This window comes from Paenibacillus azoreducens (genome assembly GCF_021654775.1).
Lineage (GTDB): Bacteria > Bacillota > Bacilli > Paenibacillales > Paenibacillaceae > Paenibacillus_AQ > Paenibacillus_AQ azoreducens.
Genome location: NZ_AP025343.1, coordinates 3,360,404 through 3,418,074 on the forward strand (window position 1 = coordinate 3,360,404; position 57,671 = coordinate 3,418,074).

Sequence of the window (57,671 nt, forward strand, 5' to 3'; positions counted from 1 at the left end):
TTTTCGATGTCTTTTGCAAGCTCGGGTTATGCAACCTTCTTTCAAAAACATGTACCTGCCGATATCATGGGCCGATTCGGAAGTTTGGCCGATATGTCGCAAAGCATCATTACCATTGTGCTGACGCTTCTGGTGGGATTTTTGTCAGAGCTTTTCTCGGTTCAAATGGTCTGCATCATTGCTGCGGGAATTGCTGCGGTAGTGTGCGGAGTATTGATTGTCAAATCCTTCTCTGCCGCCGGCAGCCGTTTTTTTCTCTTGAAAGGGGAACGTTTGCAGGTTAAAAACGGGGCTGACATAGGCGCTTAAAATGCATTGCCCTGTTTCACATAAGCTTAAGTTGAGTCAAATGCAGCTCGATCATGGTCCGCTTTTTCTATGAAAATATAAGATGACTTTGGGCAGACTGATTCGCCGGCGTCGATGTTCATTTTGTGACATGCTTTGGTGAAAACTTGTTCATCCGCTGATTTCAAGCTATAATATACCAGTGTATTCAGGCGCGATCAGGAAAATAATAGACCAATTTGGGCAGCCATTTTCTTGATTTGCCTTATAAGACCGATGTCAAGAATCAATAGTGAAAGAGAGCGGAAAAGTATGGGTCGTAAGTGGAATAATATCAAAGAAAAGAAAGCTTCGAAAGACGCAAATACAAGCCGTATATATGCCAAATTTGGCCGTGAGATTTATGTGGTTGCCAAACAGGGCGAACCCGATCCGGAATCGAACCGCGCACTGAAGGTTGTTCTGGAACGCGCGAAAACATACAATGTGCCGAAAGCCATTATTGACCGCGCATTGGAAAAGGCGAGAGGCAATTCAGACGAAATATATGACGAACTCCGTTATGAAGGTTTTGGTCCCAACGGATCGATGGTTATCGTAGACGCACTCACGAATAACGTTAACCGTACAGCATCCGAAGTCCGTGCGGCATTTAATAAGAACGGCGGAAATCTTGGCGTCAGCGGTTCCGTTGCTTATATGTTTGACCAAACCGCCGTCATCGGCATTGAAGGCAAAACGGCTGACGAAGTGCTTGAACTGATGATGGAAGCGGACGTTGATGTGCGCGATATCATCGAGGAAGACGAAGCCGTTATCGTATACGCCGAACCGGATCAGTTCCAGGCGGTTCAAGACGCTTTCAAGGCTGCAGGCATTACGGAATTTACTATCGCCGAACTGACGATGCTTGCGCAAACTCATTTGACGCTGCCGGCGGATGTCCTGCCGCAGTTCGAGAAAATGATCGATGTGCTTGAAGATCTGGAAGACGTTCAGCATGTATATCATAACGTCGAATTCGACGAGGAATAAAATACGAATCGAATCAAGGCCTGTTCCGGTTATCGGAGCGGGCCTTTTCCAGCTTTATAGGGTTATTTCAGCAATCAAGAAATCATCCGGTTTTCAAGAAAAACGCATGTAAAATATATACATATTATGATATGATCAGGCGGAGATCATTTTTTGGCGCCAAACAATCCAAGAGAGGAGAGTGACCACTTGGCGAAACTGAAGGATATCGCAGAGCGGGTTGGCGTGTCCATATCGACCGTCTCCCGAGCGTTCAGCAATGATACAAGCCGTCCGGTAAATGAGGAAACGAAGCGGAAAATCAGGGAAGTCGCGCGTGAACTCGGCTACCGAATTCAAGAGGAAGTTCAAGCGGAGTCCGGTACCGCCCACAAGCATATCGCCTGCGTCATACCACAGCAGTTGATCGAAAACCACCCGTATTTCAGCGAGGTTCTTGCCGGATTTCACGATCGCATGAATGAACTCGGCCATCCTCCGGCCATTGTCCGGACCTTGGATGAAGTGAGCGGTTCCGACGGAATCCAGAGTTTGATTCGGGAGTCGGGAATACAGGGGGTTGTCATTATTAGCTGGTATGATCCCAAACTGATCGAGCGGCTAGAAGAGGAGGGCATTGCCATCTTGGGGGTCAGTTTGAACGATGAAAGACTGACCGTGCCTATCGTAGACTGCGACCGCATTTTTTCCGCAAGGATGGCTGTCCGCCATTTGATTGGACAAGGCCATCGCCGGATCGGTTTTATCGGGGGACCTGCATACTCCCGGAAGATGGACGATGACGAACGGTTTGTCGGGTACAAATTCGCCATGATGGAAGCTGGTTTGAGTTTGCCCGAGGGCTGGATCGTCAATACGAACTGGGACGTGGATCTTAGCTACAGCTTGCTGACGGGACTACTTTCCAACCATCCTAAAAATGAATGGCCTACGGCCTTCTTTTGCGCCAGCGATATGCTTGCCATTCCGGCTATGCGGGCCGTTGTCGAGCAAGACGGACGGATCCCACAGGATATCGCATTTGTCGGCATGGACGATATCTCATTTGCGCAATATACGAATCCTCCGCTATCTTCGATACATGTGCCCAAATACGAAATTGGAAGGGTAGCCGCGCAGTTCATGATCGATTATTTGGATGGGGATTATCCGGCGCTGCCAAAAATTCTGCTGCCATGCCGATTGATTATCCGCGAGTCTTCAAGCTGTATACGTACAGAAAATTATTAGAAGAAGATTCACGAATTTTATTAAAGGTCATCCATCTTTTACGTAATTGTTTTTGAAAAAAGAACAAGCCTGATCATCCAAGATGATATCAGGTTTTTTTGCTGTTTCGGACATGCATCTTGACGAATTCTATCCAAAACAGTCCAAAAATAATGTTTGACAATCCAAATAACTCTATATTATGATGAGAAAAATTAAATGATTTTGGCGCATACATCCAAAGTTTTTTGGATAATAAGGGGATCGCCCTATTTTTTTTAATGATATTTGGTTGCGCTTACAAAACAAATTCTTTTCATAAATATCGAGATCTACGGCTCTTTTTGCCATTGTTAACATTCTGGTTTACTCCATCTCTAAATTCCACAATCCCATCATGAGTTATCCGACGAACTAACCAAATTTCATTATCCAAAAACATCCAAAAAATTTCTATATAAATTGAACAAAAGAAACAGATAAGGACAGGCAAAAGGGGGAAATGATTCTGGAGAAGCGGAGCGTTCGCCTTTGTGAGTAGATTTCTACCATAGATCAGGTTAAATCATAGAAATCTGGGAGCAACAGCGATCGAAAGAACATTTCACCCGGCTGCCTTCTTCCGTTCATAATCATTGGTTCAACTTATATAGAAACTTTTTACACCAACGTCCAGTTCCAATTATCGCTGTTTGATTCCTTTATATAGATTGGTTCCATGTCTTTCGGGACAAAGATTGCAGTTTTGCTTTATTGATCTACTGCGTTATTGCATTAATGCTTGAAGGAGGTCTGATAACCGAGCCCAGCTTTTTCAGATGGTAAAAATGAAGCTGCTTGCATGTTCAAAATCAGGGAGGGGATCACACGTGGCCGAGATTAAAGGATCTACGCTTGCCGGAACACTACCGGAAACAAAGCGGGAATCCAAACGAAAATGGAGCCGCATTGCGCGAAACTGGCAGTTGTATTTGCTCATATTGCCTGTTGTTGCCTATTACATCCTGTTTCACTATGTGCCGATGTACGGCATCCAAATCGCATTTAAGGATTTTATCGCCACCAAAGGGATTACAGGCAGCCCATGGGTGGGCACCGAGCACTTTGAACGATTTTTCCACAGTTATTTCTTTTGGCGGTTGATCAAAAATACGCTGGGACTCGGTCTCTACAGCCTTGCAGTAGGATTCCCGATCCCGATCATTCTGGCGCTGCTGATGAATGAGGCCAAATCGGCCAAATTCAAAAAATTCGTTCAAACCGTCACTTATGCGCCGCATTTTCTGTCAACGGTCGTCGTGGTCGGCATGATGATGATTTTCTTATCGCCGCGTTACGGGATGGTCAATCATTTGATCACGATGTTTGGGGGCCATCCGATCAACTTTATGGCGGAACCCGGCTGGTTTAAATCGCTGTATGTATTTTCCGATGTATGGCAGACGATGGGATGGAGTTCGATTATTTATCTGGCCGCCCTGGCCGGGATAGACAATCAGCTGCATGAAGCGGCCCGCGTGGACGGAGCCGGAAGATTGCGGCGGATCTGGCATATTAACCTGCCCGGTATCCGGCCGACGATTATTATCCTGCTTATTTTGAATATCGGCAGCATCATGGGCATCGGTTTCGAGAAAGTGCTCCTGATGCAAAACAACCTGAACATGGAAACCTCGGACATCATCTCAACCTATGTATACCGCGCGGGGATCCAAGGAGCCGAATACAGCTTTTCCGCCGCCATTGGATTGTTTAATTCCGTCATTAACTTTATCTTGTTGATCTCTGTCAACTGGGTTACAAAACGCATGAGCGACACAAGTCTATGGTGAGGAGGAAATGGAATGCTTTTGGAATCCCGGGGCGACCGCGTTTTTAATGCCTTGATTTATCTCATTCTCGGATTGGTTACCATCATTGTGTTATATCCGCTCGTATTTGTGTTCAGCGCATCCATTAGCGATCCGCAGACGGTTCTGCGCGGGGAGATGCTGCTGTGGCCGAAAGGAATCAACCTGAATTCCTATGCCAAAATTTTTCAAAACAAAGATATTCTATCCGGTTTTTCCAACACGCTGCTGTATACTTCCGTCGGTACGCTGATTAACCTGGGCATGACCATCATAGCGGCGTATCCGCTGTCGCGGAAGGATTTTGTGGGAAGAAACTGGTTTATGGGGCTTTTTGTGTTCACGATGTTTTTTGGGGGCGGCTTGATCCCGACGTATCTGTTGATTAAAGACCTTGGGATGCTGAACTCGTTTTGGGTCATGATTATTCCGAATGCGGTGTCGATTTGGAACATTATCATTATGCGCACCTTTTTTCAGCAGTCCATTCCTTACGAACTGCAGGAGGCGGCGACGATCGACGGCTGCTCCAACATTCAAATTTTGAACCGCATCATTTTGCCTCTGTCGATGCCGATTATCGCGGTGATGATTCTGTTTTATGCCGTCGGCCACTGGAATGCGTTCTTCAACGCGCTTTTGTATCTCTCGGATAAGGATAAGTTCCCGCTCCAACTGATCCTGCGCGAAATTCTGATTCAGGGGCAAACCAGCGACATGGTCAAAATGTCCACCGAATCGGCGATCAAGCAGCAGCGCGAGGTGGAGGGAATTAAATACGCGGTGCTTGTTGTGGCCAATATTCCGGTGCTGATTTTGTATCCTTTCCTGCAAAGATATTTTGTCAAAGGCGTAATGATTGGTGCCATCAAAGGGTAAGCCCCTTGAATGGATAAAAGATGATGAGTCAAAGGGAGGAAGCGAAAGATGAAGGGAAGCAAAAGGGGGAAAATGCTGCTGGCCTGCTTGGTTTCCATGACTGTTCTGGCAGGATGCGGCTCTGGCAAGTCAGATGATGCGGGAGGAGGCAAGGCGAAGGATGCGGAGCAAGCCAAGATCAACGCAAACGGTTTTCCGATTGTGAATGACAACATGACGGTGTCGGCTTTTGCCGCCAAATTTTTTGCCAACGCGGATTGGAATAAAATCAGGTTGTGGACCGATTACGAGAAAAAGACCAATATCCATGTGAATTGGGAAACCGTCCAGACCGAAACATTAAAAGAAAAACGGAATCTGCTGCTGGCCGGTAACGATTATCCGGAATTGTTTTATGCGTCTGCTTTCTCGCGGTCGGATCTGCTGAAATACGGAAAACAGGGAGTTTTTCTCCCGCTGAATGATTTGATTGACAAATATGCCCCTAACTTCAAGGCGCTGATGGACAAATACCCGATTATCGCCAAGGGCATCACGATGCCGGATGGCAACATTTACGGTCTACCGACCGTTTACGATCCCGAATTTAAATCCGTCTTGTACGGTACGCCTTGGGTGAAGCAGGAGTGGCTGGATAAGCTGGGGTTAAAGCAGCCGGAGTCGCTCGACGATTTTTACAATATGCTAAAAGCGTTTAAGGAAAAGGATCCGAACGGTAACGGCCAGAAGGATGAAATCGCTTGGGGAGCCGTCGGCACGACCGGTATCGTCAACTATTTGCGGGGTTCCTTCGGACTGAACAATCACGGTACTTCCAACATCAACGTCGATACGGATCCGGAAACCGGCAAGGTGCGGTTTATCCCGACTGATCCGCGATACAAGGAACTGTTGCAATTTGTCAACAAGCTTTATAAAGACGGCCTGCTGGAGCAGGACATCGTGTCGGTCAAGAGCACCGAAGTGGATTCCAAAGGGATGGAAGGACTGATCGGCGTGGTCGACAATGTCGATCCGGTGGCGATTTACAATCAAAAAGGTTATGTCGGACTGAACGTATTAAAGGGGCCGCATGGTGACCAGCAATATACCGCTTACGGTTCCCCGCTCGGCAACATCGGCATGTTCGTGCTCACGGATAAGGCAAAAAACCCTGAAGCGATGATCAGATGGATGGATTACTTCTACAGCGACGAAGGCATCAAACTTTTCTTCATGGGCTGGAAGGATGAAACCTACACCGAAGGCGCAAACGGCAGCGTCGATTATACGGATGAAATTAAAAACAACCCGAATGGCCTGAATTTGGACCAAGCGATTGGGCAATATTTGATTTGGCCTGGCGGTTATTACCCCGGTTTTGTGAAGCAGCAGTATTTCAAAGGGGCTGAAGGCCTGCCGACTTCGGTCGAAAACGCCAAGAAAGCTGAGCCTTATGCATTGAAGCAGGATCAAGTCTGGCCGCCGTTCAACTTTACGCAGGACGAACAAAGCGAATTGACCACCATTCAAACCGATATTGATACCTATGTTTTGGAAATGAGAGACAAATTCATCACGGGTAATGAATCATTCGATAACTGGGACCAATACGTTGCGGCACTGGATAAAATGGGCGTTAAACGGTATGTGGAGATCTATCAATCCGCTGCCGAGCGTTATGCCAAATAATAAGCTATGACAACAAAAAAATAGGCTAGAAATTTGAAGACAACAGCGATCGGAAGAACGATCCGTAACCGTAGCGGTCAACTCGCATAATATGTCAACCACGAGTTAAGGATTGAGCCATAAAAAACGAATCCATTTAAGCACGAGTCTCGCAATCTACCGAAGCACCCGTGTAGGGATTTCCATTCTAATGAAGGTAGGGGAGAACGAACATGAAAGAGCAAAAGGTTAAGGCTGTTTTGATCGGAGCGGGAGCTAGGGGCGGCAGTTACGCCAGATATGCCTTGGATTATCCGCATGAACTTGAAATTGTTGCCGTCGCAGAAGCCGACCCTGTGCGCCGGGCAAGATTTGCGGAAAAGCACAATATTCCGCCAGAGCGCTGCTATAAATCCTGGGAGCTGCTGCTGAAGGAACCCCGATTGGCCGAGATTGCATTCATTTGTACGCAGGATCAAATGCACTATGATCCGACCATGCAGGCTTTGCAGCAAAAATACCACGTGATGCTGGAAAAGCCGATGTCGCCGTCGCCGGCAGAGTGCATCGAAATGGAGCTGATGGCGCAGAAACAAAACCGGCAGCTCACGATCTGCCATGTGCTTCGGTATACGCCATTTTGGAGTACCCTCAAGCAAGTGATCCAGGAAGGGAAAATCGGCGAAATCGTCTCGATCCAGCTGAATGAAAATGTTGGGTATTGGCATATCGCCCACAGCTTTGTGCGCGGGAACTGGAACAACTCCGATACTTCCAGTCCGATGATTCTGGCCAAATCCTGTCATGACATGGATGTTCTCTCCTGGCTGATGGACCGGCCATGTGAAAGGGTCAGCTCATTCGGCTCCCTGAAATATTTCCATGAGGGAAATGCGCCGGCCGGGTCCGGCGATCGTTGTCTGGATTGCGCCGTGGAGCCTACTTGCGCTTATTCAGCGCCCCGTTTCTATCTGAGCGATGAATTCCGGGGCTGGGCGGGTCATTTCACGCCGGAACTGACGAAACCGAATATTATACAGGGCTTAAAGGAAACGGACTACGGACGCTGCGTATTTAGAAGCGACAATAATGTCGTCGACCATCAGGTGGTGAATATGGAGTTCGAAGGCGGAGCGACTGCGATGTTCAGCATGTGCGGATTTACGTTCGAGCAGGAACGGAGAATTCAGATCATGGGGACGCAAGGAGAGCTGCGCGGCGAAGAAGATCGGATCACGCTGTATGATTTTCTTACACATAAGAAAACGACGATTGAGATTCCTTCCCAAACCAGCGGGCATGGCGGCGGCGACAGCGGTATCGTCCGGGATTTCCTGAACCAGGTACGAGGAAGAAGCGACCGGGAAAGCTTGACTTCCGCCTCTGCTTCCGTCCGCAGCCATATGATCGCTTTTGCCGCGGAAGCTTCCCGCTTGGATCGCGGGCAGTCCATCGAATTAAATGAGTTTATGAATCAATATAGGCCGGACTCTATTCAAACAAACTAGCGGCAAATATAGCTTGAGTGAAAAAGATCTGCTCCTTCATAGGGTTCGGGGGCAGATCTTTTTGCATCGAACAGCGCTAGTCCAATACATTCATCGAAGCGATATGCTCTTTGGTTTCACCCGTTCCGAGTTCGTGCAGCAGCCGATAAATATTTTTCAGGTCCCGTTCGTATAAGTTATTGTCATTGTCATAATGCTCGGGAATGCCGGGATAGTGCATGCGGAAATAAGTCTCCATATCAAAGTGGTACATGGAATCAAATAAAGCGTGCAGCTGGCTCACCTCATCCGGGGTTGCTTCAATCTCCAGTTCATAAGCGGCGTCGCCCTGCTGTTCCATGATCGTTCTGGACTGTACGGACACGTAATATCTTTTTTTATTGTTCAAGGCAAGACACTCCTATCGATTTAAGTTAACCCTTTAATGTCCAGATACCACCAGACCAGAGCGCCGATGATGACGAGCACGGGCAAGGCCACATAGAGGATGACGATGGGATTGGCTGCGATCGGATGTTTGGCGACGGTCTCATGTATATGATCTCGTTTTTGATTTTGCTGTTTACGCATGATGGAAATGGACGCATAAAGCGAAATGGCGCAGGCGATGGCGGCAACGACTATCAATACGGTATAAATCAAGTTGATTTTCTCCCCTGTCATCGTATCGTTTTGATTCATAGGCTTTACCTAAAAGTGAAAATTATTCATTACTTTGCCGTAATCGTAAGGACAATCGAGGTTTCATTCATGAGTGTTGAGAAATAATTCACAAAACGTTGAATTTCTGTATGATCATAATCACTCTGATGGGGATGGGATTTTTTTAAGATGTCAGAAGAGATAAATTTCAAGGAAAACGCTTCTGATACCGCTAGAAAAACTACAGTCATACTATTGGAGGTCCAATTATGAGTCAATTTACGCTTGAAACCCAGGTGTCCGATATTGTAACAGCCATTCCCCAAACCGCTGATCTATTCCGCACGCTCCGGATCGATTATTGCTGCGGGGGCAAGGTACCTTTGGAAGAGGCGGCTATAAAAAGAAAACTGGATCCGGAAGCTGTGCTGGAGCAGTTGAAGCATGTCGAGTCCGAGTTCATCAATTATCAGGAAAGCCGTCCGGCATCGCTTACCGGTCTGGAACTGATGGATTATATCAAGCATAAGCATCATGCCTTTTTGCGCGATGAGCTGCCGGCGATGACGCCTTACGTCACGAAACTGGCCCGTGTTCATGGGGGACATCATCCTGAGCTTTTACGGGTAGAGGAAATCTTCGCGGAACTGAAAAAAGAATTGCTTGAACATACGGAGGATGAGGAGCAGAATGTATTCCCGCTAATGAGCGAATACTTCACTGAACAGGGTCATGAAATTTCAGCCGCGTTGAAGCAGCAAATAACGGAGCTAGTAGATGAGCATGAGCAAGCAGGAAACCTGCTGAAGGAGCTTCGGGAAATTACATCCGATTTTGGAGTTCCGGCGGATGCATGCGGCACCTATCGTCTTGTGTATCAGCGCTTGGCGAATCTTGAAAAAGACACTTTTGAACATATTCATTTGGAAAATAACATATTGTTCAAACCGTTTCGTACGGGTCTGCAATAAAGGTTCCCAAAACCCTTTTCGTTTACACGGAGAGGGTTTTTTTGCGTCTTAAACCTTCAATCCGATGGGGCAGATGTTTGTAAGGAAGCTCATGTGTATATTTTTTTTAAATGAGATCAGATTAAGATGTATCTATTTACAAATGTGACGTGTTATATATTGATCGTCATGTTTATATGACGTATTATACGAAATAAGAAGTTTTGCCGGAAAGGAGCCAATCATTATTAAACTGACTTCCCGCCAATTGGAAATTGTAGATATCGTAAAGAAGCACGCTCCCATTACGAGTGAGCAAATTGCTGAAATGCTGAACTTGGCCCGGCCGACGATCCGCTCGGACTTATCGATTTTGGTGAGTCTTGAATATATTGACGCCAAACCGAAGGTCGGGTATTTTCCAGGTTCGCGGCGAATGGCTGAGGGTGAAATCAAGTCGGGGCTGATGGAGATTAAAGTCGGCGATATTCACAGCGCGCCAATCATTGTCCGGGAAACGACGACGATTCATGATGCGGTGGTGACGCTGTTTTTGGAAAATGTGGGACATCTGATCGTAACCGACGAGGACGGCAAGCTTGTGGGAATCGTATCCCGAAAAGATATGCTGAAGGTAACGCTGGGCAATGCCGCGGCATCCACCATGCCCGTGAGTTTTATCATGACCCGTGGGGCTAATGTGGTCACCGTGTCGCCGGAGGATTCCGTCTTGGATGCGGCACGTAAAATCATCGCGCATCAGGTTGACAGCCTGCCGGTTGTGATCCCGGCCGAATCCGGTTTGGATGGGGAGGTCCGGGTGGTTGGGCGGATCTCCAAAACCAATATCATACGAACATTACTCGATCTATTATCACCGGAATAATAGGGAGGAATGGGATAAAACACGCATCAACACATGTCATAGCTATTGCCGCCCGCAGTAAAAAATGAACAACCCACTCCGATTATCTTGGAGTAGTGGTTGTTCATTTTTTTATTCTTTTCTGTATCGGACTACATTTTGCATTTCGATATTATAACGCATTCTTCTTATTCTCGGCGGATCGTGCTGCTTCTTCCTCCTCCGCTTTGATGATCGATAAAAAAGAGATTATATCACCGATGGCAGCTAATGTAAGTCCGATTTTAGCTAATTCCAAGGAAGACAAATCCTCGATCGAAGCTACATTTCTTTTTCGTTTGGCCACATCATCACCCCGAAAGTCGGTTTTATTTCAACATATGTTTTATCATGCAAAGTGTACACATGAACCCGTCTTGTCAAAAGATGAAATAGGCAGGAGTAACTGCCGTTTTCAGCTCTGTTTGGCGGTAATGTTTAAATATATCCGTTCATTCCTTTGCCCAGAATCTTCCTATCGTCTATGATTAAATGATAGCGGTTCATTTCTGGCAACAAGGAGGAGAATCCATATGTCTTTTAGTGGCGAGCTTTGCACTGCTAACGAAAAAAATCGGACAATCCATCGGCGGGGACCTTGAATACTATCGCGAGAAACTTAAAAATTGTAAAGGACGTATTCTTGAAGCCATGGTCGGCTCCGGGCGCGTCATCATTCCTCTTTTGGAATCCGGGCTCATCGTAGACGGAGTGGATTATTCCCATGAAATGCTGGCTTCATGCCGCAAGCATTGCTAAGAACGAGGTCTTCATCCGGAACTTTTTGATGCGGATTTAAAGGCGCTTTCATTGCCCTATAAATATGAAACCATCATCATTCCGGCCGGTTCATTTCTTTTGATCGAGGACCGGGAGGATGCGCTGAAGGTGCTGCACCGATTGTATGAGCATTTGGAGCCGGGTGGCAAGCTCATCCTTGATTTATTTTTACCGGAACAAAATATCCCTGAAGCTGACATCGGAAAATGGAGTGGAACGTCGACTTATCATTTGCCCAATGGCGATCTGATCACAATGGAGAGCAAATGCGTCGAAGCGGATCTTTTTTTCAAGCAATCCCAAGTTGACTACTTGAAATATGAAAAATGGCGCAACGGAGCTTGGATTCAAACCGAATTACAACGTTTCGCCTTGCGGTGGTACGGAGTAGAGGAGTTTAAGTACATCCTGCAAAATGTCGGTTTTTCAGAGGTTGCAGTGTGGGCCGATTTTGAGGATGGGAAAAAGCCGACAAACCGCAATCAAAGTTTTGTATATGAAGCTGTTAAATCATGCGAAGTTTGTCCAGGAGTAAAAAGATGAGCCACATTCAGTATAATCTGCAATTTGAAGCACTGTGCCGCCAGCTGCGGTTAGGCGAGGTCATTGGAATCCCTGAAGCAATATCAGGCGGATTTTTGCACCGAATGTATGCCGTAGAAACGGCAACAGGCAAATATGCGATCAAAGCGTTAAACCCGCAAATTATGCTTAGGCCAACCGCAATGGCAAACTATATCGCATCCGAGGACATCGCCAGAATTGCGGCAGGTAAAGTAGGCGCGCTTCCGGCCATAAGAGCAAACGGCACCTGCCTGCACGAGATCGAAGATCAATATTATCTTGTCTTTGATTGGATTGATGGATCAAGCCTGACATCTGCCGAAATCACGCCGGAACATTGTATGAAAATGGGGGACGTGCTCGCAGAATTGCATTTGACTGATTTTTCAGGGTTAAACATCCCAGATCACCGATCAGAGGGCGCGCAGCTTATAAACTGGAACCGTTATTTGCAGCTTGGCCGGGTGAACGATGCGGAGTGGTTAAATCTGCTTCTTGCAAATCAAGCCATGCTTGCGGAGTGGAATGCACAAGCAATTGAATCAGAAAACCTTCTTTCTGCAGATCTGGTAATCAGCCATAGAGATCTAGATCCAAAAAATGTACTGTGGAACCAAGGACGCCCGATCGTTATCGATTGGGAGGCAGCGGGTTACGTAAACCCGATGAAAGAGCTGATTGAGACCGCAATGTATTGGTCTGAAAATACAATAGGGCTGACGGATCAAGAAAAATTCACGGCTTTAATCAATGGCTATAAGCAAAGATACGGTTCGCCTCAGGCGAATTGGAGTATCGTGCTAGCTGGTATTTTCGGGGGCAAGCTGGATTGGCTGGAATATAACTTAAAGCGGTCTTTATGGATTGAATGCACGGATCCTCAAGAACAGCGGATAGGGACCGTTCAAGTGACGGAAACGATCCAGGGGATCAAACGTTACGCTGACGCGATTCCCCAAATCGTAAATTGGCTGAGATAAGTGCCACTAACTTTTTGGTTAAAGGGGGTTCTAATGAATGGAGCTTACAATCCAAGAGATTTTTAATGATGGAATCGCCGAAAGTCGGGAGAGGCTTGAAAACGGGGTACCGATCGTGAATATATGGGGAACAACAGCGATCGAAAGAACATTATGGCTGCCTCCATCCGTACAATGCTTGGCTCAACTTAGCTAGCATTCGCATATTGCGAGGAATCATTCACTGTTTATCGTATAATAAATGACAGTTACTTTAACTAACAAACACATCTAATAGAGGGGAACTAGAATAATGGTTGAAGAATTTACAGTCAAGATATCATCTTTGAAAAGAAGTAGAAAAATCCGTGTTTTTCTTCCAAATGAATATGAAAATAATGATAAGAAATATCGGGTTTTATATATGCACGATGCTCAAAATTTATTTCAGGATGAGGACTCTTTTTTTGGGACAAGCTGGAGGATACTGGATTGTGTAAAAAAGAGTGGACTGGAACTTATTGTCGTCGGTATTGATTGTAACGGAGAAGGAACAAAACGTTTTGACGAATTGGGACCTTGGATTAGCGATAAAAGAATTAATGAAGGTTTATTCATCGATAAATCAATAGATTTAGGTGGAGAAGGGGAACAGTACATAGATTTTATCGTAAACGAATTAAAGCCTTTGATTGATAATAAATACAGGACCGTAAAAAGTGATACCGCTATGGCTGGGAGCTCGTCAGGTGGACTAATATCTACTTATGCCATGTGTAAATATCCCTCAATATTCAATAGAGTTGCCGCACTATCAAACGCTTTTTGGTTATGTCAAAAGGAAATCGAAAACCTGGCTGAAAAATGTGACCTAACAAACGTAAAAAGGTTTTATTTTGATGTAGGAACAAAGGAACAAACTGCAACATTTGGACCGGATGTTTATATTGACTCTAACATTTCCTTCAAGAATGTAATCGAAAAAAAGGGTCTTCATTATCGTTTTGAAATTGTAGAAGGCGCTGAGCATAATGAGGTTGCTTGGCGAGAACGTTTCCCCGAAATACTTAAGTACCTGTACCAAGGAGAATAGGGTTTTCATTCACAATGATGCTGCTTGAGCTTCGACAAGCTTCTGTGCCGTAATACGTGGTTTTATAGATGAAAACAAAGAAGACGGGTCCCCAATAAACTGTACCCTATGTAACCTATCGAGAGACTTTTTTAAAGTGTCTACTCGATAGGGTACAGTTTACCAATAACCCGTCCTTTTTTCTTATTCGCCCGCAGGCAGCTTCAGTGTGACCTCCGTTCCCAAATGGACGATGCTGTTTATCGTTATCCCGTATTCGGGGCCGTACATCACTTTGGCGCGTTCATGCACATTTTTGAGCCCATATCCTTTGCTTGGGGATTCCAGCAGCTGGGACAGCCGATCCGGCGGAATCCCGATCCCGTTGTCCTCAACCCGAAATACGATACACCCGTTCTCCAGTTTGCCTGATAACATGATTTTACCGCCTTGATCCCTATTTTCAATACCGTGAATGATTGCATTTTCAATAAGCGGTTGAAGCATTAGGTTCGGCATGTGATACGGGAAAATCGCTTCATCTGTTTGGTACTCCACTTCGAAGCTCTTGCTATGCATGATCAACTGGATTTTCATATAGGACTGAACGTTTAGAATCTCGTCCGACACCAATATCATATTATTGCCTTTGTTGAGTGTCGTTCGGTAAAAGGTAGACAGCAGCTGAGCCATTTCGCTTATGTCCGTCGCCCGAATCCGCAGTGCCCGCCAGTTGATGATCGAAAGGGAATTATAGAGGAAATGAGGATTGATTTGCGCCTGCAATGCTTTCATTTCATATTCTTTTCTAGCGATCTCCTCAACATAAACTTTTTTGATCAATACTTTCGTTTTATCTACCATGTTACCGAATCCCCGAATTAAATCCCCGACCTCATCCTTCGAATCGCTTACGACATTTACTTCCAGGGAACCTTCTTCCACCGTTTTCATATTGTTGCGCAGCTGCTCAATCCGTGTAATGAATTTACGCGAAAAAAGTGTGCCAGCCACGGCGACCGCCGCGATGCAGGCGACAATCATGAAAATAACCGTAGAGACGATCCACCATGCCGATCGGGTAATAAGACCGGTTGGTTTATATAAATATACCTTCCAGCCTGATGTGGAGATATCGGTTTGCAAAACGGTGAAATTTTGGCCATTCCACTGCATTTCAACATGCGATGGGTCCGCCGCGCGGAAAGTAGGGTGCTTCTGTCCATGTTCGGAGGAATAAACGACCCGTCCTTTGGCATCTTGAATCAGAATTTCCGCTCCTTGCGCCTCCAGGGATTCGAATGGAGCAAACAAACTGTCGTGTTGAACACGCGCAAACAAAATGTTGTTTTTCGGATTTTTTTGTTTGGTATTCAAAATGCGGCGAACGCAGTACATGTTAGTATCATCGGAAAACCACAGCACCTGGGTTGTCTTCATCACATCCGGATACCATTCGGCAGCTTTAATGTCATCAAGAGGGTGGACGGTTTGTCCATGCTGATGCAGATTCGATCCGGTATATAATGTGAGCCGTTCGATGCCAGAGTTCAAATTCCGCGCCGTATAAAAATTTTGGTCAATGACATTGACCAATTGGTCGTACATTTCAAAAGTGCTGGTATACGTATGATTGGCGGCGTTTACGATACTTTGGTTAAAGCTGAGAAAGTTCATGATTTTATTATAAACTTCCAGCTGGTTGTTTAAGGTAAGCGCGCTTTGGTTCAAGGCCGCGTTCAAATCGGATTTGGACTGTTCGATCAGTAGCGATCTCGTTTCCGAGAAGCAGAATCCTCCAAGCACGATGACAGGAATCATGCTGATCAGCAAAAAGGCAAGCTTGATTTTCGTTTGAAATTTCAGGTCGCGAATATGGTGTCGAAGCCTCCGCCAGCTTTGCATGGTTATTCCTCCACAAGCTCAAAGGTTTTCTGGTTAACCTGCCTGAATTTCTCCGGTGTATGCCCATAAAAGTCCCTGAAGTTTTGGCAGAAGTAGGAAATATTCCGGTAACCGACGGCACCGCATATATCCGCGATTTTCAAATGCGTATGGGTAAGCATCTCTTTCGCTTTTTGCATTCGGACATTTTTAATATATTTATTGATTCCGCAGCCTGTCTGCTTTTTAAAGGTTGAACTCAGGTAATGGGGGGACAAATACACTTTGGCTGCAAGCAGCTCCAGACTTAAATCTGCCGCGTAGTTCTCTTCTATATATTGTTTGGTCGCCATGATATCCCGGTTGAGTGCAGGTTCCATGCTGCTCGATTCTACCGCAAGCAAGGTCATGCCTTGATCTAAAATACTCTTGATATCCCTTAAGTCTTCGGCCCTGTATATCTTCTCTATCCCGAGATTGATCTCTTTTTGCGCTGCATCCACGTTAGACATGATATGTTCGTAGACCGTGGAAAAGATGTGTTTGACGTATAATTGCGAATATTGCACTTGTCTATCGTATTTTTGGTAAAGCAGTTCTGCCGCGGATTTTAAGCTGAACAGATCCCGCTCCTTCAGATGGATGCGGATTTGTTCCAGTAGCTGACTGTCTGATACATCGGGAATTGACTGCTCGGAGAACAGCAATTCGTTTTTTGCGTCAAAGACGAAGGTATCCGGCAGGAAAAATCGATATTCCATCCAGTGCTCCAATTCGGGCAGTACTTCGGCCAATGAATAAATCGCAACAGGGCCATCTTTAATAGAAAGGTAACAATTCACTTTATATTCAAGCAGAATGTTGTCATGTATGCGCAAGGCCAACTCCCGCAACGATGTGTGCGATGGAACCCCGTTTCCTTCCGGAAACAAGAGCAGGCTTTGGCATCCGTTCAAATTCAAATAATCGGCAGCGGCTCCCAATTGGGAAAGCAGGTAATCTTCGAATTGCGGGCCGGCATTTTCAAAAAATTCTTTCTCAAATTCAAGCAGCAGCATTCCCTGATAGCGATCAGGCAGATCCGGCAAAAGATCCTGGACGGAAGCGGGTTCCCCGATGCCGTTGACCAGCGTAAAAAGAATATGCTTTTTCACATAGGCTCGGGTCATTTGCGAGGTTTCATCCTGCTGCTGCTGCTGGGTTAATTCGCCGATAACTTTGCTTATCGTCGCCTCAAATGCCTCCACATTCACCGGTTTAAGCAAGTAATCGGAGACGCCAAGCGTAATCGCGGTTTTGGCATATTCGAATTCAGCATAACCGCTGAAGATAATCACCTTGGTTTTTGGGTGGAGTTGTAGTACCTGCCGGGTTAGCTGCAACCCATCCATCTGCGGCATTCTGACATCCGTAAACAAAATATCGACAGCATGCTGCTGCAAATATTCGAGCGCTTTTCGTCCGTTCTCGGCCACCTGCAGCTTGAGGGGGAATCCCAACTCCTGAAGGAGAAAAGCAATCCCTTCACGTTCTTCCTTATGATCGTCTACCACCAATATCGTTAACATGTATGTCCTCCCACGATCAAAGTTCGCTTTTGCCCTAGCTTCATCCAACTGAAGCGTTTTGAATAACGCACATCGGAAGCATAGGCTTCGGTGCTGAAAACCGATCTATTTGAGCACTATGTACTAATAGCATCATTTTATTATAGCACCTGTAAGTTGGGCAATTTGACTTCGCGAAAGAGAGTATTTTTTGATATAAAACGTAATTATTTGGCGTTTACGATTGAAAGGAAAGAGGCATAAAATATAGAGGCAATCTATGATGCGAGGTTTTAAGCAGGCCGGCGCTTTGAAACCGTATTCCTTAATGGCATTACTTAATGACATTAAATATTAAACAGATAAATTAGGGAGGTCTCTTCATGTTATTAAAAACGAAGCGTACCTGCTCCGTCGTGTTTGCCGCTTTACTGGCCGCTTCTCTGGTCGGTTGCCAAAACTCCGATAATGCAGACAGCACTTCTTCGAAGGCCAACTTGGATGACCCTGCTTGGAAAGAAGCTGTAACGACACCATTTGGCAAATATCCTGAAACGGTTACGTTTTCGGTCGGGCAAATGGCAACGAATTATACTTCGCTGGCGGGTACGCCATATGCGAAGGACAATGCTACGAATAATGTCTGGACCCGATATTTTAAGGACAAGCTTAACGTGCAGAACACGACCAAGTTTGAAGCCAATGACGGCGCGGACTATGGCCAAAAGGTTTCGATGGCGATCGTCAGCGGCGAAATTCCGGATGTGATGGTCGTTCCGGACTACGCAACCCTGCAGCAGCTGTACGAAAACGATCTGATTGCAGATCTTACGGATGCTTATGACAAAACGGCAAGCGACCGGATTAAAGAGATCTATGATTCTTACGGCGGCCGCGTGCTGGACAGCGCGAAATTTGACGGCAAGCTGATGGCTATCCCAACGACGGAAATCTCGCACGGTCCCGGGATCCTGTGGTTGCGGAAGGACTGGATGGATCAATTGGGGCTTAAAGAGCCGAAAACTATGGAAGACGTAGAAAACATCGTTAGCCAATTTATCGAAAAAGATCCGGGTAAAAACGGACCGGGTAAAACGGTAGGCCTTGTGGTGGATAATGAAAACGTGGCCGACATTTCGGGCGGTCAATATTCGCTCAATAATATTTTTGCTTTGTACGGCGCATTTCCTAAGCAGTGGATTGACGACGGCAGCGGAAAAGCGGTATACGGTTCGGTACAGCCGGAAATGAAACCTGCGCTTGCCAAATTGGCTGACATGTACAAAAAGGGCCTGATCGATCGTCAATTCGCCGTTCGTACGGGCGATGACCGCAAAGCGCTCTTGACCGGCGGAAAAAGCGGTTCCTTCCTGGATAACTGGTGGGGCAGCTGGACGGTGGCGGACTCCCTGAAGCTGAATAAGGATGCCCAATGGGTGTCTTATGTCGCTCCTAAGGCCGAAGACGGTTCGCTGACGATGTTCACCGGCAACCCGACAAGCAGCTATCTGGTTGTCCGCAAAGGTTTCGAACATCCGGAACTTGCAGTTAAAATGATCAGTCTCCAATACGATTATCAGCGTTACCAAGAGAAAGACGAAGCGACTTTAAAAGCTTTTGACGATTACAGCGCACATAACGTATCCGGCTCTCCGATCATCGTCAACATCGATTATTACGATGCCTTTTACCGCAATGTCGACACGATGAAACAGGCTTTGGAAACGGGTGATACAAGCAAACTCATCAGCAACATGGATATCAGCAACTATAACTCTTACAAGAAATATGTGGATAGCGAGAAAAAAGGAGAAGCTCCCGATCCTAATGCATGGGCCGGATATACAGCCAGCATTACGACAGCGAGCATGGTTAAAGATGCCAGCATCAAGGAAATCAACCCGTTATTTTTCGGAACGACGCCTTCGATGTCACTCAAATGGCCGACATTAACCAAAATGGAGCTTGAAATGTATTTGAAGATCATTACCGGTGAACAAACGCCGGATGCATTCGATAAATTCGTCGATAGCTGGAAAAAGACCGGCGGCGACATCATCACGAAGGAAGTAAACGATGCGCTTGCTTCCAAATGAAGTTGAAAGAGATGATCATTCATGAGGAATAAAAAAGATCAGGCAGCTTTCCACTTCATGATGTTGCCTGGCATGATATTTCTGATTATATTCTCGTTTATTCCGATGTTCGGGATTGTGATGGCTTTTCAAAATTACATTCCTGCCAAAGGGATCAGCGGGTCGTCGTGGGTGGGGCTCGATAATTTCAAGTTTATGCTCCAAATCCCCGACAGTAAGCAGATTTTTGCCAATACAATCATCATTGCCGTGTGGAAAATTATCGTAGGAACTTTGGTATCTATCATCTTTGCTCTCTTGCTCAACGAGATCCGGGTACGTTTTGCCAAACGCTTCATGCAAACCGTAGTATATCTGCCGAATTTCCTGTCCTGGGCCATTCTGGCTACCGTCGTGATGAATATCTTTTCATACGAAGGTCCGATCAATGCGTTCTTGGGATGGTTTGGCATTGACCCGATCCTGTTTATGGCCAGCAATGACTGGTTCAGACCGATGCTGGTGCTCACGGATGTGTGGAAAGGTTTCGGTTACGGTTCCATCATTTATCTGGCGTCACTGACATCGATCGACCCGGGGCAATACGAAGCGGCTTCCATCGATGGAGCCAACCGGTTCAAGCAGCTATGGTACATTACCTTGCCTGGTTTGATGCCGACAATTATCCTGGTAACGACTCTAAACCTGCCTAATGTGCTGAATGCCGGTTTTGACCAAATCTTTAATCTTTACAATCCTTTGGTTTATCAATCGGCTGATATTATTGACACCTATGTTTATCGGGTAGGGCTTGTGGAAAGACAATACAGTTTGGGTACGGCAGTAGGCCTGTTGCGGTCGGTAGTCGGCATTATTCTGATTCTTTCCGCGAATAAGCTGGCCCAGAAATTTACCGATTACCGTATTTTCTAAAAGAAGGGGGTGGCTCCCATTACCGCTCAAACGATAAAAAGCCGCATTGCAGATGTAATCATTTGGATTTTAGTGTTGGCCTTTACTTTATCATGCCTGGTGCCGCTGCTTAACCTGGTGGCGATTTCGTTCAGTGATAACGCGGCGGCTTCCGCCAACCTGGTAAGTATTTTTCCAGTCAATTTTACGTTCAGCTCCTATGAAAAATTGTTGTCGGATTCCCAGTTTTGGCGTTCATTTATGATTTCCGTCGAACGGGTGGCATTAGGTCTGCTCGTGAACATGACGTTAATGATTTTGACCGCGTACCCGCTATCGAAAAGCTCGAAACAGTTTCGCGGCCAGAAAGTTTATATGAATCTCGTCATTTTCGCCATGTTATTCTCCGGGGGTCTGATCCCGACGTTTATGGTGGTCAAGCAGCTTCATCTGCTGGACTCCATCTGGTCGTTGATTTTGCCCGGAGCCGTACCGATCGGGAATGTAATTCTGCTTATGAACGCATTCCGCGGGGTGCCGAAGTCTTTGGAGGAAGCGGCTACGATTGACGGGGCTTCGCAATGGACAATCCTTGGCAGAATTTATCTACCGGTCGTGCTGCCTACGCTTGCAACCGTCATGTTGTTTACGATTGTCGGCCACTGGAATGATTACTTCGGTGCGTTGGTGTATATCAATAAAGCTTCGAACTATCCGCTGCAAACGTATATCCAGCAGCTGAGCGTAGAGGTTCAGAACGTTACCGATCCGGAGAAATTGATGGAACTTGCCAAAATCTCCGACCGGACGCTGAATGCCGCCAAAATCGTCGTTTCGACGCTGCCGCTGCTTTTGATTTATCCTTTTATGCAAAAATATTTCGTTTCAGGTATTGTGGTAGGTTCGGTTAAAGAATAAAATACAATCCTTGGATATGGGGCCGCTGTGAACATTCATGGCGGCCTTGTATTTAACGGCTAGAATTTAGGAGGTTAATATCTATGAATCATTCCATCAAGTCGCCGGTTTTGGATGCGATGAAGATCCATGTACCCGCCAAGGCCAATCGCGCCATCTCTTTTACAAATAAAGAGGCCGCCTATTATTTTACGCAGTCTCATAACACGAATCATGTGGAGCATGCCCATTTTGCAGGGCTGAATATTGCCAAAAACCGGATTTTTGGCGGATATACGCTTTTCGCTGATCAATATATGCTGGGTCAACTTGAATCTGAGGTTTGGGTATCTCCTTATAAAATGGAACGGACCTATCCTGGGGATTTGACCGAAGAGCTGTGGATGTTCGATTACCGGAACATATTGGAGATTGATCTTGCAGGTGCGAAGACAGAGACCGGAATTCGTCTAGAAGGTGAGGATATTAAACTTTTGGGCGGCGGAGAAACTGCTGTCTTCTTCCGATCGATGGAGGGGGATTGGGTCATCGCTGTAAGCGCTAAGGACGGTCAGCCTGTCCGGTTCGAAGGGCAAATACTAACGACCGGCGCAAGTGCCGGCGGTTTTTATATCGCTGCAGGCAAAACGGAAGATGAAGCAGCTGCTCTGATCCAAGACACAAGAGATCATAATCTCAAGCTGAAAAAAGAACGAATCAAACGGATGGAAGACTTTTTGCAGCAAAACGTGTATTTGAAAAGCGATGATCAAGAACTTGCTTTAGCTTTGAACTGGCTGAACATCACGATGGATCAATTGGTAACCCGGCAGCAAGGGGACGGAATATACGCCGGCCTGCCTTGGTTTAATGAATATTGGGGACGGGATCAATTTATATCCCTGCCGGGAGCGGCTTTGGTTACGGGACAGTTCGAAACGGCGAGAAATATTTTGCTCTCGTTCGCCGAGTTCCAGAACACGGATGAAGATTCCGTCTTTTTCGGCAGAGTGCCCAATATCCTGGCTCCTGAAAATATCGACTACCATACAACGGATGGCACCCCTCGTTTTATTATTCAATTGCAGGACTATGTTAAATACTCCGGGGACACGGCGATTATTAAGGAGCTTTACCCGGCTGTACTGAGCAGCATCGAAGGTTCGATCAAGCATTGGGTCGATGATAAAGGCTATCTTATGCATGCGGATAATGAAACCTGGATGGATGCAAGGGATGCGAATCTGAATTCCTATTCTCCGCGGGATACCCGTGCCAACGACATTCAGGCTCTTTGGTACAATCAACTGCGTGCCGGTGTTTATTTTGCCGAGTATATGCAGGATACGGAAAATGCGGAGAAATGGAGCGGGATCGCCGAGAAATTGCAGCATCACTTCGAATTGGATTTCCGGGATTCATTGCATCCCTATTTGGCGGACCGCTTGGATGCAGAGGATCGTCCGGAATTTTCCCTGCGGCCAAACCAATTATTTGCTTTTGACATGTTCGAGGACCATACCTTCAAATGCCTAGCGACTCGTACGGCGTGGGAAGAGCTTGTATACCCTTGGGGCGTTGCTTCGCTGGACCGGCATCATCCATTGTTCCATCCTTTTCATTTGACGCATCATTATCACAAGGACGCGGCTTATCATAACGGCGCTGTCTGGCTTTGGCTCAATGGAATTGCGATGCAGCGGATGATTGAGCTCGGACAGGAGGAAACCGCATATGAATTGTTTAAAAATATGAACCGCCAGGCTTTGAATTTGGGTGTTGTCGGCGGACTTTGCGAAAATATGGACGCTTATCCGCATGAAGGCGAGAATTGGGCGAAACTGACGGGAGCGTATTTGCAGGCATGGTCCAATGCCGAACACTTGCGTGTGTGGTACCAATACTTTTTGGGTATTCGTCCTGATTTGATTCGCCATACGGTCACGATTGCTCCCCGAATTCCCGAAGAGCTGCAAGCTCTTGACTACCATGTGAAGGTTGGGAAGGGAAGAATCGCAGTAAATTACAACCGCAAAGCAGAAAGAACATACAGGTATACTTTTATTAACATCGGGACCGAAGCGGTCATTGACATATCGCCATTCGAAATGGTTAAGATTGAAGTTGAACCTCATTCGGAGCTTATCATCACTCAAACCGATAACAGTTTGAAAATCAACCTACTGGACCAAAACGGCACGGTCATGAAGGAATTCAACGCCGCCAGATCAGGGGCCCGGGCTGCGCAAATGGATGTGAATAATCAACTGCTTCATGATGTTAAATTTTGCGTCCCGCTTGGACTGGAGCATCATCCGATAGTGCAAGATTTAATATAAGAAGGCACGAAGTAAAAATAGAGCATGATGAAAACCGCCAGAAATGGCGGTTTTTTGTATGACCTGTGTGAGTATATCCGAAGCAAATCGGTTTCTTAAAGAGGGTCCAAAAGTTGCATTCGACCTATTCGAATTTCCGAGCATAGCGGATTCCCAGCGAAGGACTGCTAAGAATGTGCAAATTTTAGAGGGATCGAAGGCATCGTGACGTACTTCATGAATGTATGGACTCTTCGGAATTCATCATCAAGCTTACGGACAGGATAGTTGAAAAAATAAAATCCGTCAGGGTAAACGCTATTGACAAAGCAACTACTACGTGTTACTTTATAGCAGTAGTAAGTAATACTTCATACCAGTAACACAGAATAGCAAGGAGCGATTATGTTGGAAAATCTAACGGAAATGCTCAAAGGCGTGCTTGAGGGCTGCGTCCTTGAGATTATAAGCCGCCAAGAAACCTATGGCTACGAAATCACCCGGCGGCTGAACGCCCTCGGTTTCACAGATGTTGTGGAGGGAACGGTCTACACCATCCTGATCCGGCTTGAAAAAAACAAATTGGTGGAGATCACCAAGAAGCCCTCCGACATGGGGCCGCCGCGAAAGTTTTTCGCGATTAACGACGCGGGGCGCGAGGAGCTGCGGAAGTTCTGGGAAAAATGGGAGTTCGTATCATCAAAAATGAATGAGTTAAAGGAGAGAAAACAATGAACTTTTGGGAAAAAATCACCGGCAGCGACATGACCAAGGAAATGAAAGCTTTTGAAGCGCGAGCGAAAAAACTGCCGGCTGAATATCAAACGGCATGGGAAAAAATCAATGCCAATCTTTGGCCGCACTCCGATTTCACCGGTCGCAACCTCATGCCAATTCTTGACGGTGTGCTTGGCCTGCTCGAAGAAGCGGCGGCGGACGGTCAGAATGTCCAAGAGGTTTTGGGTGACGATATCAAAGGCTTCTGTTTAGCGCTGGCCGGCATCGATGGGGCAAAGTCTTACCGCGACAAGTGGCGCGAGCAACTCAACAATAATATCGCTAAAAAATTAGGCAAATAGGAGGAGGATAACATGAGAATACGAGATATCATCGAAGGCAAAAAAGAGTGGCGTGCGCATGTAGCGCGTGTCAAAGCGCTCCCGCAAGATTATCAGACCGTGTATAAAGAGATTCAAAAATATCTCTTTAAGGTCGGCCCGGTTGAACTAACCGAAGGAACAGATTTACTCTCGGGGATTGTCGATCTTTTTGAAGAGGGCGCGGCCTTGGGGAAAGGCGTGCTCGAAGTGACGGGCCATGACGTAGCGGCTTTTTGCGACGATCTAATCAAAGATTCAAAAACTTACGCTGACATCTATCAAGAATCCGTTGACCAAAAAGTTTACGAGGCCATAAAAAAGATGACGGATGAAACAAAGTAAAAGGGGGGGATCAGGATGGAAAAAGCAATTCAAGTCAAAGGTCTGCGAAAATCCTTCAAAGACAAGGAAGTCCTAAAGGGCGTCGATTTTGAAGTGAAGCGAGGTGAAATTTTCGCTCTGCTTGGCTCCAACGGAGCGGGCAAGACGACGATTGTCAGAATCCTCACCACGCTGCTCAAACAGGGCGGAGGCACCGCCGTCGTAAACGGATTTGACGTCGCGTCAAAACCCGAGCATGTGCGGCATGCGATCAGTCTGACCGGGCAATTTGCCGCCGTGGACGAGATTTTGACCGGGCGAGAAAATCTTATTATGATCGCCAAGCTGCGGCATCTTAAAAATCCGCGTCAGGTTGCGGATAACATGCTTAAACGCTTCGGCCTGACAGACGCCGCGGACCGCAAGGCATCTACTTATTCGGGGGGCATGCGCCGCAGGCTCGACATTGCCTTGAGCCTTGTAGGAAATCCGCAGATCATTTTCCTCGACGAGCCAACTACCGGGCTTGACCCCGAGGCTCGGATCGAGGTTTGGAGGACCGTCAAGGAACTGTCGGACGGCGGTACGACGATATTTCTAACCACTCAGTATCTGGATGAGGCCGAGCAACTTGCCGACCGAATCGCCATTCTTCACGAAGGCAGGATTATCGCGAATGGCACGCTTTCGGAGCTGAAAAAGCTGTTCCCGCAAGCGAAGGTGGAATATGTGGAAAAACAACCTTCATTGGAGGAGATCTTCCTCGCAATCATCGGTAATAAGGAGGCAATGTAAATGGAGACGGTTAAACATCACTTTTTTAGCGATATGGGCGTCATGCTCGGGCGTTCCATGCGCCATATTTTCCGCAGCATGGACACCATCATCACGGTCTGCATCACTCCGATTGCGATGATGCTGCTGTTCGTCTATGTGTTCGGCGGCGCTATTCAAACCGGTACGGATAACTATGTGAACTATCTGTTGCCCGGCATCCTGCTGATTGCGATTGCAAGCGGTATATCCTATACGGCTTACCGCCTGTTTTTGGATAAGCAGCGGGGCATCATTGAGCGGTTCCACTCCATGCCGATTGCGCGTTCCGCCGTCCTGTGGGGGCACGTGCTGACCTCGGTGGTATCCAACGTCATTTCTCTTGTCGTCATCATTCTCGTAGCGCTGGTTATGGGCTTTCGTTCGTCGGCGGGAATCCTGCCATGGCTTGCCGTAGCCGGTATACTTGTGCTGTTTACGCTGGCTTTGACTTGGGTCGCGGCGATTGCCGGACTGTCCGCAAAATCGGTGGAAGGTGCGAGCGCGTTTTCCTATCCGCTTATCTTCCTGCCATTTATCAGTTCGGCCTTTGTGCCGACTGAATCCATGCCGAAGGTCGTTCGCGCCTTTGCCGAAAACCAGCCGGTGACCTCGATCGTGGAAGCCATTCGTGCGCTGCTGTCAGGTCGGCCAGTGGGCAATGATATATGGATCGCTCTTGCGTGGTGCTTCGGAATTATGCTCGTGGCTTATATCTTTGCGATGAGGGCGTATAAGAAGCGGGTGTGAAATGGTTAAAAAGAAGTAAGCTGAAATCTAGAACTTTATTTTCACGATAGCTGCTGATTTCTATTTCAGTGATCAGACTAAAACCTAGGTGTGGTTTAAAGGAAACGCCAAGCCGGTAGACATAATCATAGGCATGGCGTATTTTTTTTGGCAATATGAGACACCGAGTAGGAGAAGGGCTTCAGTTGACAGATGGAATTATCAGATTATACTGTTAAGGAAATTTCTTGGTTATTCTTATCGATGAGTATCGACTCATGGTATTCCCTATTGTGGTGGGGAGTGGAAAGCGTCTTTTTAGGGACCATAATGAAAGTAAGGTTTTAAAACATGTTGAAACACAAACATTCGGCTCAGGAGTTGCTGTTTTAACCTATCAGCCTCACCGGTAATAATCTGAGGAGAGCCCTCCAATGTTGGGAGGAGTTTTTGTACGCAAATTCCGTCCCGTCGTCTTATTTAATATCGGATGGATTGGAACGTAAAGTTGAGCAGTGATGCTGTATTGTGAAATTGCACCATAAAAAGATAAGTGAAAGTGGAGCGGGCCTACGCGAAAACGTAGAGCTCGCTTTTTTCACAAATTTCCACGTTCCATAAATAAAATTATGTTAACTTTCTTGTAAGGACGAAAAAGTCTATTAGGCAAGAGAAAAGATAGCATGATGAAGATCGCCGGAGATGGAGGTTTTTTGTATGGCGGATGTGAGCTTTTCCGAAGTATTGATAGGTTAGCCATTTCCACGTATCAAGCGTAGTTTCGAACCGAGTTTTTTTAAAAGGACTCCCTGCAACCGTTAAATTAATCCGTTTAGTGGTGGAAGACAAACAGAGATACATTATAATCTTATTGAGTGAGAATGAATATCATTATCATAACATCAGACCTTATGGATCTGATCGAACATCATTTTAGAAAGAGGAGAATCGGATTGAAGAGTAAAACAATGTTCAACATTATATTGGTTTTGGTTATGACTGGCCTGATCGCTGGTTGCGGCGGAACTAGTCCGGAACATGCGAAAACGGATGAGGGCAAGGCGTCGACTTCTACAAGCTATGGCGATGGAGGCTCTTATCCTAGAACGATTACTCATTTGAAAGGTGAAACCGTAGTTAAAGAAAAACCGCTCAAGATTGCGGCACCCTATATCTCTTTTGTCGATTATCTTGCTGTATTGGATGAATATCCGGTGGCTGCACAGGGAGTCGAAATCATCAGCCGCAATTTTCCGAATCTAAGTAAACGCATAGCGGGGAAAGATATCATGGATCTAGGAATGCAGGTCGATCTCGAGAAGTTGTTGGCTGCTGAACCGGATATAATCATTGCGGCGGATGATATGAAAGACCAGTATGAAAAGCTGACGCAAATCGCACCGACGGTTATTTTTCCGCAAGCCGATGATTGGCGGAAAACGCTAAGGCAAATTGCCGAGGTGATAGGTAAAGAAGATAAAGCGGACAGTGTTCTTGCTGAGTTTGACCGCAAGTCTACGGAATATAAGGAAAAGTTGGCGTTTCGAAGTGGGGAGTCTGTCATGTTTGTGATGTACAGCGGCAAGGAGCAATTTATAACCTGGAACGATGGACGATTTGACCCATTTTACAAAGGGCTTGGACTAAAGCCAGTGAATGGTGCAGCTGACGGGCAATTGTCGTTGGAAAGTTTGGCTGCGCTCAATCCAGATCATCTATTTGTCATTAACAATTGGCAAAACCCGATTCAAGGGGGAGTCAAAAAGGCTCTCGAAGCGAGTAAAGTATGGAACAGCATGAACTCTGTTAAAAACAACCATGTGTATGAACTAGCCGATCCTTCATTGCCCGGTCCAATGGCGCTTGCCAAGATCGACGGTATTGAAGAAATCATGAAGGCATTGGGGAGATAATCAAGATTGGTATGTAAAGGTGGCTTACATGAGTCTAAGCAAGATAAAAATGAACCTGAAGCAACAGGATGAAGACGTTAAAACCGTCTCGCTCAGTTCACGTCCCTGGGCAGCAACGATCATCCTTGTCGGGGGCGTGATTGCGCTTCTCCTCAGTATTGGCTTCTCGGTATCTTTTGGGGCGGCAGACATTAAGTTCATAGCCGTATGGGAAGCGGTATTTCACAACAATCCGGATCTGACGCAACATCAGATCATTCAAGAACTTCGCCTGCCGCGCGTGCTCGGCGCTGCGATGGTCGGCACTTCCTTTGCAGTGGCCGGGGCAATAATGCAAGGAATGACACGTAATCCTCTCGCGGATTCGGGTCTTCTTGGTTTGAACGCAGGCGCGGGATTCGCCTTGGCGCTGTGCTTCGCTTTCTTTCCGGGCCTGCCGTTCCTGTTTTTGATTTTGTATTCATTTTTGGGTGCGGGTCTTGGCGCCGGGCTTGTTTATGGCATTGGTTCGATGGTCCGGGGAGGTTTGACACCTCTGCGTCTGGTTTTGGCCGGGGCAGCTGTATCCGCATTATTGTCAGCACTTAGCGAAGGCATAGCTCTTTATTTCCATATAGGGCAGGATCTCGCTTTCTGGTATGCAGGCGGAATCGCGGGCACGAACTGGCTGCAGCTCAAAATCATGTTCCCTTGGGTGCTAGCGGCAGTTTTTGGGGCGATTATTTTGTCACGTTCGATAACGATGCTGAGCTTAGGCGATGAATTAGCGAAAGGACTTGGACTGCGAAGCGGGACCGTCAAGCTGGCTGGCACTATCATCGTGCTCATTTTGGCAGGGGCCGCCGTTTCGGTCGTGGGAGCGGTCGGTTTTGTAGGGCTGATTATCCCGCATCTGACACGGAAACTGGTCGGAGTTGATTACCGCTTAATCATTCCTTGCTCTGCAGTGCTTGGCGCACTTCTCGTGGTATGTGCCGATTTGGCGGCGAGAATGGTTAATCCGCCATATGAGACACCGCTTGGCGCTTTGGTTGCTCTCATCGGTGTGCCTTTCTTTCTGTACATCTCGCGTAAGGAAGGGAGGGGGCTGTAAATGTTGCAACCGAGCAAAATGTCGCCTGAAGATTGGCGGAAACAAAAGCGGGATATCACCGTTATGATTTCACTCGGACTACTGATCGTCATGGCCTTTGTGCTGAGCATGAATACAGGATTTATCCGACTTTCGCCGCTGGATACGCTCCGCACCTTGTTTGGAGGAGGAACAGCCAAGGAAGAATTGATTTTATTCGACTTCCGATTGCCGCGTATCGTCATTTCGGTTTTGATCGGGGCAGGATTAGCGGTGTCGGGATGCATTATGCAGGGAATTTCCCGCAATGCGCTTGCAGATCCTGGAATTCTCGGCATTAATGCCGGGGCAGGGCTGGTTGTACTACTATTCGTTGCAATCTATCCGACTACAGAAGCAGCACCGGTGTTTATGCTGCCCATATTGGCGTGGATCGGAGCGGGATTGACAGCTGCTCTTATATTTTCATTATCATACAAGCGTCATAAAGGCTTGCTGCCGACACGTCTGCTGCTAACCGGCATAGCCGTCGCTGCAGGCATCAGCGCTGCTACGATCGTGTTGACGCTTCGCATTAGTCCGGAAAAATACCAGTTTGTAGCGACCTGGATGGCAGGGAGTATCTGGGGGACAAACTGGAATTTTGTTCTGGCGCTGCTCCCGTTTATTGCGGTTTTGCTACCGTTCGTATTCTGCAAAGCGAGAATGATGAATGTGCTGAATCTGGGAGAGGCGAATGCGATCGCTTTGGGCGCACGTGTGTCCAGGGAACAGATTGTTCTGCTTATGGCAGCCGTTGGACTCGCAGGCTCCTGTGTTGCAGTTAGCGGCGGCATCGGTTTCGTCGGCCTGATCGGGCCGCATGTGGCCAGACGGCTCGTTGGTCCGAAACATCAAGTGCTGCTTCCGACTTCCGCACTAACCGGTTCGCTCATGGTCATTGTTGCCGATATGCTTGGCCGCTTGATTTTGCAGCCATCCGAAATCCCGGTGGGGATCATCGTGGCTATCATCGGAGCGCCATACTTTCTGTATTTGCTCGCCCGTCCATCTTCTTAGAAACGATCGACTGCCGCAATACTTCCTGCATACCTGCATAAAGGAAATATTGCGGCATGTCAGAATTGTTGCTGGGGCATACGGTACCGTTACATTTTGGGTGGGTGATGAGGATACCGACAAATGATTAAAATAATGATTAAAATTACGTAAAATAATAATTTGACGAATAAATATTAATAAGTTATTATGAATGATAGGGGGATTGGTAATAAGTGGATAAAAGTGCAAGGCTGCATTATATGAACCGCGTGGATGACAAATGCGCCGAGCTTCCTTGGTATGTTACCGAATACATCGATAGCCGCAAACGAAAGCTGTCACACACCACGCTGTTGAATTACTGCCATGATTATCTGATCTTTTTCGATTGGCTTGTGGCAGAAAAACTGGCTGCTGATCATCGCAAAGACATCGAATTATCCGTACTTGAATCGCTGACCGTTCGCGAAGTGGAAAATTTCCTGTCATTTTTGGAATATCAGCTCGGCAACAACAAATATACGATCAACCGTAAACTGTCTGCATTAAAATCGCTGTTTGATTATTTGCAGAACAAGGCCGAAACCCGGGATCTAAAGCCGTATATACAGCGTAATGTCATGGCCAAGATCGACTTTAATTCCATTAAGGAAAGCCAGGAAACGATCGCTAATCGGATTGAAGGAAAAATTTTGCGTGAAGACGATTTTGAAAAGTTCCGCCAGTTTGTGGCTCATGATTTTGGTGAACTAAAGAAATCCAATAAACGCATGGCGCGATTTCATGAAATTAACCGCGAACGTGATACTGCGATTGTATCGCTGATACTTGGATCCGGACTGCGGTTATCCGAAGTAGCGGGAATTAATGTTGAGGATTTGGATATGAATAAAGGCCAGGTGCGCGTGCTGCGTAAAGGAAATAAGGAACAATATGTATATTTTAGCCAACAAGCGCTGTTGGACCTGGAGAGTTATTTGAAGATCCGGGAAACACGATATGTACCGGAAAAATCGGAAAATTATTTGTTTATAGCAGCGCCAATCGGCCGTAAAGGCAAAAGCCGGCGGCTGACGCCAAGATCAATTGAAAAGCTGATCGAAAAATACGCTGCAGCATTTGGCAAGCCGGCATTGACTGTGCATTCCTTGAGGCATTCTTTTGCGACTCGTTACCATCTGGAGAATAACGATGTGCCGAAGCTGAAGAATCAGCTGGGGCATTCGTCGATCCAGACGACGATGATCTATACGCATTTAACAGATGAAGAGATGAGAAAAGCCGTTAATAATATGGATAAATAAAAAAATGGGAAAATGCGAAAATGGCCGTCGTTGGACGGTTTTCTTTAATACATTTTCACAAAACTCGTATTTTGTACATATGTATATAACTCGCGATTGTTGTTGTCTAATGACACAAATGTGACTACATTAATGACACAAATTTGGGTACATTATCTTCTAATAAAAAATTCACCTTTTTTTTCATTTGATTTCTCCTCTCATTTTAATGGTTTCCAAAGATAAATTGGAACCGAGGCAAGAAAGATGTTTCCTTTAGAACTCTTTACGCTTGTCAAATACCCCTTCTCCATTTTGTAAATATTACCTAAAGTCCACCCAGTGGCATCACCTCCATTCATAATTACCGATACTTCTCCCGTCTCTTCTGAAAATGCGTAGAAGTTAACATGATCTTTAAGAAGCATACTTATCGATGTACTGTTATTTACTTCCTTCCAATCTTTCAGCTTCAGATTGTAGATTCTTAAAGAATTGTCTTTAAAAAGGCAAAGTATATTGTCATTAATTACTTGAACCTGTGCCAGTTTGTCAGGAAGAGAAATGTTTATCCATTCCGCACTCTTATTAGAAATCAATATTTTTTGACTATTCGTTGCTAGAAATATTTGTCCAATATTATTAATTTGAACTGCCCGTGATAACTCAGGAACTTTCATCTTTGTCCAGTTCATTCCGTAATCTATGGATGAATAAACGAATCCATCTTCAGTCAAAAACGCAATTTTTCCATTCGTAGTACAATCAATTCCAGTAATATTACTATTCACTGATAAAAGGAATTTCTGAGTATTATCGAGCCCCAAAATATATATTTCATTATTTGTAGATGCGATAATCTTACTTTCATCTGTTATCCAAGCATTATTTATAATTAATTTAGAATCTAAAAGGGTCCAAGACTCTCCATTGTTTCGACTTATTTCAATAAATGGATCATGAGCCATATTAAATTCCGTAGGATGTTTATCTCCCCAAATGACTACTAAGTCATTTTTTGTAGTGACTCCCCGCACAGCCATGCTGTCATGTGATGAAACTGTTTTTTTCGTCTTCAGATTTAATCCCATGAATTCCCCACCATACGCGACTTTATGTTGAGCATCTATTTCTTTCCCGCTACGCGTGTCATAATAAATCTTTGTAAATTGTTTTTGTTGATCTAAACATATAATTGTAAGTGTGGGGAGACCGTCAATATAATCAGCAGTAAAATGATATCCAGTTGCCCAATCTTCGCCAGGTTGTAAATGATATTTCTCCTTTGCTTTCTTCAATAAATCAGAATTATCATACTTGATATCATTAATTGAAAATGTCTGTCCATTGATAGGCCCCTGGTATGGCCCTGATAAATCTGCATTACCTTTAGTGATTTTCACCATTTCTTAGGATCTGAAAAATAGAGGTTCCAAATATATCTTTTTCCAGTCTCTCCACGTGTCCCCCCCATGGTTTCATCTTGACTTATTATCTTCAATAAATTTGCCTCTTTACTCCATTCCTTCACTTTAACCCTACCTATTTCAATAGCCTCGTTCATTGTTAACTCAGTAGCAACCTTAGACTCAGCCTCATTTTTAATAGTTTCCCTAAAAAAGTATTTGTAAGAAATAAAAACTATCAATATGATAACCACCGTTAGGATCATCCATTGAATTTTCTTTTTTGAAATCATTGAAAACCTCTCTCTCAATATAAATCTAAAAAATGGTGAATATATAATAACTCTTCCATTAAAAGGTATGTGATATATTCAAATTACTATATATGATAAATTATGTATATGATTCTAATGTTCTAAACTTCCGACAAAATTCATTTAAGTTTGACAGTGTGCTTGATATAGAAACACATTCTCTCCTTCACGAAAGCCGTTAACATGCTCAGTAACTAGGCCAGTGCCTGCACCAAATTCAAGACATGAATCAACATTTAAACGATTTATTTGAGTATTGATAAAATTTACTATCATCGAACCTATCTCATTAGAATAACCGCCCTTTAAATTATAGACTTTTGCTATTTGATTGAAATTAGTACTACTCATTCTTCCGCCCCCTTCATTTTTAACTCACATGGTGTACTGTTTTTTCTTGCAATTTCATTAAATTTCCTAAGTTAGTACTATGGTTTACTTTAACTTATAGTTTTTAGTTTCTTGCTTGCACATTACAACATTACCAGAATAATCAGCGGCATCTTTAATTCGTTGGATAGTAAAATTTGATATAGGTGAGGGCAGTTGATCCAACGGAAAGAAACCAATTTGGTCAATTTCTACGCCATCTGGAATAGGTGAACCAAACCATTTCCCTAAAAAAATAAATACATATGAGTTATTCCTAAAATACATTCCTGATAATAAAACATCTGATAAAGAAATATTAATGCCTATTTCCTCTTTACATTCTCGTATTGCAGTTTCCCATGCAGGTTCCCCGCTTTCTTGAAGTCCACCAGGAATTCCCCATTTTTTTTCACCATATGTCCGATGTACTAACAGGACTCGCCCAAGCTCATCAAACAAAACGAACCCTGCTGCATCTCTCTGAATACTCAATATGTACAACCTCCTAAATAGGTGGTTATTTTATGATCTTGAAATCATTCAAATGATGATTTTTAAAAAAAACAGAAGGAGAGATCATTTCTTTAGCATCCCTTATTCGTTCAACTACAAAATTCTCGATAGGTGTTGGCAATTCATTAACATCAAAGAATCTAACTTCATCAATTTCTATTCCATCAGGAATTGGAGTGCCATGCCACTCTAAGGCCTTAAAAATAAAGACATAAGCATTTCTGTGTGGTAAGAAATACATTCCGCTTAAGATAATTTTTGCTGGATCAATATCAATATTTATTTCTTCCTTACATTCTCTTAGCGCAGTATCCCAAGCAGATTCTGTATCCTCTTGAATACCACCAGGAATATGCCACTTTTTTTCTCCGTAAGTTTGATGAACAAGCAAAACCCTGTCTTGGTCATCAAATAAAACGAACCCCGCTGAATCCCTTGATCGAGCATAGTTTGTGTTGATCACAATAACACCTCGAGCTTCCCAATTTAACTTTCCTAAGATAGCATTTTTGTTGTTAACGATGCTATTAAGATCTTATGTCATTTGTCACAATTATTTGTATACATTTTGTTATTATTTTTTGTCGTTGTATTTCAGCGATCTTACATTCGACTCAGTCCTGTTGCTTGCAGAGGGAGTGGTATACCCATGAGAAGTCGAATACCGTATCGACAATATTTTCAACTCTGCACTGAATTAAAGCTTCGAGCTCATCTTATTAAGTCTGTTATTAAGCACAATGCATTCCGTACAGGAACCCGAATCTCCTTTAGGCGATACTGATTTTTTCCTGGAAATTAGGTGGAAGAACACACATAATACACTTTTTCGTACGCTGCTATCGGTTGTGTTTCGAATACAATTAATCCCTCGGGTGAAAAGAGATGGTAAAGCCGAGTTCTTGTCCTAACGAAAGTTTAAGTGGATTTCAATGCAAAACCTCGAAAACATCTCCTTCAATAAAACTAATGCTTCCACCGAGGGTCTGCTTTTTTGTATGAAGGATCGATATGCAATTTATTAAAGCCGTTTCGCTAATTAGAGTAACGCTCATGCTGTACCCCTTCCTGAATTGAAAGAATTACTTGTCTCGATTTTCCCAAAGTACTTTAGGAAGGGTCGGATTGTTTTCCCAGAAAGCAACGTCAATTGATGCTCCGACGGATAGTTGCAAATCTCGTACATCTTCATCACTGATATGGATCCGATATGGGACATCGTCCATTCTTATGTACATTCTCGTATTCTCTCCAGCACTTTTGAAAGGCTCATATTGCTCAACGAACCAAATTTGACCGTCCTTCTCCAAAATGCAGTTATTGTACTGGATTCTGTTCGGTTGCGGGAGCGCTACTTTTTCCTCGACCTCAAATACGTGTCTTGCAGATGTGGTGCTGTTGCCTTCATGTTTTGCGGTTCCAGAAGTACCCTCGGCTATTACTTGTTCCCTGTTCTCGTCTGTCGGATTGATGTTCTTTGCGGTCTCGGAGGTACTTTTAATCAATCCATGTCCATTGTTCTCTGGAGCCTTTTTCAAATCCGCCGAGCTAATGGACACAAGATCCACGCTGTTCAATTCAGCTGAAGATACTGTAGTATCTAGCGAGATGCCGTGGGAATTGGACAAGAGTCTAGCTTTTTCGAGGGACGTGAAATGAAGAAATAAGCGATCGAGTTGATTTCGTAAGTTCCAGATGTCTGCAGCAGTAATTGTTTCCGAAGCATTATGAACTTGTTTTGAGAAGGTGATCCACATGTCATCTCCTTCGCGCTTCATTTGGTCGATATGATTTGTAAGCTCTCTCTGATATAAATCGTGAAGAGCTGTTTCAACAGTTCTCTTCAATTTATGAAATGCGAGAGATTTATCATGACTCGTAACGTTCTCAAGACTCCAGTACGGATTCTCTTCAACGTCATAAAGATTGTTCCATTCACGCTCTAGGGCATCAAGAATCAATGTGTCCCAACCCTCTGTGTTCCAAATGCTAGTTAGGTCGCTCAGTCCGTTACGAATATAGGGGTCCCGCCAACATTTATACGAAAATGGAGTTTGTTCACTAAAAAAGGCGCAAAAAAGCTCCCCCAACAATCGAAATTACAATTTTTAGGTCACTACGCAGGTTCTTGTTCTTGGATCTTAACCTGGTCCTTGTTTCTGAATTTGTTGGATCCAATATTCTAGGTTTCTTTCCTTCTTTGGTAAGTAATCCTCGCCAAGTTCCATGTACGGAGTGTGGTTTTTTAGCATTTCATAAATAATCCGCAGCATGAGGTGGGCCAACGCCATATTTGCTTTTTTCGGTCCTCGTCGTTTAACTAAACGATAATAAAAAGCTGATAGGCGTGTACCCCTCGTTCGTGTAGCTGCCCACGCCGCTTGACAAAGAATGGACTTCAAATATTTATTTCCTTTACTCGAGTGCTTCTTTTTTTGCCTGCGCTCTCGTTATTCCCAGGACTTAGCCCTCCCCATGAAGCTAAATGTCCTTCAGATGGAAAATTTGACATGTTGGCACTAATCTCGGCTAGAATGCTCGCCGCGGCATCCTTTTTGATCCCCGGAATAGTTACCAATAAATCCGTCTCTTTTTGATAAGGAGAAAGTAACTTATCGATTAATGTTTCTAAATCTTGAATATGAGTTTCTAAGTACTTCAAATGGTCATAATGCATACGAATCATTTGACGATGATGGTTACGCACACGTCCGTTTAAGGCGTCAATTAATTGGGGGACTTTCAGTCTTAATTTTGTTTTAACCATTGATATAAGTATACTTGCCTTTGAATTCGTTCCTTTACTTTGGAATGCAGTCATGGTACAAAAACGATGCAAAGGTGCCTTTCCTGTATCCAATTTATTCAATGGATTACTTTTTCTTTTGGTTGTAGCTTTGTTTTATGCGCCATTCGAAGCACTTTTGTTGTATGTTGGCCTTGATTCGGCGATCATTCGCTCACTCGGAGGTACAGTGTTTTTTGCCATTTGCATTATCTTGTATATGTTCTTCCGTTTCCGGAAAAAGACAGGGGCCCGTTAAAATAGCGATGGTAATGTATAACAGCAGTGTCCGTTTAAGGATTGTTGGGGTGAAAATATTCTTACATAATTCTCTTTATAACAGGTGAAAACGATGAAATGGCTTATACGCTCAGAAATTGCTTGCTATTCGAGGCGTAAATGTAACCAGCCTAGCCGGTGTGTTAGGTGAAGCCGGAGATCTTAGCGGCTATGTTCACGGAAATGCCTTGCTTCGCCATGCGGGTCTAAACTTGGCTGAGGCCAGCTCTGGGAAATGGCGTGGAAAAATGGTACTCAGCAAACGCGGCCGCCCTCGTCTCCGGCGTTTTCTTTATCTCATGACAATGTGTATGGTGATGACCAATCCGGAGAATGCGAGCCTTACACCACCGCAATGTTGAGGAAAAGAAGCAAAAGAGGATGAAATCCATTATGAAATTGTGCGGTAAAGTGGCGCGTATGCTTGTGGGTCTTGCTAATAACAACAAACCATACGACTCGTCCAAAGTCGTTCCACAAGCAGCCTAAAGCGAAGCTTTCCTCACCAGCTCATGCATTCGCAGGATGGACAAGAAGCACGGAGTATCGGCAGATGTTAAACAAAAGGGCTCGGACCCGTTCCGTTAGAAAAACCGACCTCCACCCCCTAGCCAGATGTGACGAAGGAATGATAGGGCAGCGACCCGTTGAGACATGGGAGTGAGAATCGCTAGGGTGACGTGGAGACGTGCATGATATGGAACAAAGTGGGTATTGGACACAACACCCCTTGTTCCCGCATGCCCTTTCTATAGTCCCCAGCCACCGACTCCCCCTGGATTCTTTTCTTTCATGATTAGCTCAGGGTGAAATCCTGCGAATTCATGAGTCTGAGTGAGGAAATTGAATTATTTCGAGGGAGTTTAACGCACCTTCAGACTAACCATTTGTTTCAGATCATCTATCCGTTTCGTTAAATTGTATTGATTGCACCTCTTCGGTTTTTGAGTTGAAAATAATCGAAACATAAACGCCGAATTCTGCTTGATCTCTCCGACGGAGCCAAAGCCTGAATTTCTCCTCTGTCTGCACCGGTGAAATAACTGAACGACCCATGTGCAAATAATCGATGATGGATGCATTTGGGTAACGTTTTTGCGTTTCCCGCATGGCTATTTTCCCAAACTTCGTGTAATCAGGGGCAGCATGAACATAACAAGGAGTCAACAGAACCATTGAGACGATAAAACAAAGTAAAGAACGGCGCATACTTACCTCCATGCAAGCATGAAATTTTCAATCCATCGTTACTTTCCCCTTCAAGGATCCGCTTTATCCTGTCCGTTAGCATAATGCCTGAAGCCAGTTTAGCTCTGTAACTCCGTTAGGTACTAACCGTTGCCCTCCATCATATATAGAAGAAGCCGCTCTGACATATGGAGCGGCTTTCTGTGAGTAATTTGTTCAATGCTCAATCTAACTCTGTTATTATACTATGCAGTATTTTCTTGCTAACTTCGTCCTTGGATCGAGGTTCCCTACCAATTTGTTTGTAAATCTCCTTTTCCTCCAAAAGTTGCCTCGGGCTCAAGACATGTGCCGATATTCCGTTTAATATGAGGCTTTGTGGTAACAACGAATCATGTCGCCATACCCACTCTGGTAAGTCATTCATAATAATGCTTCCATCATCGGTATTGGTTATGTAGCCAAATGTAATTTCTACGTCACCCTTACGAAAATCAGACTGCCTCGCACGAAACTGTTCCCTCACTGACGTTTGCTCATAACCAGCTTCAGCAAGAGCGAATTCTAACTGCTCTCTGTTTTGTATCCATGTTATCAAGTCTATATCGTCATGTGGACGGGTGACTTTCCCGATTAAAAAATCGATTGCCCATCCACCACGCAACCAGAATATGCATTCAATTCTTGCGCAAATTGCACTGATTTCACATAATACCCTTAATTGTGACTCTGTCTGATTTCCAAACATTGGCTCTTTCATGATAATCCCCTTCTACAAATGAAATTCCTACCTCTTTGCACTATTCCAGATGCTGGCGTTACTCTATTATATCGTTATCCGTTTAAAACCTCATAATTGAGTCACTTAGATATTTTTGTTCCTCAACTCCAACCAAATTCTAATATAATCTAATTGTAGTCAAAATGAATTAATTGCGTAAAATAAAAAAACGGTTTTAATTAAACTTTACCTGTTAAGCAAAAGGCAGTTGGCTTTGGGTCAGCTGCCTTCAAATATCTTCATTGAGCTACAGTCTCCCGTTAGTTCAATATCCAGTTGGTCCAATAATCCCAAGTTTTTGAACGAAGTACTTTCCCGTGACCAACGCCATCAACGGTCAGGAATTGAGAATTAGCTTCACTGCCACCAGATATTAATGTGTTATAAAACCTTTCGGTATGATAAGAACGAATAGTTTTATCTTCCTTGCCATGTATTAAAAGCAACCTACGATTGAGTAGGTTTTTAATATGGGGGAGTGGATTTAGAGTAGACTTCCGGATTAAAAAGTTATTCCATTCATTACCATCTATATTTCGAAACACATTTTCATGACACCGCCTTAGGTATGGCAGCAATGTGATTAGTTGCTTTCAGGTTCAGTTGATTTTTCATTTTGTTTTGTTGTTTCAAGCAAGGAACAGAATAAAACCGCAGAATCAGCTAATTCAGTCAATCCAAGAGCGCATGCTGCTACACCGCCACCATAACTACTACCAACTAATACAATCCGATTAATTGACCATAACACCTCTTTTTCAGTTGCTAAATCTACGGCTATGCCTTTTGAAAGAAGCTCCACTCCCTTTATAGCACCTTCTATGGATGTAGATGGACCAAATTTCCCATTTCCCATAGCTTTGCCAGCTCGAAAGTATGCTTGTGAACTCCGTTTACATAAAACTTAACCTTATAAGTAGAACCGGAATCGAGCAAAAGTTGCAAACTAATATTGACTTTGTCGCCACCTTTGAACTCTCCCAAAGTTCCACCTGCATCTGTTCCAGGAACGCTAGAACTTCGCAAACCACTTCCATCATTCTGAAAGGTTCGGTCTTTTGTTTGGAAATAAAGGAACAACGGAACTGATCCGAAAACTAATACGAGAACTACTAAAAAGGAGCCTAAGGAGGTCCCTTTAATGTAACACTTTTACTTCACTTCACGAATGTTATTGATGAGCTAATAGTTAATGAATACCGTCGTGATGTTGTTAGCTTAGGTAGAGAAGTTGACGATCGGAGTAAGCTTAGTTCTTTTTACGCCAAATTTTTAATTTGCGGCTTACTTAAGCTTTTAAAAAATTAAAGCGATGCTAACTCTAGTCTGAAATAACTGAGTAGTTGTTAATAATACCGCCATCCTTGGCCCAAATTTTTGTGATCTTGTCTCTAATGGAATCGTATTGATAAAGATATTTTTGCTTAGCCTTTGTTCCATGGTCATCTTGAAGAACATTGTATTTCTTCGGTATTCCAATAAAATAAACATACCTTCCGTCTGAAGAAAACTGAGGTTGTTGGAGGCTCAATAAATCTTTGGTATGTGAAGAGAGTATAGTGTTGAAAGTTCCCTTTTCGGCATTTAATTCATAAATTAAAAAATTAGAATCATCAGATTCGGGTTTCTCATTTACTGAGAACAGAATTTTGCCTTTATTAACTGAGAAGTCCTGGATGTGTTTTTCAACAGAACCCACATCTTTTAATTTAAATCCGTTTGAATTGTAAATGCTGAAGGTATACCTAGCTGGCTTAAAGGAACCCTGATTTTGATTGAAATCATTAATCTTTTGATGTGACTCTTTTTCTGAAAAGCTAAGGACGTAGACCTTACCGTCTTGATTTAAATCAAAATCCTTTACACTTGTATCTAAATCATTCTGATTCCAAATGTCCACTTTTTTTGAATCAAGATCATATACTGCGATATGAAAATTTCGCGCACCATTTATTAATACGCGCATATATATCTTTTTTCTTAATTCATCTAATTTTAAGAAATCAATAGAAGAGAAACCATTCGTTAACTGTTGTTCTTCTTTATTTTTAAGATTTATTTCAAAAAGCTGCGTGTTATTATCAGAATCAAAATCAGTAAAATATAAAGTTTCATCATCTTTTGATAAAACAGAAGTGGGGTAATCTGAAGCATTTTTACTGTATAGAGCATGATTTTTTCCATTGTGAAAATTATAATATGTAACTTTAAGTTCTTGGTCTGTAAACGTGATTAACAGCTTGTCGTTACTTAATTGCTTTGTAGTACTTTTATCAAATATAAACCAAGCAGTCGATACTAAGAGTAATAAGCAAAGGGTCGTAGATAAAGCTCTTTTCACAGTATTTCCCGCCTTTTTAAAAACAGAAGTAAAGAGGAATCATCCTCATTACTTCTGCATAGTTTATGGTTATTGGTATTGTTTTAATAGGAATTCTTGGATCGCTATCGATTGATCTGCTTCATCGATCATGACGACGCGTTCGATGGAAAATGGCGTTTTGTATAGTCGTGTTGAAAAAGTAATTGTAGCCGACGAATCAGATACTTGTTCAACCTGATATTGCCATGGCACTTGGCAGGCTTCACCATGAAAATTGTGCATCACGCCATGACAGAAGCTGTCTTTCTCCTGCATTAGGGAACAGAATTTGCCAGCCTCCTGGGTAGCACTGCAGCCATCGCTCCTTTGAAGTATGACAGTAATCGACTCGATGGCCAAGCTTCGCAATTCCCCAAGGACTTTCCCACAGGATGTTGTTGTCATGTATACAGATTTTATAGATATCTCCGCCTTTTTCAGGTAGAAACTCCACCAACAATCCGTTTCCGATGACTTGCAAAACCTCCATTTGACCTGGATTTGTAATTATTTTGATATCCAAGGCCATTTCCCCTTCCTACAAAATTCCGAATTTTTGGAATATATAATGAAATATTTTGGGGCAAGATTCTTTGTAAAATTGAACAATCGTTCTAGCTGGGATTCCAGAAGCTACAGCTATTGCTTAAAGTGGTGCCACATTGGTCCGTACTCATTTTCCAACCTCTCCAAAAAGATTGCAGAATAAAGTCCTTTGATCCCACCACCGTCAATAGGAAAGAATTTCATACTTTTTTTAGTCAATTAACTTCCCCTTTCTGGTTTCCAAACCGTATAAACATAAGGTTCGTGACTATTATAATACTCCAGCATATGGGATTACACCAATTTTCAACCTCCTACCAGTTCGTATATCTAGTACATTGGTCTTCGCGGAAGTTAGATACTTATCTAACCGGTTATCGGAACATGTTCTTGTCCTTTTTGGCAATCGGTACAAGAACTTGTACTAAAATAAGAAAGCCGCTTTAATAGCGACTTTCAATGGGTCAATGTTTTTGTCCTCAGACAACTAAGTATTGTCTTGCGTTTTTGCGGTAGCCTATTTCATGGATATTACTTGAGGTACAATTACTGTTCAAGTCCTACAAAATTGCATCGCCAATCAGACACCCACGCAGGAAAATACCCTAATCGGTGAGCTACTATCTGTGAAGCAATGTTACTTGCGATTACGTCATAACTCGGTATCTCACCACGTTCCAAAATTTCAAAAGTTAACCTGTTTACAAGATAACTATCCAATCCCAAATTGCTATGCCAATTTGTCACAGTTTTTAGCATATTTCACTTGCTCCTGCCACACCAACAACTTCCCCGTCTTGCTTCGCAAGCACAGCTAGATCAGTCTGTCAAGGAAGATAAGATTCGTATCATAAATAATAGCTTCATTGAGTCTTGTGACATCAAATAAACTAACCACTTCTTCTCGCTTAATCAGTTCAAATGAAAAAAATTCGGTGGTGCCATTGGCTTTATTTTTTTTCAGGTAGAAAATGCAAGTAAAGACCTCTGATAAATGGTAAGGAGAATACGGTATCCCTGTCTTTGCCCTACATCTATGTTTTAGCAATTGACAACCGTTCGGGTGTAGCCGACACTACAATTGATTTTCCCATAGACACAATTTCGAAAAATGTGCCTTCCTCGGAAATGGTCTTCGTCCAGGATTTTCTTTAGCTTCAACAAAAATAATGCTATCCTTCTCAGCGTTCAGGTCATCGATCGAGCATTCCAGGTCAATTTCAAGCTGTGTCTTTACAAATTCTCTTTTCAGCCAATAATGATTCTGATACGCAATATACTGTTCCATCCGTATCAGTAAATCGACCAACTCAGGCTTAGTAAGCTGCATATAGCGCTGTCGAACTCGATCTATGTCACGCGATCCTGTTTAATGTGCTTGAATGCATCTAAATCATCGTCTAAGGCCTTGTGTGACCTTTTGCGAGGCCTATAAGCCTTAGTAGTACTATGTTAAAGAAAATGATTATGAAGCTCTTGGTTCTTTCGGATTGTATTTTGGTGTATACCTATTCCGTCTGGATTAATTTCTTTAGATTTGTCCGATACAGTTCGGTACGAAACCATTTTACCCTCTTTGATAAGCGTATCAATCGCTTTTACACCAAGTTCAAATGAACGGTTCTTTCTCTTGTCGTAAGATGCTTGAAGCCATTCAAGTTCATTTGTTTGAGGAGATACAAATTTCCGGTGCATATGTCTCATCCTTTTGAGATTTCTGAACCCAAATTCATTCAACACATAGGGTTAATGATTGTCATCACAACTACTGTCTGCAAATTGGTAGGTACTCTGGATGATGTTTTCATTGATCACGTAGCTCTTGTAGTTAATGAAAAAAACATTACATTTGATTATGTGAAATCGTTTATTTTGAAATAGCAGTAGAGAAATAAGCCACGAACGAGAACCGTACTGCCCCACGCTTCTTTACTTCAAAACCCAAAAGAGTACGGTCTATTTTTCTAAATAGAGAACGTAGGTAATCTAGATTTTTATTCCATCTAAGTTTCTTGAGACGATGCAGTCTCCTACAGCAATCATGCCCATATCTAAGAGCCGAAGACCGTCGATCTTCGGCTAAAATATGTCGCGAGAAAAAAAGTATAAGAAAAAGCTGTTTAGAAAATAACTGGGTGCAGCATAATAATTCCTCTAATTTTATTCTGAATCTCTTCGCTGGCATGTTTCACGAAATATCGATACGAAAAAGATTCATCTAAGAGTATATATACATCCTCATACTCAAAGGTGAACTCGTCTGTCTTTAATCTCCATTCACGTTCATGTGTAAAATCCTTTAAATCGGCTGGGTTACTTAAATCCATATGTACAACCCGCCAATGTTCCGATGAGTCAAGCTTTTCAAGAAAACTCCTCTTGTCTTCATAAATAACTGGCCTTGCGCCCTTGTCCCATAATGTTTTCTTGGTAAATAACAGGCCAAATGGGACGTATCTGGCATTTTCTTTGTATGAAATATATCCTGGCTTTGCGTTTAGATCAACACCTTCATAATATGCGTTTTGTGATACACTGTACAAAGGTAGATCCTGAAAACAAATAACCTTACTATTCCCAGCGACAAAGGCTTTTTTGTCTGTACCGACTAGCTTCTTTTCATTTAGGATTTTAATAAGCACATCCTTGGGGTCCATCATCTTACCATCCTCCCCCTTTTGAGGTTTCGTAAGATGAGTTAAAAAAGCGGATAGATCGCTTCGATTCATGATCCTTTTCGCTCTATCGGTGAAATCGTATACCATATAAAAACACCCCCATAAAATTTCTCACCATTCAAGTTTATCATCATCTTGATAAAGTGGCACTGCGTAATCGATAATATTCATTAATTTACTACTGCAATTATATCTAGACTGATTTGATATTTTGTGCCGTACTTCATATTAAATTCTAAGGCAGTTGGATTAAATCTAGAAATTTATCTTTGTTTTGTACGCTCAATGTTCTCGTATGGTTATCTAAGGACAAACATATTGTATACTTAAGTAATCAATCACGGTGATACTTACTTTTTCTGAATTCTTGAATAGATCGAAGAATCTCGTCGCGCATAAGATCAGGATAAATTTCTCATAAGTATTTAGGTTCGCCATCAGTTAATCTATTTTGATAGGTCTTATTTCAGTTTCGTTATTTCTATAACGACTTGTTTATTTCGTTGCTCATTAACTCCGTTTTGAATATCAATATACGTTAGTAAGGTTTATTATGATGATAAGATTAAATAGTTAGACTTTAGCTTAGAGTCCCAAAAATTCGAAGCGATTTATAAAGAATGCCTAGAACATTTGAAAATTATTAACGCGCTTCAAATAAAAATTTTAGTTGTTAAAGTAGCGATCTTATCTCTTATAGCTGCAATTGTTGGAATGGCAATTACTGCTTACTAAGTTTAAGGAAAAAGAGAGCTTTAATTCTGGTCTCCTTGTACTGCTACTTTTTTGAATCAACATTTGTTACGAACCACTGACAAGAAATCGCACCGCGGGTTCTAGAAAAATGTGGATTTCCGTTCCGTTAGCATTCAATTTCATCTCAACTAAGCTGATTTATGGTTCTTCTTGATGTGCTCTCCACAATGTAGCCACATTTGTGTCAAAATCCTACAATGTGGTCACTTTTGTGCATTTTTTAATGACACAATTTTGGGTACATTAAAATAAAAAAGCCCCGATAAATCAGGTTTCTCAATTTTATTTAATGTAGCCACTTTTGTGTCATAAGACAATAATCTATCTAATGACTAATGACACAAATGTGACTATATTAATGACACAAATTTGGGTACATTACCTCCTCTTTTATTGTAAAGCATCGAATCCGGCCTCATGTTATCCATAATCTATCTAATCTAAATTGATTTTTCGGGTAAACCTTTTGTATTGACCTGCTGATCCGAATATTTACGCAGTTATCGATGATAACGGTACTTCTCAATTATCGCTCTGACTTCAGAAGTTATTTTCCCCAATAGACTCATCCTCCCTCATTACATTAAATCCATATTCCACAACATATTATTAAGTAAAAATATGGACAAGCAAATGTGGATTACGCCCTATTTTAAAGAATGAGTCTGTCATTCAACTTTATTTCTCAGTCTAGAAATTTATTTTCTCCTTACACTTATCGCACTCGGTGCTTCTTTCGACCCTGCTCATCCAATGTATTATAAAATGCTAAAAACTACATCTGTTATGAGAATCCTTATCAACTACGGTTAACTATATGTTCTTGTCTTTTTCGGCAAACGATATATGTTCTTGTCGTCTTACATATGTTTATGGATTGTAATGTTTTTTTTCCTCACATTTTGTATTTCCAGTTTGTCTTGTTTTGAAAGCTATGAAAAGGAAAAATCCATTGAACCGCCGGCCTTGGCCACCTGGCTTCCAGAGCCAGGTGGCCAACTTTTTGAGGTTCATACAAGCAAAAACGAGCATGGCATGCGTTGAGAGTAAATTCGTTTGTTCTGTTCCGTACGGCGGAGGTGGTCTGCCTCCTCCAAGTAATCAGCCCAGACGTGGTGACTAATTTGCTTCGTAAAGTATTTTTTTTCGCTGAAGATCATCCAGATTATAAACTGCATCAAACCCCTTTAAATGAATGTTGAGCAAAGGTGTTCCAAAATTTCATCGGGTGAATAGCCACGAACATCCCTTTGATAAAAATATGAATCAATACTTATGGCGATCAGCAGCATATCTGCTTTAAATATACTATTTGGGCTTGGATGATCCGCTGTTGCCATCTCATCGAATAACTCGACTGCGATTTGATGCATTTTGTTATAGAGCGGATTCTGTGATTGATACGGAAGTCGCTTAGCTGACGCGGATCCCTTGCCTCCTGTTAACAGTTGTGCTTTCTTCTCAATGAAAGGCATGTAAATTTTGAGAATTCCTTTTAACCGTTGATCCGGCGGCTCTTGCTGATGCTGCAATAGATACTGCTCAATATCTTCGAAGAACCGAAGGACACTGTCTTTTATTAAATCCAAACACAATTCACCTTTATTGGCATAACGACGATATAGGGTGCCCGGACCTATCTGGGCTTCCGCTGCGATCTGGTTCATACTTACCTGGTCCACGCCGTTCTGCTCAAAAAGTTTATGGGCTGCGACCAATATTCGTTGACGATTCTCGGCGGCATCACGTCGTTCAATTCGCGACTGAATTACCTTGATTTCCTCAGACATGTTAACACCCCTAATACTAAACTTGGTTCATATTGACATGTGGAGACTTCTCCGCTTAATATAAAGAGGAGAGCTCTCCGTTTAATGTTAATCTAAATTTAGTGCAAATTCAACAGAATTATGGTCGAAGGAGATTGAGGATGGATTCTATCGCAAAACCTATAAACGAAAAAGCATTACTGGCCCTATTATTAATTGCCTCATCATTGGCCACGATGAATGTCTATATGTTCAATATTGCTGTTCCATTTATTATTAAAGACTTGCATCTGTCCACTTCCGAAAGCAGTCTGGTAACGACGCTGTATGCAGTTGTACTAGCAGCAGGTTCGGGTACGTATGGAAAGCTTACCGACCGTTTCTCTGCACGGTCATTAATACTAATAGGGATAGCCCTTTTCACTCTGGGTTCGCTAATGGGGGTTTTTTCGAGCTCTTTTCCGGCCGTTGTAACCGCAAGAATTATTCAAGCAGCTGGTGCTGCGGCTATTCCCTCCCTAGCGTATGTAGTTCCGCCTAAATATTTCAAACCCGAGAACAGAGGCAAAGCATTAAGCCTTGTGTCTACTACTTACGCGCTGATGGGTGGAGTAGCCCCGGTCCTCAGTGGATTTATTATTCAACTGTTTGGTTGGCACGGTCTTTTTGTTGTTTCTCTCTTGATCGTATTTATTATCCCATTTGTTGTGAAACACTTCCCTACTAATGTTGCACAAGGGGAGAAATTCGATGTCTTAGGAGCTATATTATTCTCCTTGGCAGTAGGCATTCTGGTACTAGGTATCAGCCTAAATCCTTATCTTTTAATAATTGCTGTCCTGATGCTTATTGCGTTTTCATTCCACATACGCGGGAAGAACGCACCTTTTATCACCATCTCTTTACTCGCTAACAAAAACTACAGAAATTCCTTGCTCTCTGTATTTGCAGGCACATCTGCATATCCGGCCGCTTTATTTTTATTGCCCTTGGTTCTAAAACAGGGCGGTAACTTGCAAGCAAGCCTGATCGGCATCGTCATGTTCCCAGGCGCACTGATTGGTTCGTTGTTCGGCCCTTACATGGGAGCACTTTCTCGCAAGTACAATGGCAGGATCATTATCCTAGCTGGTCATGGTTTTATGATTCTGGGAGCACTGCTTATGGCGGTTTTGCAAGACATGCCCATCGGCATTGGGATAGTCATGTTCATCTTTGCGCTCGGCTATACCACATTAGTATCATCCGCTGCCAATGTTGTGCCATCGACCTTGAAAAAGACGGAGATTGGTATCGGGATGGGAATCTTCACGCTTTTAAGTATTTTAGGAGGTGCATTTGGTCCTTCTATTTTAAGTCGATTTTTATCCTTCAATACTAACTTTACAATCTCCTTTATCATTGTCATCGTTATGTCAGTTATCGGCATTTTTCTAATACTCGCAACGCGAGCAGATCATTCCCAAGATGATCTGAACAGGCATCCGGCCAATGGCTTAAGGTGAATTTAGGGATATCCCAGTGTACGTAGGAACGCTATCAAAAAGGCCTTCCCGCAACTCAACTGTGACTCATGGAAACAAAATACAGCAGAAGGAAAAATGCCGGCTGAAAGTGGGAAGGTTTGACCCCCTGCTCCGCCGCTCGCCTTTCCCGCAGCGCAAGACCCTAATGCACCTGATCGTGAAGAGGATCACGCTGGACGACAGGAAGCACATCGGCAGCGTCGAGCTCGCCTTCAACGAGGAGACCGAAAAGTATTTTTTAAGCTTAGCCCCTTCCGCTGAAACAATAGCGCAAGGGGCTTTTCCTTTATCCTGATAGGTCTTACCTTTCTTAATAATTCTGAGCAAAAACTTCGCCCTACTTGTGATAAGGTTCACCGCGCTGTCTGTAACGACAAGTTTTTTCACTGCTTTTCAAATAAAGCCCCCTTTCGCAAGGAGGCTTTCAATTTTTCAGGAGAATAAACATGCCAGCCATCATCACCTGGCGGTTAGTTCCTCATGCATACGCCACAATCGTTTTCGCACTTCTTCATCAAAATTAGCCTTAACAGGCACCACCTTCATTTTGTCGTTAATAAAGGCTCCATTCATGTTCTGAATTTCTTGTGCTGCTGCGGCGTAAACCCCCGGTTTGCAATCGGAGGAACGTGCCCTTGCATTCATTACTTAAATACCAAGGAGCATTACTGGTCAGATTGGATTTTACCCATCCCGGATGAAATGCAAATTATGAAACTCCTGTTCCTTCGATTCCTCGTGCCAATTCGAAAGCAAAATAAGTTCTGGCGAATAACCGTTTGGGGTAAAACACACTTACCGCTAAATTGGTTTACAAGCTGTAGATCCTCAAAAGAACCGGATCCCGCTATCCGTGTCTTTTTGGCCTTGACATGCGTTCCATGAACAAGGCTACCCTGCGCCTGCTAAAAAATCGAATCATTTGACCCATAAGGTAATTGTTACGGCCATCGATGATATAGCTGCGTCCCTGATCAATCCCGCGAAATCCGGCCTGTACAACCTTCTCCGGGGTCGAGAGCTTTTGGCCCGCCCCCATTTCCTCACTGCCGACCGCATCGAAAAACCCCGTCTCGGTTGCACCTGGACACAGTGCGAGCACGCGAACGCCTCTCCCGCGCGTTTCCGCCCATAGCGCCTCGGAGAAGGACAATACAAATGCTTTGGTAGCCCCATAAACGGCTGAATAAGCACAAGGCATGAACGCGGCCATCGATGCCACGTTAACGATGACTCCGTCCTTTCGCCTCAGCATATCGGGCAGCAACCGATGCGTAAGATCGACTAACGCAGCCGTGTTCAGCATGATCTCCTCCTGCTCGCGCTCCGGGTCTATTTCTTCGAAACGGCCATAGGTGCCAACGCCTGCGTTGTTGATGAGAATATCCACGGACAAGCCCAGTTCGGAAATTTGTTTGGCCAATTGGCGCGAGGCGTTCGCTTTGGACAAATCGCAAGCCAATGCATAAGCCTGTACGCCATACTGGCGGTTGATTTCCTTGGCCATTGAATCCAGTTTGTCCTTGGAGCGCGCTGCCAGAACAACATGACAGCCTTGTGCCGCCAGTTCGTTGGCATACGCTTTCCCTATTCCGGATGAAGCACCGGTGACTACTGCTAGCTTGTTACGATAAGTATACTTGATCAAGAAAAAAACCTCCTATTTAGAACTTATCTGACATAAATTATCTTCATCGTACTGTCGATAGGCATGGGTTAACCACATCATGTTTATACTATTAGCGGGATTAATAGCCTCAGTACTCGTTATGGTTCTCTTTTGTAGAAACGGCATTCAACAGAGACTATAATAATCATGTATAGAGTGCTTTTGGTCTATTTGGTTAATAGCGATATGTATCTTCCATATGAGTAAATAGAGGTGACCCACTTGAAAATGAATCGTTCCTCATCCGCATTGGGTGACTTCCTTAAATCGCGCAGAGAACGGTTGCAGCCTTCGGAGGCCGGGATTCAGCCGCTGCCCGGACGAAGACGCACTCCGGGACTTCGAAGAGAAGAAGTCTCTTATCTTGCCAATATAAGCGTGACTTACTATGCCTGGCTGGAGCAAGGCAAAGAGGTTAATCCTTCGCCGGAAGTGCTGCTAAGTATCAGCAAAGCGCTTCAGCTTGACGAAGACGAGCAGAAGCATCTATTCGATCTGGCCAATGTAGATGTGGCGAGCGTCGTCACAGTGCCAAATAACGGTGGGCCGGATACGGGAGTTCTGCAGAAAATCGTAAATCAACTGCATTATCCTTCTTTTATCACAGACGAAGGTACGGATGTTATCGTCTGGAATCGGGCGGCTGAACTGATCGTAGCCGATTTCGGCAGTCTGCCGGACAACGAACGGAATATGATGGACATTATGTTTTTAAAGCCTGATTACCGCAACAGACTGGTGAATTGGGAAGGAGCTGCCCGTTACTCTGTAGCCGTTCTGCGGGCAGGCTTCGATCTTTACAAGAACAACCCGTTATATATGGAACGGTTTGAACGCTTGACGCGGGAAAGCGTGGAGTTCGTACATTTCTGGGAGCTATATGAAATCAAACAAAAACGCGTAGCCACTGCTTTATTCCTTGTTCCTGACGCACAGGAGATGGAGTTCGAGCTCCATTCCGCGGCTGTAATCGATAATGACCCGGGACTGCACTGGTGTTTCTTTGTTCCGGTGCCCGGTTCAGGCACCGAGGAAAGATTATTGCGTTTACTTGAGCAGGACAGGCAGCTACCGTAGACTGTTACTCCTGTTAATAGAATAGGCGTGCTGTGGCTAGCACCCTCCAGTTGTTTGTATGATTCAGTGGAAGACAACGATTGGAGGGTATTTAGTATGCAAACATGGTTCATTACAGGAGCGTCAGGAGGCTTGGCTTCACGTATAACTCGCCGGTTGCTTGATAGAGGGGACCGTGTAGCCGCAACGGTACGCAAGCCGGGGGTGCTGGATGATCTGCAGGCACAGTATGGCTCTGGGCTATGGCAGGCTAATTTAGATCTGACAAACCCTCAGCAAATTGCTGAAGTCGTGGAACGTGCATTTTCAGAACTGGGCACGATCGATGTGTTTGTCAATAATGCAGCCTATGGCTTGTATGGCGCAGTGGAAGAAGCAAGCGACAGGCAAATTGAGCATCAGTTTATGACCAATGTGCTTGGCTCCCTGCGTGCAGCGCGTGCAGTCCTGCCCTTTTTCCGCAAGCAGGGCGGCGGTCACATAGTACAGATTTCGAGTATGGCGGGTTATTATTCTATTCCGGGTATGGGACTGTATTGCTCTTCGAAATGGGCGGTCGAAGGAGCCTTTGAAGCGCTAGCTAAGGAAGTGGCTCCGTTCAATATTAAGACCACTATGGTGGAGCCCGGCGGAATCCGAACGAATTTCATTACAAGCAACGCCGTATTCGGCGAGCGGATGGACGAATACCGGGATACGGAGGCGGGCCGATTCGTTAGCCTGATGAAGGGAGAACTGCCTGGTATAGATATGGGCATGTTCAATCAAATGGTTGTCGGCGATCCGGATAAAATGGCGCAGCAGATTATCCGTCGTGTCGACCAGGGAGAGGGTCCGATACGTATGGCGTTGGGCAGTGACGCCTATGAGCAAATCCGGGCAGCCCTGCTAGACAGACTGGCCGCTCTGGAAGCACAGAAAGAGCTGGCTTACTCCACTGATTCAGTTGATGTGGTAAAACAATTTTAATTTTAAAGGACACCAAAGAATTCGACATCCACGGCAACTGATATATACTCCTCTGAAGTAGCCGGTTTATTTATTAAACCTGCTTACTTAAAGGGGAGCATTTTTAAAACTTGCCGTTACTTATGATACAGTTCTCCGTTTCACTTATAGAACAAGATTAAAAGACATCCGCTCGGATGTCTTGATTCATGCCGAATAAGACTTCTGATTGCCTTCCTATACTAAACTCTTGGAGAAGATTCAAGCTGCTTTGAATGCTGGCTCCGATAATCAATTAACAGTTGCTGCATCTTATCCACCGTGCCATCTGGATGAGGAACATGAATAGAAACGATCAAATTAGAATCGTTCAAGTATAGAAACATAACGATTAATTGCTGTAGCACCTGGACCTACAAATACCGAGCTTTTCACGGTTGGCAAAACACCCGAACAAATCCAGGGACTAGCCAACATGAACGCCTTTGGATGTCTCGGAGAGACCGAGGACACTGCAGGTGTGATCCTCTTTCTAGCGAGCGAAGAATCGCAGTGGGTTACGGGGACAAACCATCCGTGTGAATGGTGGATTCATTTAGGACGTGTCTGAAAACTAAATCGATTTATGGTATGATTTGAGAAAACGATTAGAGCATTCTATCATGATTGTACACCCTACGGTTTTTGCAACGGTCTAGTTGCGGCATGGCATTCACCTGCAAATAGTATAGTTAAAATATTTCATTTATGCCAGTGTACCACACCAGCTTGAGGGATATAATGACGATGTATTAAGAAGAGGAGGGAAATCATTTTGACTATTGAACGTTTTCAAATTCAGGTCTCTGATGAAATCCTTAACGATCTGCAATACAGAATCCATCACATCCGTTGGCCGGATCAATTGGAAAATGCGGATTGGGAACGGGGCACGGAATTAAATTACTTAAAATCGTTAGTTTCGTATTGGAGAGACCATTATGATTGGCGCGCACAAGAAGCCAAGTTGAACCGCTTCTCCCAGTTTCGCTGCAAGATCGATGGGATCGACGTGCACTTCGTACATGAACGCGGTAAAGGTCCTAACCCTTTGCCCCTGATTCTTACTCACGGATGGCCCGACAGTTACCTTCGTTACCAAAAAATCATTCCGCTGCTTACGGATCCGGCCAGCCATGGCGGCAACCCCGAGGACTCTTTTGACGTAATCGTCCCTTCATTACCTGGCTTTGGATTCTCCAGCCGCCCTAAACATCCCGGGGTCAACAATTTTCGTGTCGCCGAAATGTGGGTTAAGCTCATGACCGAAGAATTAGGCTACAGTAAATTCGCTGCCGCCGGTGGGGACATGGGCTCCGGTGTGACCAGATACCTGGCGGCAAACCATCCCGAACGGTTATACGGAATCCATCTGACCGATATCGGGATTATCCGAGATCTCATAGCTTCATCTGATCAGGCCACGCTTTCGGAAGAAGAGCGGCAATACCAGAACAATGCTTCGGCATGGATGGCTCAGGAGGGCGGCTATATGTCCATTCAATCGACGCGCCCCCAAACCCTCGCATATGGACTTTCCGACTCGCCCGTAGGTTTGGCCGGTTGGATGACGGAGAAATTCCGATCATGGAGCGATTGTAACGGCGATCTTGCGCAAAAATTCAGCGAGGATGAACTCCTTACGCATATTATGGTGTATTGGGTGACGAACACCATAGGATCGACAGCGCATATGTATTATGATAATGCGCATTCTTTGCCGCCAATCGGCTACATCGAGGTTCCGACTGGCCTTGCCCTATTCCCGGCGGATATCCTGTTGCCGCCCAAGGAATGGGCCATGCGCAACCTGAATGTAACCCGCTGGACTTCGATGCCCCGCGGCGGACATTTTACCGCTCTGGAGGAACCAGAGCTTTTTGCCGATGACATTCGCGCATTCTTCAGACCTTTTAGAACGAAAAGCTGGTGAATCAGAACCGTTTCGAAATAAAGTAGGGGGAACCACTGGGATGGTCGTGAATCATCGCAACTCGCAAGCGTTGTCTCACTATCCATCCATGTCGTAGAGCTGTCGCTTGCATGCGTTGTAGGAACATCGGCTCCCTTGTCCGTATCTTTTGTTCTCCTCTACGGCTTTGTACAGGTTTAGGAAGTAGTTTACCTTTCCTCGAATAATCGGGTTGGGTTCTATTCACGCAGTGAACACCAGGCCGGCCGTGCTCTAGGGCATTAGGGATGGACCGCTTGGCTCCGCCGTTATCTCGCGCTTGGCTGTAGGGTCATTGTATTGGAAGCCGCCTCATAAATGTACTCTGGTTATGAATGAGGCGGCTAACGGCCCCTTCAGCAGCTTCGGATAATTCCGGACATAGTCCAGAAAATCGCCGGGGTGCCGACGAAACCTGCTTCAGCGAATTCACGGTAATTCCGAGCTTGGCCATGGCCGTATTCTTCGGACACTTTGATTCAACCAGATTTTATTCCCTTTATGAAAGAGGGTTTCTTGTTCATTCAAGCTCCTTTTTAGTTCTGTGCTTGGGACTTTGCCAATATACTCTTAAGATAAGATATCACAATGGCTTCTTCTATTTTCAGGAAGGAAGATAAGCATATGCCGATAAGTCCTCCAATCTTGCAGAGGGGCGATACTGTTGGAGTCGTTACCTTGGGCAGCCCGCTCGCTGCAGACGTAATTAATGCACGGATCGAAATTTTGAGAGCAATGGAGTTCAATGTTGTATTGGGTCAATATGTATATGCGCAAAACGGGTTTCTTGCCGGCACAGACGAGCAGCGGGCTTCTGATTTGATGATGATGTTTCAAGACGAGCGGGTTAAAATGATACTACCCACCAGAGGCGGTACAGGAGTGGCCGGAATTCTTCCTTACATTGATTATACTGTGATCCGAAATAATCCAAAAATTGTTACAGGTTACAGCGATATAACGGTACTATTAAACGTACTGCATCAATATGTGGATTTAATAACATTCCATAGTCTGCTGCTTATTGACTTCAAATCCGAAACGCCCGCTTATAGTTTCGATCAGTTTTTTTCCGCGACATCCGTATATTCATTAGCTCGGACAATCTTGAATCCGCCGGGGATGCCGCTGATAAGCCGTGTTCCGGGCAACGTTACTGGGCAACTTGTGGGCGGTAATCTGACATCCTTTGTCGATACGTTGGGCACGCCTTTCGAAATCGATACAAGAGGTAAAATTCTCGTTCTTGAAGAAACACATGAACCTACCAATACCGTCTACAGGTACTTGAATCATTTGAAGCTTGCCGGAAAATTTCGTGACTGCATCGGCATTATTATGGGAGAGTGCTCAGGCTGCCAGGCGGCTTATGGTAAATCCTATGAGGATTTAATCAATGAATTTGTTGTACCTCTCGGTAAGCCGATGATAACGAACCTTGCCACAGGTCATGGCTTTTATAAAGCCGCATTGCCGATTGGCGCAACCGTTAATCTCGATTCAGTCAATACTAGAATAACTATAGTTGAACCTACCATCAGCGTTAGCCGATCGTTATGACCAACTACCAGCATGTCTTTATTAGCTAACATTCCCCGTTAGGTTAATGAAAGAGCTGTCGAATTATAATTAGATATGTGTCAAATCGGCAATCGGTACAAGTTCTTGTTCTCGGCTCGGGACAAGAGCTTGTACCGTTAAAACAAAAAAAGCCGCTAATAGCGACTTTAAATGGGACCATGTTCTTGTCCCTCGACAGCCCACCTCTCCATGTAAAATCGCTGTCTTTAAGGTTCAGCATAACAGACAATAGGCGAAAAATGTAAAAGGAGCTGTCGCGGTGCGACAAGCTCCTAGAAATCCATATGACTAAGTTTTAATATAATCTAAGACTACGCTTTGGCCAGCAAGTAAAACCGGTGCTGTGTCACCTCAAAGTAACCTTGCCGTTCAATAAGCAGATGAACACTGTATAGTTCTTCTCTGTATTTATCGACCTCGAAACCCGGAATCTGCCACGGAATGGCCTTCAAATAATAGACCAGTGCGCCGACATCATAGAATCGTTGACTAAGAAATTGCTCAGACTGTTTCACGACTTCAAAGTGATTCTCCCGCACTCCGCGCATAGCAGCATCGAGCTTCCATTCCGCAAATTCACTATTTAACGGCACGCCGAACCGTTCGTTGATCTCGTGACAATCAGTGCCTCCCGACTGTTGAGTGAGGAAGTAGCCGCCATCGGTGAGCACCCGCCGAACCTCTCGCGGCGAATACGATTCATGCTTGTTCAGCACCAGATCGAACTGGCCGGTCTCAAAAGGAAGATGCTCATCATCATCCACAGAAAGGACAGTCACACCTAGCGGCTCCAATCGTTCCTTGGCGAGGGACAAATTCGGCCGATAGCCTTCGGTAGCGCAAACGGATTTCGGCCACGGCCTCAACATCGACAACAGCTCGCCTCCACCAGTCCCCATATCCAGCATCGACTCGGCATCCTGCATGAGAGGCATA

The 57,671-nt window shown here is 44.3% G+C and carries 56 protein-coding genes and 5 pseudogenes (2 of these 61 running past the window's edge); 35 read left to right on the plus strand and 26 right to left on the minus strand.

Features of this window, described 5'->3' with window-relative positions:
• The 7 genes from L6442_RS14710 to L6442_RS14740 form a co-directional block, all read left to right on the plus strand.
• Window positions 1-309: the end of an MFS transporter gene (locus L6442_RS14710; protein ID WP_212978030.1), read on the plus strand. 939 nt of this gene lie to the left of the window's left edge; only the last 309 of its 1,248 coding nucleotides appear in the window; the start codon falls outside the window, past its left edge; its stop codon occupies window positions 307-309.
• Window positions 310-600: 291 nt separating this feature from the next.
• Window positions 601-1,323 carry a YebC/PmpR family DNA-binding transcriptional regulator gene (locus L6442_RS14715; RefSeq protein ID WP_194230792.1) on the plus strand — a complete coding sequence of 241 codons (723 nt, stop codon included), beginning with the start codon at window positions 601-603 and terminating at the stop codon, window positions 1,321-1,323.
• 189 nt (window positions 1,324-1,512) lie between these two features.
• Window positions 1,513-2,553, plus strand: a complete 1,041-nt coding sequence (locus L6442_RS14720) for a LacI family DNA-binding transcriptional regulator (protein WP_212978029.1) — start codon at window positions 1,513-1,515, stop codon at window positions 2,551-2,553.
• A gap of 857 nt (window positions 2,554-3,410) precedes the next feature.
• Complete coding sequence (locus L6442_RS14725; RefSeq protein ID WP_373871800.1) at window positions 3,411-4,364, plus strand: ABC transporter permease; 954 nt, start codon at window positions 3,411-3,413, stop codon at window positions 4,362-4,364.
• A 12-nt stretch (window positions 4,365-4,376) separates the two neighbouring features.
• Window positions 4,377-5,261 carry a carbohydrate ABC transporter permease gene (locus tag L6442_RS14730; protein WP_212978028.1) on the plus strand — a complete coding sequence of 295 codons (885 nt, stop codon included), beginning with the start codon at window positions 4,377-4,379 and terminating at the stop codon, window positions 5,259-5,261.
• Between the two features lie 48 nt (window positions 5,262-5,309).
• Window positions 5,310-6,932, plus strand: a complete 1,623-nt coding sequence (locus tag L6442_RS14735) for an extracellular solute-binding protein (RefSeq protein WP_212978027.1) — start codon at window positions 5,310-5,312, stop codon at window positions 6,930-6,932.
• 212 nt (window positions 6,933-7,144) lie between these two features.
• On the plus strand, window positions 7,145-8,419 hold the full coding sequence (locus L6442_RS14740; protein WP_212978026.1) for a Gfo/Idh/MocA family protein: 1,275 nt from the start codon (window positions 7,145-7,147) through the stop codon (window positions 8,417-8,419).
• 76 nt (window positions 8,420-8,495) lie between these two features.
• Here the strand turns inward: L6442_RS14740 and L6442_RS14745 are convergent, their stop codons facing one another.
• Window positions 8,496-8,807, minus strand: coding sequence for a hypothetical protein (locus tag L6442_RS14745; protein WP_237100319.1), 312 nt, complete (start codon window positions 8,805-8,807; stop codon window positions 8,496-8,498).
• A gap of 20 nt (window positions 8,808-8,827) precedes the next feature.
• Window positions 8,828-9,100 carry a hypothetical protein gene (locus tag L6442_RS14750; RefSeq protein WP_194230786.1) on the minus strand — a complete coding sequence of 91 codons (273 nt, stop codon included), beginning with the start codon at window positions 9,098-9,100 and terminating at the stop codon, window positions 8,828-8,830.
• A gap of 230 nt (window positions 9,101-9,330) precedes the next feature.
• Here L6442_RS14750 and ric point away from each other — a divergent pair, with 230 nt between their 5' ends.
• Window positions 9,331-10,032: an iron-sulfur cluster repair di-iron protein gene (ric, locus tag L6442_RS14755; protein WP_212978025.1), complete on the plus strand. Its 702-nt coding sequence runs from the start codon at window positions 9,331-9,333 to the stop codon at window positions 10,030-10,032.
• Between the two features lie 247 nt (window positions 10,033-10,279).
• Window positions 10,280-10,897, plus strand: a complete 618-nt coding sequence (locus L6442_RS14760; protein WP_212978024.1) for a helix-turn-helix transcriptional regulator — start codon at window positions 10,280-10,282, stop codon at window positions 10,895-10,897.
• 151 nt (window positions 10,898-11,048) lie between these two features.
• Here L6442_RS14760 and L6442_RS14765 read toward each other — a convergent pair whose 3' ends face one another.
• A complete protein-coding gene (locus tag L6442_RS14765; protein WP_212978023.1) occupies window positions 11,049-11,222 on the minus strand; it encodes a hypothetical protein in 174 nt (57 codons plus the stop codon).
• A 224-nt stretch (window positions 11,223-11,446) separates the two neighbouring features.
• On the opposite strand from L6442_RS14765, the pseudogene L6442_RS14770 reads away from it, so the two are divergent.
• From L6442_RS14770 to L6442_RS14785, 4 genes and pseudogenes are all read left to right on the plus strand, one after another.
• Window positions 11,447-12,238, plus strand: a pseudogene (locus L6442_RS14770) (class I SAM-dependent methyltransferase).
• Window positions 12,235-13,239, plus strand: coding sequence for a phosphotransferase (locus L6442_RS14775; RefSeq protein WP_212978022.1), 1,005 nt, complete (start codon window positions 12,235-12,237; stop codon window positions 13,237-13,239). Before L6442_RS14770 ends, L6442_RS14775 begins: the two are co-directional and overlap by 4 nt.
• A gap of 37 nt (window positions 13,240-13,276) precedes the next feature.
• Window positions 13,277-13,435, plus strand: a complete 159-nt coding sequence (locus L6442_RS14780) for a hypothetical protein (protein WP_212978021.1) — start codon at window positions 13,277-13,279, stop codon at window positions 13,433-13,435.
• 96 nt (window positions 13,436-13,531) lie between these two features.
• Entirely contained in the window at window positions 13,532-14,311 is a 780-nt protein-coding gene (locus tag L6442_RS14785; RefSeq protein WP_212978020.1) for an alpha/beta hydrolase, read from the plus strand.
• Window positions 14,312-14,494: 183 nt separating this feature from the next.
• On the opposite strand, the gene L6442_RS14790 is transcribed toward L6442_RS14785, so the two are convergent.
• Window positions 14,495-16,195 carry a cache domain-containing sensor histidine kinase gene (locus tag L6442_RS14790; protein WP_212978019.1) on the minus strand — a complete coding sequence of 567 codons (1,701 nt, stop codon included), beginning with the start codon at window positions 16,193-16,195 and terminating at the stop codon, window positions 14,495-14,497.
• Window positions 16,196-16,197: 2 nt separating this feature from the next.
• Window positions 16,198-17,742 carry a response regulator gene (locus L6442_RS14795; RefSeq protein WP_212978018.1) on the minus strand — a complete coding sequence of 515 codons (1,545 nt, stop codon included), beginning with the start codon at window positions 17,740-17,742 and terminating at the stop codon, window positions 16,198-16,200.
• A gap of 362 nt (window positions 17,743-18,104) precedes the next feature.
• On the opposite strand from L6442_RS14795, the gene L6442_RS14800 reads away from it, so the two are divergent.
• The 14 genes from L6442_RS14800 to xerS all read left to right on the plus strand — a co-directional run bounded on the left by L6442_RS14800 (window position 18,105) and on the right by xerS (window position 32,216).
• Window positions 18,105-19,817, plus strand: coding sequence for a type 2 periplasmic-binding domain-containing protein (locus L6442_RS14800; RefSeq protein ID WP_212978017.1), 1,713 nt, complete (start codon window positions 18,105-18,107; stop codon window positions 19,815-19,817).
• Window positions 19,818-19,838: 21 nt separating this feature from the next.
• Complete coding sequence (locus L6442_RS14805; RefSeq protein WP_194230778.1) at window positions 19,839-20,729, plus strand: ABC transporter permease; 891 nt, start codon at window positions 19,839-19,841, stop codon at window positions 20,727-20,729.
• 18 nt (window positions 20,730-20,747) lie between these two features.
• Window positions 20,748-21,626, plus strand: a complete 879-nt coding sequence (locus L6442_RS14810; protein ID WP_194230866.1) for a carbohydrate ABC transporter permease — start codon at window positions 20,748-20,750, stop codon at window positions 21,624-21,626.
• An 83-nt stretch (window positions 21,627-21,709) separates the two neighbouring features.
• Window positions 21,710-23,944 carry an amylo-alpha-1,6-glucosidase gene (locus L6442_RS14815; RefSeq protein WP_212978016.1) on the plus strand — a complete coding sequence of 745 codons (2,235 nt, stop codon included), beginning with the start codon at window positions 21,710-21,712 and terminating at the stop codon, window positions 23,942-23,944.
• Window positions 23,945-24,328: 384 nt separating this feature from the next.
• Window positions 24,329-24,658, plus strand: a complete 330-nt coding sequence (locus L6442_RS14820) for a PadR family transcriptional regulator (RefSeq protein ID WP_272880339.1) — start codon at window positions 24,329-24,331, stop codon at window positions 24,656-24,658.
• Complete coding sequence (locus L6442_RS14825) at window positions 24,655-25,002, plus strand: DUF1048 domain-containing protein (RefSeq protein ID WP_212978015.1); 348 nt, start codon at window positions 24,655-24,657, stop codon at window positions 25,000-25,002. Before L6442_RS14820 ends, L6442_RS14825 begins: the two co-directional genes overlap by 4 nt.
• Window positions 25,003-25,014: 12 nt before the next feature.
• Entirely contained in the window at window positions 25,015-25,365 is a 351-nt protein-coding gene (locus L6442_RS14830; RefSeq protein ID WP_212978014.1) for a DUF1048 domain-containing protein, read from the plus strand.
• Window positions 25,366-25,380: 15 nt separating this feature from the next.
• Entirely contained in the window at window positions 25,381-26,139 is a 759-nt protein-coding gene (locus L6442_RS14835; RefSeq protein ID WP_212978013.1) for an ABC transporter ATP-binding protein, read from the plus strand.
• Window positions 26,140-26,907, plus strand: coding sequence for an ABC transporter permease (locus L6442_RS14840; protein ID WP_212978012.1), 768 nt, complete (start codon window positions 26,140-26,142; stop codon window positions 26,905-26,907).
• Between the two features lie 227 nt (window positions 26,908-27,134).
• A complete protein-coding gene (locus tag L6442_RS14845; RefSeq protein WP_272880340.1) occupies window positions 27,135-27,299 on the plus strand; it encodes a dihydrofolate reductase family protein in 165 nt (54 codons plus the stop codon).
• Between the two features lie 540 nt (window positions 27,300-27,839).
• Window positions 27,840-28,799, plus strand: a complete 960-nt coding sequence (locus tag L6442_RS14850; RefSeq protein WP_237100320.1) for an ABC transporter substrate-binding protein — start codon at window positions 27,840-27,842, stop codon at window positions 28,797-28,799.
• A gap of 49 nt (window positions 28,800-28,848) precedes the next feature.
• On the plus strand, window positions 28,849-29,892 hold the full coding sequence (locus L6442_RS14855) for a FecCD family ABC transporter permease (protein ID WP_212978073.1): 1,044 nt from the start codon (window positions 28,849-28,851) through the stop codon (window positions 29,890-29,892).
• An 18-nt stretch (window positions 29,893-29,910) separates the two neighbouring features.
• The gene (locus L6442_RS14860) at window positions 29,911-30,930 is read left to right on the plus strand and encodes a FecCD family ABC transporter permease (protein WP_373871799.1); all 1,020 of its coding nucleotides are present in this window, start codon (window positions 29,911-29,913) and stop codon (window positions 30,928-30,930) included.
• A gap of 242 nt (window positions 30,931-31,172) precedes the next feature.
• Window positions 31,173-32,216 (plus strand): tyrosine recombinase XerS, encoded by a 1,044-nt coding sequence (gene xerS / locus L6442_RS14865; RefSeq protein WP_373871798.1) that lies wholly within the window; start codon window positions 31,173-31,175, stop codon window positions 32,214-32,216.
• Window positions 32,217-32,416: 200 nt separating this feature from the next.
• Here the strand turns inward: xerS and L6442_RS14870 are convergent, their stop codons facing one another.
• From L6442_RS14870 to L6442_RS33070, 7 genes and pseudogenes are all read right to left on the minus strand, one after another.
• Window positions 32,417-33,601: a hypothetical protein gene (locus tag L6442_RS14870; protein ID WP_212978009.1), complete on the minus strand. Its 1,185-nt coding sequence runs from the start codon at window positions 33,599-33,601 to the stop codon at window positions 32,417-32,419.
• The gene (locus L6442_RS14875; protein WP_212978008.1) at window positions 33,595-33,894 is read right to left on the minus strand and encodes a hypothetical protein; all 300 of its coding nucleotides are present in this window, start codon (window positions 33,892-33,894) and stop codon (window positions 33,595-33,597) included. The genes L6442_RS14870 and L6442_RS14875 overlap by 7 nt, the downstream gene beginning before the upstream one ends.
• Before the next feature lie 144 nt (window positions 33,895-34,038).
• Entirely contained in the window at window positions 34,039-34,266 is a 228-nt protein-coding gene (locus L6442_RS14880; protein WP_212978007.1) for a hypothetical protein, read from the minus strand.
• A gap of 84 nt (window positions 34,267-34,350) precedes the next feature.
• Window positions 34,351-34,779: an NUDIX domain-containing protein gene (locus L6442_RS14885; RefSeq protein ID WP_212978006.1), complete on the minus strand. Its 429-nt coding sequence runs from the start codon at window positions 34,777-34,779 to the stop codon at window positions 34,351-34,353.
• A gap of 25 nt (window positions 34,780-34,804) precedes the next feature.
• Window positions 34,805-35,263 (minus strand): NUDIX hydrolase, encoded by a 459-nt coding sequence (locus L6442_RS14890; RefSeq protein WP_212978005.1) that lies wholly within the window; start codon window positions 35,261-35,263, stop codon window positions 34,805-34,807.
• 619 nt (window positions 35,264-35,882) lie between these two features.
• Complete coding sequence (locus L6442_RS14895) at window positions 35,883-36,761, minus strand: hypothetical protein (protein WP_212978004.1); 879 nt, start codon at window positions 36,759-36,761, stop codon at window positions 35,883-35,885.
• 180 nt (window positions 36,762-36,941) lie between these two features.
• Window positions 36,942-37,621 (minus strand): annotated as a pseudogene (locus L6442_RS33070) (transposase).
• 329 nt (window positions 37,622-37,950) lie between these two features.
• Between L6442_RS33070 and L6442_RS14910 the strand changes: the two are divergent.
• Window positions 37,951-38,353, plus strand: a pseudogene (locus L6442_RS14910) (transposase); the annotation flags it as partial.
• 408 nt (window positions 38,354-38,761) lie between these two features.
• On the opposite strand, the gene L6442_RS14915 reads toward L6442_RS14910, so the two are convergent.
• From L6442_RS14915 to L6442_RS14965, 11 genes and pseudogenes are all read right to left on the minus strand, one after another.
• Window positions 38,762-39,073 carry a DUF3889 domain-containing protein gene (locus L6442_RS14915; RefSeq protein ID WP_212978002.1) on the minus strand — a complete coding sequence of 104 codons (312 nt, stop codon included), beginning with the start codon at window positions 39,071-39,073 and terminating at the stop codon, window positions 38,762-38,764.
• A 202-nt stretch (window positions 39,074-39,275) separates the two neighbouring features.
• Entirely contained in the window at window positions 39,276-39,812 is a 537-nt protein-coding gene (locus L6442_RS14920; RefSeq protein ID WP_212978001.1) for a nucleotidyltransferase domain-containing protein, read from the minus strand.
• Between the two features lie 281 nt (window positions 39,813-40,093).
• Window positions 40,094-40,378: a prolyl oligopeptidase family serine peptidase gene (locus L6442_RS33075; protein WP_212978000.1), complete on the minus strand. Its 285-nt coding sequence runs from the start codon at window positions 40,376-40,378 to the stop codon at window positions 40,094-40,096.
• A 38-nt stretch (window positions 40,379-40,416) separates the two neighbouring features.
• A complete protein-coding gene (locus L6442_RS14925) occupies window positions 40,417-40,689 on the minus strand; it encodes an alpha/beta hydrolase (RefSeq protein WP_212977999.1) in 273 nt (90 codons plus the stop codon).
• Window positions 40,690-41,154: 465 nt separating this feature from the next.
• A complete protein-coding gene (locus tag L6442_RS14930; protein ID WP_212977998.1) occupies window positions 41,155-42,174 on the minus strand; it encodes a TolB-like translocation protein in 1,020 nt (339 codons plus the stop codon).
• Between the two features lie 244 nt (window positions 42,175-42,418).
• Window positions 42,419-42,718 (minus strand): hypothetical protein, encoded by a 300-nt coding sequence (locus tag L6442_RS14935; RefSeq protein ID WP_212977997.1) that lies wholly within the window; start codon window positions 42,716-42,718, stop codon window positions 42,419-42,421.
• Between the two features lie 569 nt (window positions 42,719-43,287).
• Entirely contained in the window at window positions 43,288-43,500 is a 213-nt protein-coding gene (locus L6442_RS14940; protein WP_237100322.1) for a GNAT family N-acetyltransferase, read from the minus strand.
• Window positions 43,501-44,193: 693 nt separating this feature from the next.
• Window positions 44,194-44,436: a hypothetical protein gene (locus L6442_RS14945; RefSeq protein ID WP_212977996.1), complete on the minus strand. Its 243-nt coding sequence runs from the start codon at window positions 44,434-44,436 to the stop codon at window positions 44,194-44,196.
• Window positions 44,437-44,861: 425 nt separating this feature from the next.
• Window positions 44,862-45,401 (minus strand): DUF2971 domain-containing protein, encoded by a 540-nt coding sequence (locus L6442_RS14955; RefSeq protein WP_212977995.1) that lies wholly within the window; start codon window positions 45,399-45,401, stop codon window positions 44,862-44,864.
• A gap of 1,752 nt (window positions 45,402-47,153) precedes the next feature.
• Window positions 47,154-47,305 (minus strand): annotated as a pseudogene (locus tag L6442_RS33080) (IS5/IS1182 family transposase); the annotation flags it as partial.
• 57 nt (window positions 47,306-47,362) lie between these two features.
• Window positions 47,363-47,965 (minus strand): TetR/AcrR family transcriptional regulator, encoded by a 603-nt coding sequence (locus L6442_RS14965; protein ID WP_194544159.1) that lies wholly within the window; start codon window positions 47,963-47,965, stop codon window positions 47,363-47,365.
• A gap of 140 nt (window positions 47,966-48,105) precedes the next feature.
• On the opposite strand from L6442_RS14965, the gene L6442_RS14970 reads away from it, so the two are divergent.
• Window positions 48,106-49,449 carry an MFS transporter gene (locus L6442_RS14970; RefSeq protein ID WP_212977994.1) on the plus strand — a complete coding sequence of 448 codons (1,344 nt, stop codon included), beginning with the start codon at window positions 48,106-48,108 and terminating at the stop codon, window positions 49,447-49,449.
• 16 nt (window positions 49,450-49,465) lie between these two features.
• Window positions 49,466-49,765, plus strand: coding sequence for a hypothetical protein (locus L6442_RS14975; RefSeq protein WP_212977993.1), 300 nt, complete (start codon window positions 49,466-49,468; stop codon window positions 49,763-49,765).
• A 164-nt stretch (window positions 49,766-49,929) separates the two neighbouring features.
• Here L6442_RS14975 and L6442_RS14980 read toward each other — a convergent pair whose 3' ends face one another.
• Window positions 49,930-50,115, minus strand: coding sequence for a hypothetical protein (locus L6442_RS14980; protein ID WP_212977992.1), 186 nt, complete (start codon window positions 50,113-50,115; stop codon window positions 49,930-49,932).
• A gap of 202 nt (window positions 50,116-50,317) precedes the next feature.
• Window positions 50,318-51,118, minus strand: a complete 801-nt coding sequence (locus tag L6442_RS14985; RefSeq protein WP_212977991.1) for an SDR family NAD(P)-dependent oxidoreductase — start codon at window positions 51,116-51,118, stop codon at window positions 50,318-50,320.
• Window positions 51,119-51,367: 249 nt separating this feature from the next.
• On the opposite strand from L6442_RS14985, the gene L6442_RS14990 reads away from it, so the two are divergent.
• From L6442_RS14990 to L6442_RS15010, 5 genes and pseudogenes are all read left to right on the plus strand, one after another.
• On the plus strand, window positions 51,368-52,216 hold the full coding sequence (locus tag L6442_RS14990; protein WP_237100323.1) for a helix-turn-helix domain-containing protein: 849 nt from the start codon (window positions 51,368-51,370) through the stop codon (window positions 52,214-52,216).
• Window positions 52,217-52,312: 96 nt separating this feature from the next.
• Complete coding sequence (locus L6442_RS14995) at window positions 52,313-53,185, plus strand: SDR family oxidoreductase (protein WP_212977989.1); 873 nt, start codon at window positions 52,313-52,315, stop codon at window positions 53,183-53,185.
• A gap of 354 nt (window positions 53,186-53,539) precedes the next feature.
• Window positions 53,540-53,763: pseudogene (locus L6442_RS15000) on the plus strand (SDR family oxidoreductase); the annotation flags it as partial.
• Window positions 53,764-53,978: 215 nt separating this feature from the next.
• On the plus strand, window positions 53,979-55,136 hold the full coding sequence (locus tag L6442_RS15005) for an epoxide hydrolase family protein (protein ID WP_212977988.1): 1,158 nt from the start codon (window positions 53,979-53,981) through the stop codon (window positions 55,134-55,136).
• A 642-nt stretch (window positions 55,137-55,778) separates the two neighbouring features.
• Complete coding sequence (locus L6442_RS15010; RefSeq protein ID WP_212978072.1) at window positions 55,779-56,714, plus strand: S66 peptidase family protein; 936 nt, start codon at window positions 55,779-55,781, stop codon at window positions 56,712-56,714.
• Between the two features lie 332 nt (window positions 56,715-57,046).
• Here L6442_RS15010 and L6442_RS15015 read toward each other — a convergent pair whose 3' ends face one another.
• Window positions 57,047-57,671: the 3' portion of a class I SAM-dependent methyltransferase gene (locus L6442_RS15015; protein ID WP_212977987.1), read on the minus strand. It continues 137 nt past the right edge of the window; the window shows 625 of its 762 coding nt (coding positions 138-762); its start codon lies beyond the right edge, outside the window; it ends in the stop codon at window positions 57,047-57,049.

Bases quoted from the DNA above. Each gene is read 5' to 3' on its own strand.
- L6442_RS14750 (WP_194230786.1), bottom strand. From the start codon at position 9,100: ATGAATCAAAACGATACGATGACAGGGGAGAAAATCAACTTGATTTAT.
- L6442_RS14965 (WP_194544159.1), bottom strand. From the start codon at position 47,965: ATGTCTGAGGAAATCAAGGTAATTCAGTCGCGAATTGAACGACGTGAT.
- L6442_RS14955 (WP_212977995.1), bottom strand. From the start codon at position 45,401: ATGATGGACCCCAAGGATGTGCTTATTAAAATCCTAAATGAAAAGAAG.
- L6442_RS14840 (WP_212978012.1), top strand. From the start codon at position 26,140: ATGGAGACGGTTAAACATCACTTTTTTAGCGATATGGGCGTCATGCTC.
- L6442_RS14860 (WP_373871799.1), top strand. From the start codon at position 29,911: ATGTCGCCTGAAGATTGGCGGAAACAAAAGCGGGATATCACCGTTATG.
- L6442_RS14800 (WP_212978017.1), top strand. From the start codon at position 18,105: ATGTTATTAAAAACGAAGCGTACCTGCTCCGTCGTGTTTGCCGCTTTA.
- L6442_RS14940 (WP_237100322.1), bottom strand. From the start codon at position 43,500: ATGCTAAAAACTGTGACAAATTGGCATAGCAATTTGGGATTGGATAGT.
- L6442_RS14990 (WP_237100323.1), top strand. From the start codon at position 51,368: ATGAATCGTTCCTCATCCGCATTGGGTGACTTCCTTAAATCGCGCAGA.
- L6442_RS14970 (WP_212977994.1), top strand. From the start codon at position 48,106: ATGGATTCTATCGCAAAACCTATAAACGAAAAAGCATTACTGGCCCTA.
- L6442_RS14805 (WP_194230778.1), top strand. From the start codon at position 19,839: ATGAGGAATAAAAAAGATCAGGCAGCTTTCCACTTCATGATGTTGCCT.
- L6442_RS14880 (WP_212978007.1), bottom strand. From the start codon at position 34,266: ATGAGTAGTACTAATTTCAATCAAATAGCAAAAGTCTATAATTTAAAG.
- L6442_RS14795 (WP_212978018.1), bottom strand. From the start codon at position 17,742: ATGTTAACGATATTGGTGGTAGACGATCATAAGGAAGAACGTGAAGGG.
- L6442_RS14790 (WP_212978019.1), bottom strand. From the start codon at position 16,195: ATGCAAAGCTGGCGGAGGCTTCGACACCATATTCGCGACCTGAAATTT.
- L6442_RS14815 (WP_212978016.1), top strand. From the start codon at position 21,710: ATGAATCATTCCATCAAGTCGCCGGTTTTGGATGCGATGAAGATCCAT.
- L6442_RS14875 (WP_212978008.1), bottom strand. From the start codon at position 33,894: ATGATTTCAAAAAAGAAAATTCAATGGATGATCCTAACGGTGGTTATC.
- L6442_RS14780 (WP_212978021.1), top strand. From the start codon at position 13,277: ATGGAGCTTACAATCCAAGAGATTTTTAATGATGGAATCGCCGAAAGT.
- L6442_RS14735 (WP_212978027.1), top strand. From the start codon at position 5,310: ATGAAGGGAAGCAAAAGGGGGAAAATGCTGCTGGCCTGCTTGGTTTCC.
- L6442_RS14740 (WP_212978026.1), top strand. From the start codon at position 7,145: ATGAAAGAGCAAAAGGTTAAGGCTGTTTTGATCGGAGCGGGAGCTAGG.
- L6442_RS14945 (WP_212977996.1), bottom strand. From the start codon at position 44,436: ATGCACCGGAAATTTGTATCTCCTCAAACAAATGAACTTGAATGGCTT.
- ric (WP_212978025.1), top strand. From the start codon at position 9,331: ATGAGTCAATTTACGCTTGAAACCCAGGTGTCCGATATTGTAACAGCC.
- L6442_RS14925 (WP_212977999.1), bottom strand. From the start codon at position 40,689: ATGGGAAATGGGAAATTTGGTCCATCTACATCCATAGAAGGTGCTATA.
- L6442_RS14820 (WP_272880339.1), top strand. From the start codon at position 24,329: ATGTTGGAAAATCTAACGGAAATGCTCAAAGGCGTGCTTGAGGGCTGC.
- L6442_RS15010 (WP_212978072.1), top strand. From the start codon at position 55,779: ATGCCGATAAGTCCTCCAATCTTGCAGAGGGGCGATACTGTTGGAGTC.
- L6442_RS14715 (WP_194230792.1), top strand. From the start codon at position 601: ATGGGTCGTAAGTGGAATAATATCAAAGAAAAGAAAGCTTCGAAAGAC.
- L6442_RS14980 (WP_212977992.1), bottom strand. From the start codon at position 50,115: ATGAATGCAAGGGCACGTTCCTCCGATTGCAAACCGGGGGTTTACGCC.
- L6442_RS14920 (WP_212978001.1), bottom strand. From the start codon at position 39,812: ATGAAAGAGCCAATGTTTGGAAATCAGACAGAGTCACAATTAAGGGTA.
- L6442_RS14855 (WP_212978073.1), top strand. From the start codon at position 28,849: ATGAACCTGAAGCAACAGGATGAAGACGTTAAAACCGTCTCGCTCAGT.
- L6442_RS14825 (WP_212978015.1), top strand. From the start codon at position 24,655: ATGAACTTTTGGGAAAAAATCACCGGCAGCGACATGACCAAGGAAATG.
- L6442_RS14995 (WP_212977989.1), top strand. From the start codon at position 52,313: ATGCAAACATGGTTCATTACAGGAGCGTCAGGAGGCTTGGCTTCACGT.
- L6442_RS14870 (WP_212978009.1), bottom strand. From the start codon at position 33,601: ATGGTGAAAATCACTAAAGGTAATGCAGATTTATCAGGGCCATACCAG.
- L6442_RS14835 (WP_212978013.1), top strand. From the start codon at position 25,381: ATGGAAAAAGCAATTCAAGTCAAAGGTCTGCGAAAATCCTTCAAAGAC.
- L6442_RS14775 (WP_212978022.1), top strand. From the start codon at position 12,235: ATGAGCCACATTCAGTATAATCTGCAATTTGAAGCACTGTGCCGCCAG.
- xerS (WP_373871798.1), top strand. From the start codon at position 31,173: ATGAACCGCGTGGATGACAAATGCGCCGAGCTTCCTTGGTATGTTACC.
- L6442_RS14830 (WP_212978014.1), top strand. From the start codon at position 25,015: ATGAGAATACGAGATATCATCGAAGGCAAAAAAGAGTGGCGTGCGCAT.
- L6442_RS14915 (WP_212978002.1), bottom strand. From the start codon at position 39,073: ATGCGCCGTTCTTTACTTTGTTTTATCGTCTCAATGGTTCTGTTGACT.
- L6442_RS14785 (WP_212978020.1), top strand. From the start codon at position 13,532: ATGGTTGAAGAATTTACAGTCAAGATATCATCTTTGAAAAGAAGTAGA.
- L6442_RS14730 (WP_212978028.1), top strand. From the start codon at position 4,377: ATGCTTTTGGAATCCCGGGGCGACCGCGTTTTTAATGCCTTGATTTAT.